At 62.6% G+C, this 56,438-nt stretch carries 56 protein-coding genes and 2 pseudogenes (2 of these 58 running past the window's edge); 36 read left to right on the forward strand and 22 right to left on the reverse strand.

Annotated elements, in window-relative coordinates:
• Both M9955_11625 and M9955_11630 read left to right on the forward strand, forming a co-directional pair.
• Positions 1-797, forward strand: partial view of a S49 family peptidase gene (locus M9955_11625; protein MCO5082293.1) — the 3' portion only. The gene continues 268 nt to the left of window position 1, outside the view; only the last 797 of its 1,065 coding nucleotides appear in the window; its start codon lies beyond the left edge, outside the window; the stop codon is at positions 795-797.
• A gap of 31 nt (positions 798-828) precedes the next feature.
• Positions 829-2,001 carry a hypothetical protein gene (locus tag M9955_11630; protein MCO5082294.1) on the forward strand — a complete coding sequence of 391 codons (1,173 nt, stop codon included), beginning with the start codon at positions 829-831 and terminating at the stop codon, positions 1,999-2,001.
• A gap of 201 nt (positions 2,002-2,202) precedes the next feature.
• Here M9955_11630 and M9955_11635 read toward each other — a convergent pair whose 3' ends face one another.
• Positions 2,203-2,877, reverse strand: coding sequence for an RraA family protein (locus M9955_11635; protein ID MCO5082295.1), 675 nt, complete (start codon positions 2,875-2,877; stop codon positions 2,203-2,205).
• A gap of 16 nt (positions 2,878-2,893) precedes the next feature.
• Positions 2,894-3,808 (reverse strand): IclR family transcriptional regulator, encoded by a 915-nt coding sequence (locus tag M9955_11640; GenBank protein ID MCO5082296.1) that lies wholly within the window; start codon positions 3,806-3,808, stop codon positions 2,894-2,896.
• A gap of 129 nt (positions 3,809-3,937) precedes the next feature.
• Here M9955_11640 and ehuB point away from each other — a divergent pair, with 129 nt between their 5' ends.
• From ehuB to M9955_11670, 6 genes are all read left to right on the forward strand, one after another.
• On the forward strand, positions 3,938-4,735 hold the full coding sequence (gene ehuB / locus M9955_11645) for an ectoine/hydroxyectoine ABC transporter substrate-binding protein EhuB (GenBank protein ID MCO5082297.1): 798 nt from the start codon (positions 3,938-3,940) through the stop codon (positions 4,733-4,735).
• 30 nt (positions 4,736-4,765) lie between these two features.
• Positions 4,766-5,437 (forward strand): ectoine/hydroxyectoine ABC transporter permease subunit EhuC, encoded by a 672-nt coding sequence (gene ehuC, locus M9955_11650; GenBank protein MCO5082298.1) that lies wholly within the window; start codon positions 4,766-4,768, stop codon positions 5,435-5,437.
• The gene (gene ehuD / locus M9955_11655) at positions 5,434-6,108 is read left to right on the forward strand and encodes an ectoine/hydroxyectoine ABC transporter permease subunit EhuD (GenBank protein MCO5082299.1); all 675 of its coding nucleotides are present in this window, start codon (positions 5,434-5,436) and stop codon (positions 6,106-6,108) included. Before ehuC ends, ehuD begins: the two co-directional genes overlap by 4 nt.
• On the forward strand, positions 6,105-6,881 hold the full coding sequence (ehuA, locus tag M9955_11660) for an ectoine/hydroxyectoine ABC transporter ATP-binding protein EhuA (protein ID MCO5082300.1): 777 nt from the start codon (positions 6,105-6,107) through the stop codon (positions 6,879-6,881). Before ehuD ends, ehuA begins: the two co-directional genes overlap by 4 nt.
• A gap of 1,137 nt (positions 6,882-8,018) precedes the next feature.
• Positions 8,019-8,315 carry a hypothetical protein gene (locus M9955_11665; protein MCO5082301.1) on the forward strand — a complete coding sequence of 99 codons (297 nt, stop codon included), beginning with the start codon at positions 8,019-8,021 and terminating at the stop codon, positions 8,313-8,315.
• Between the two features lie 146 nt (positions 8,316-8,461).
• Positions 8,462-9,205, forward strand: coding sequence for a DUF5131 family protein (locus M9955_11670; GenBank protein MCO5082302.1), 744 nt, complete (start codon positions 8,462-8,464; stop codon positions 9,203-9,205).
• Here M9955_11670 and M9955_11675 read toward each other — a convergent pair.
• From M9955_11675 to M9955_11700, 6 genes and pseudogenes are all read right to left on the reverse strand, one after another.
• Positions 9,202-10,023, reverse strand: a complete 822-nt coding sequence (locus tag M9955_11675) for a three-Cys-motif partner protein TcmP (GenBank protein MCO5082303.1) — start codon at positions 10,021-10,023, stop codon at positions 9,202-9,204. The genes M9955_11670 and M9955_11675 overlap by 4 nt on opposite strands.
• A 485-nt stretch (positions 10,024-10,508) precedes the next feature.
• Positions 10,509-11,177, reverse strand: coding sequence for a DUF853 domain-containing protein (locus tag M9955_11680; protein ID MCO5082304.1), 669 nt, complete (start codon positions 11,175-11,177; stop codon positions 10,509-10,511).
• Positions 11,178-11,209: 32 nt separating this feature from the next.
• Positions 11,210-12,357, reverse strand: a protein-coding gene (locus M9955_11685) for an IS3 family transposase (protein MCO5082305.1) whose coding sequence is annotated in 2 segments (ribosomal slippage) — positions 11,210-12,108 and positions 12,108-12,357 — 1,149 coding nt in all. Because the reading frame shifts where the segments join, the coding sequence is not laid out codon by codon here.
• 59 nt (positions 12,358-12,416) lie between these two features.
• Positions 12,417-12,716: pseudogene (locus M9955_11690) on the reverse strand (DUF853 domain-containing protein).
• A 35-nt stretch (positions 12,717-12,751) separates the two neighbouring features.
• Entirely contained in the window at positions 12,752-13,222 is a 471-nt protein-coding gene (locus tag M9955_11695; protein ID MCO5082306.1) for a hypothetical protein, read from the reverse strand.
• A gap of 1,095 nt (positions 13,223-14,317) precedes the next feature.
• Entirely contained in the window at positions 14,318-14,803 is a 486-nt protein-coding gene (locus M9955_11700; protein MCO5082307.1) for a fasciclin domain-containing protein, read from the reverse strand.
• A 156-nt stretch (positions 14,804-14,959) separates the two neighbouring features.
• Here M9955_11700 and M9955_11705 point away from each other — a divergent pair, with 156 nt between their 5' ends.
• Positions 14,960-15,547, forward strand: a complete 588-nt coding sequence (locus M9955_11705; protein ID MCO5082308.1) for an XRE family transcriptional regulator — start codon at positions 14,960-14,962, stop codon at positions 15,545-15,547.
• A 157-nt stretch (positions 15,548-15,704) separates the two neighbouring features.
• Positions 15,705-16,172, forward strand: coding sequence for a hypothetical protein (locus M9955_11710; GenBank protein MCO5082309.1), 468 nt, complete (start codon positions 15,705-15,707; stop codon positions 16,170-16,172).
• A gap of 378 nt (positions 16,173-16,550) precedes the next feature.
• Here the strand turns inward: M9955_11710 and M9955_11715 are convergent, their stop codons facing one another.
• The 4 genes from M9955_11715 to M9955_11730 all read right to left on the reverse strand — a co-directional run bounded on the left by M9955_11715 (position 16,551) and on the right by M9955_11730 (position 20,321).
• Complete coding sequence (locus M9955_11715) at positions 16,551-18,110, reverse strand: AAA family ATPase (GenBank protein ID MCO5082310.1); 1,560 nt, start codon at positions 18,108-18,110, stop codon at positions 16,551-16,553.
• Between the two features lie 53 nt (positions 18,111-18,163).
• Positions 18,164-19,311 (reverse strand): IS3 family transposase gene (locus M9955_11720; protein ID MCO5082311.1). Its coding sequence is split into 2 segments (ribosomal slippage): positions 18,164-19,062 and positions 19,062-19,311, totalling 1,149 coding nucleotides; the frame shifts between segments, so codons are not numbered across the junction.
• Positions 19,266-19,907, reverse strand: coding sequence for a bifunctional DNA primase/polymerase (locus tag M9955_11725; protein ID MCO5082312.1), 642 nt, complete (start codon positions 19,905-19,907; stop codon positions 19,266-19,268). Before M9955_11725 ends, M9955_11720 begins: the two co-directional genes overlap by 46 nt.
• 84 nt (positions 19,908-19,991) lie before the next feature.
• Complete coding sequence (locus tag M9955_11730; protein ID MCO5082313.1) at positions 19,992-20,321, reverse strand: hypothetical protein; 330 nt, start codon at positions 20,319-20,321, stop codon at positions 19,992-19,994.
• Between M9955_11730 and M9955_11735 the strand changes: the two genes are divergently transcribed.
• From M9955_11735 to M9955_11745, 3 genes are all read left to right on the forward strand, one after another.
• Positions 20,292-21,179, forward strand: a complete 888-nt coding sequence (locus M9955_11735) for a hypothetical protein (protein ID MCO5082314.1) — start codon at positions 20,292-20,294, stop codon at positions 21,177-21,179. The two genes, M9955_11730 and M9955_11735, sit on opposite strands and share 30 nt — an antisense overlap.
• Before the next feature lie 58 nt (positions 21,180-21,237).
• Complete coding sequence (locus M9955_11740; protein MCO5082315.1) at positions 21,238-21,555, forward strand: hypothetical protein; 318 nt, start codon at positions 21,238-21,240, stop codon at positions 21,553-21,555.
• Between the two features lie 293 nt (positions 21,556-21,848).
• A complete protein-coding gene (locus tag M9955_11745; protein MCO5082316.1) occupies positions 21,849-22,241 on the forward strand; it encodes a hypothetical protein in 393 nt (130 codons plus the stop codon).
• Here M9955_11745 and M9955_11750 read toward each other — a convergent pair.
• Entirely contained in the window at positions 22,238-22,699 is a 462-nt protein-coding gene (locus tag M9955_11750) for an SRPBCC family protein (protein MCO5082317.1), read from the reverse strand. The two genes, M9955_11745 and M9955_11750, sit on opposite strands and share 4 nt — an antisense overlap.
• Positions 22,700-23,175: 476 nt before the next feature.
• Between M9955_11750 and M9955_11755 the strand changes: the two genes are divergently transcribed.
• The 10 genes and pseudogenes from M9955_11755 to M9955_11800 all read left to right on the forward strand — a co-directional run bounded on the left by M9955_11755 (position 23,176) and on the right by M9955_11800 (position 30,743).
• Positions 23,176-24,069, forward strand: a complete 894-nt coding sequence (locus M9955_11755) for a LysR family transcriptional regulator (protein MCO5082318.1) — start codon at positions 23,176-23,178, stop codon at positions 24,067-24,069.
• A gap of 287 nt (positions 24,070-24,356) precedes the next feature.
• Positions 24,357-24,791, forward strand: coding sequence for a class I SAM-dependent methyltransferase (locus M9955_11760; GenBank protein ID MCO5082319.1), 435 nt, complete (start codon positions 24,357-24,359; stop codon positions 24,789-24,791).
• The gene (locus tag M9955_11765) at positions 24,788-26,224 is read left to right on the forward strand and encodes an FAD-binding protein (GenBank protein ID MCO5082320.1); all 1,437 of its coding nucleotides are present in this window, start codon (positions 24,788-24,790) and stop codon (positions 26,222-26,224) included. Before M9955_11760 ends, M9955_11765 begins: the two co-directional genes overlap by 4 nt.
• A gap of 80 nt (positions 26,225-26,304) precedes the next feature.
• Positions 26,305-26,871: a GNAT family N-acetyltransferase gene (locus tag M9955_11770; protein MCO5082321.1), complete on the forward strand. Its 567-nt coding sequence runs from the start codon at positions 26,305-26,307 to the stop codon at positions 26,869-26,871.
• 142 nt (positions 26,872-27,013) lie between these two features.
• On the forward strand, positions 27,014-27,430 hold the full coding sequence (locus M9955_11775; protein ID MCO5082322.1) for a nuclear transport factor 2 family protein: 417 nt from the start codon (positions 27,014-27,016) through the stop codon (positions 27,428-27,430).
• Between the two features lie 23 nt (positions 27,431-27,453).
• Entirely contained in the window at positions 27,454-28,584 is a 1,131-nt protein-coding gene (locus M9955_11780; GenBank protein MCO5082323.1) for an acetylserotonin O-methyltransferase, read from the forward strand.
• A 21-nt stretch (positions 28,585-28,605) separates the two neighbouring features.
• Positions 28,606-29,163, forward strand: coding sequence for a c-type cytochrome (locus tag M9955_11785; GenBank protein MCO5082324.1), 558 nt, complete (start codon positions 28,606-28,608; stop codon positions 29,161-29,163).
• Positions 29,164-29,454: 291 nt separating this feature from the next.
• Positions 29,455-30,003, forward strand: a complete 549-nt coding sequence (locus M9955_11790; protein ID MCO5082325.1) for a hypothetical protein — start codon at positions 29,455-29,457, stop codon at positions 30,001-30,003.
• Entirely contained in the window at positions 30,000-30,545 is a 546-nt protein-coding gene (locus M9955_11795; GenBank protein ID MCO5082326.1) for a hypothetical protein, read from the forward strand. Before M9955_11790 ends, M9955_11795 begins: the two co-directional genes overlap by 4 nt.
• A 78-nt stretch (positions 30,546-30,623) precedes the next feature.
• Positions 30,624-30,743: pseudogene (locus tag M9955_11800) on the forward strand (Hsp20 family protein).
• A gap of 417 nt (positions 30,744-31,160) precedes the next feature.
• Here M9955_11800 and M9955_11805 read toward each other — a convergent pair.
• From M9955_11805 to ugpC, 4 genes are all read right to left on the reverse strand, one after another.
• Entirely contained in the window at positions 31,161-32,006 is an 846-nt protein-coding gene (locus tag M9955_11805) for a carbohydrate ABC transporter permease (protein MCO5082327.1), read from the reverse strand.
• A gap of 49 nt (positions 32,007-32,055) precedes the next feature.
• Entirely contained in the window at positions 32,056-32,988 is a 933-nt protein-coding gene (locus M9955_11810; GenBank protein ID MCO5082328.1) for a sugar ABC transporter permease, read from the reverse strand.
• 188 nt (positions 32,989-33,176) lie between these two features.
• Positions 33,177-34,502: an ABC transporter substrate-binding protein gene (locus M9955_11815; GenBank protein MCO5082329.1), complete on the reverse strand. Its 1,326-nt coding sequence runs from the start codon at positions 34,500-34,502 to the stop codon at positions 33,177-33,179.
• Between the two features lie 49 nt (positions 34,503-34,551).
• The gene (gene ugpC, locus M9955_11820; GenBank protein ID MCO5082330.1) at positions 34,552-35,607 is read right to left on the reverse strand and encodes a sn-glycerol-3-phosphate ABC transporter ATP-binding protein UgpC; all 1,056 of its coding nucleotides are present in this window, start codon (positions 35,605-35,607) and stop codon (positions 34,552-34,554) included.
• Between the two features lie 312 nt (positions 35,608-35,919).
• Here ugpC and M9955_11825 point away from each other — a divergent pair, with 312 nt between their 5' ends.
• A complete protein-coding gene (locus M9955_11825) occupies positions 35,920-36,273 on the forward strand; it encodes a DUF2200 domain-containing protein (protein ID MCO5082331.1) in 354 nt (117 codons plus the stop codon).
• Positions 36,274-36,336: 63 nt separating this feature from the next.
• On the opposite strand, the gene tagH is transcribed toward M9955_11825, so the two are convergent.
• The 3 genes from tagH to vgrG form a co-directional block, all read right to left on the reverse strand.
• Entirely contained in the window at positions 36,337-37,716 is a 1,380-nt protein-coding gene (tagH, locus tag M9955_11830) for a type VI secretion system-associated FHA domain protein TagH (GenBank protein ID MCO5082332.1), read from the reverse strand.
• 189 nt (positions 37,717-37,905) lie between these two features.
• Complete coding sequence (locus M9955_11835) at positions 37,906-38,457, reverse strand: hypothetical protein (protein ID MCO5082333.1); 552 nt, start codon at positions 38,455-38,457, stop codon at positions 37,906-37,908.
• 294 nt (positions 38,458-38,751) lie between these two features.
• Positions 38,752-40,650 carry a type VI secretion system tip protein VgrG gene (vgrG, locus tag M9955_11840; GenBank protein ID MCO5082334.1) on the reverse strand — a complete coding sequence of 633 codons (1,899 nt, stop codon included), beginning with the start codon at positions 40,648-40,650 and terminating at the stop codon, positions 38,752-38,754.
• Between the two features lie 215 nt (positions 40,651-40,865).
• On the opposite strand from vgrG, the gene M9955_11845 reads away from it, so the two are divergent.
• From M9955_11845 to tssH, 9 genes are all read left to right on the forward strand, one after another.
• Positions 40,866-41,399, forward strand: coding sequence for an OmpA family protein (locus tag M9955_11845; protein MCO5082335.1), 534 nt, complete (start codon positions 40,866-40,868; stop codon positions 41,397-41,399).
• Positions 41,400-41,467: 68 nt separating this feature from the next.
• The gene (locus M9955_11850; protein MCO5082336.1) at positions 41,468-42,838 is read left to right on the forward strand and encodes a type VI secretion system ImpA family N-terminal domain-containing protein; all 1,371 of its coding nucleotides are present in this window, start codon (positions 41,468-41,470) and stop codon (positions 42,836-42,838) included.
• A gap of 49 nt (positions 42,839-42,887) precedes the next feature.
• Positions 42,888-43,433, forward strand: a complete 546-nt coding sequence (gene tssB, locus M9955_11855) for a type VI secretion system contractile sheath small subunit (protein ID MCO5082337.1) — start codon at positions 42,888-42,890, stop codon at positions 43,431-43,433.
• Positions 43,434-43,484: 51 nt separating this feature from the next.
• On the forward strand, positions 43,485-44,984 hold the full coding sequence (tssC, locus tag M9955_11860; GenBank protein MCO5082338.1) for a type VI secretion system contractile sheath large subunit: 1,500 nt from the start codon (positions 43,485-43,487) through the stop codon (positions 44,982-44,984).
• Between the two features lie 65 nt (positions 44,985-45,049).
• Positions 45,050-45,529, forward strand: a complete 480-nt coding sequence (locus tag M9955_11865) for a type VI secretion system tube protein Hcp (protein MCO5082339.1) — start codon at positions 45,050-45,052, stop codon at positions 45,527-45,529.
• A gap of 44 nt (positions 45,530-45,573) precedes the next feature.
• Positions 45,574-46,125, forward strand: coding sequence for a GPW/gp25 family protein (locus M9955_11870; GenBank protein ID MCO5082340.1), 552 nt, complete (start codon positions 45,574-45,576; stop codon positions 46,123-46,125).
• Positions 46,122-48,074, forward strand: a complete 1,953-nt coding sequence (gene tssF / locus M9955_11875; protein MCO5082341.1) for a type VI secretion system baseplate subunit TssF — start codon at positions 46,122-46,124, stop codon at positions 48,072-48,074. Before M9955_11870 ends, tssF begins: the two co-directional genes overlap by 4 nt.
• A complete protein-coding gene (gene tssG, locus M9955_11880) occupies positions 48,071-49,129 on the forward strand; it encodes a type VI secretion system baseplate subunit TssG (protein MCO5082342.1) in 1,059 nt (352 codons plus the stop codon). Before tssF ends, tssG begins: the two co-directional genes overlap by 4 nt.
• Positions 49,126-51,855: a type VI secretion system ATPase TssH gene (gene tssH, locus M9955_11885; protein ID MCO5082343.1), complete on the forward strand. Its 2,730-nt coding sequence runs from the start codon at positions 49,126-49,128 to the stop codon at positions 51,853-51,855. The genes tssG and tssH overlap by 4 nt, the downstream gene beginning before the upstream one ends.
• Before the next feature lie 4 nt (positions 51,856-51,859).
• On the opposite strand, the gene M9955_11890 is transcribed toward tssH, so the two are convergent.
• Positions 51,860-54,190: a M23 family metallopeptidase gene (locus tag M9955_11890; GenBank protein MCO5082344.1), complete on the reverse strand. Its 2,331-nt coding sequence runs from the start codon at positions 54,188-54,190 to the stop codon at positions 51,860-51,862.
• Complete coding sequence (locus M9955_11895) at positions 54,187-54,666, reverse strand: DUF1036 domain-containing protein (protein MCO5082345.1); 480 nt, start codon at positions 54,664-54,666, stop codon at positions 54,187-54,189. Before M9955_11895 ends, M9955_11890 begins: the two co-directional genes overlap by 4 nt.
• Positions 54,667-54,912: 246 nt before the next feature.
• Here M9955_11895 and M9955_11900 point away from each other — a divergent pair, with 246 nt between their 5' ends.
• The 3 genes in view from M9955_11900 to M9955_11910 are tightly spaced (at most 29 nt apart) and all read left to right on the forward strand, a layout consistent with a single transcriptional unit that may run on beyond the window.
• Entirely contained in the window at positions 54,913-55,332 is a 420-nt protein-coding gene (locus M9955_11900) for a hypothetical protein (protein ID MCO5082346.1), read from the forward strand.
• 29 nt (positions 55,333-55,361) lie between these two features.
• Positions 55,362-56,057, forward strand: coding sequence for a MotA/TolQ/ExbB proton channel family protein (locus M9955_11905; protein ID MCO5082347.1), 696 nt, complete (start codon positions 55,362-55,364; stop codon positions 56,055-56,057).
• Between the two features lie 5 nt (positions 56,058-56,062).
• A protein-coding gene (locus M9955_11910; GenBank protein ID MCO5082348.1) for a biopolymer transporter ExbD crosses the window boundary here: on the forward strand, positions 56,063-56,438 show its 5' portion. Its footprint extends 53 nt past the window's final position; only the first 376 of its 429 coding nucleotides appear in the window; the start codon lies at positions 56,063-56,065; its stop codon lies beyond the right edge, outside the window.

A 56,438-nucleotide genomic window follows, 5' to 3' on the forward strand; every position in this document is an offset into this window, starting at 1 on the left:
TTCAGGATCTGCACGTCGTCGCCAACAACGACAAGATACAGTCGATCATCCTCTACATCGACTCGCCCGGCGGCGAGGTAAACGGGTGCAGCGAGTTGGCCGACGCCGTCTATGCGCTCCGGCGCAAGAAGCCCGTCACCGCCTACGTCAGTGGCCAGGCTTGTTCCGCGGCATATTGGATCGCCTCGGCGGCAGAGAAGATTGTCGTCAGCGACATGGCGATGCTCGGCAGCATCGGCGTCTCAATGACTGTTAGTGACACATCGAAGCGTGACGAACAGCGGGGCGTCAAGCGCTGGGAGGTCGTGTCGTCGCAGTCGCCTAACAAACGGCCGGATATCAACACCGACAGGGGCCGCGCCGCCGTCCAGAAGATCGTCGACGATCTTGCCGAAGTCTTCATAAGGGATATCGCGAAGCACCGTGGCGTCAGCGCCCAGACCGTGGTCGAGAAATTCGGCAAAGGCGGCGTCGAGATCGGCAAGAATGCCATCAAGGCAGGTATGGCCGATGCGGTGGATCAGTTCGAAAACGTGCTCGCGAGTGCGCAGCGGCGGACGGGCTCAATCACCAAAACCAACGCCTCGACCGCCGCCGCCGCGCCGGCCACCACCTCACCTCCGAAATGGACCGCAGAACAGGCGGCGAAAATGCTTGCGGACCAAAAAGCGGCGGATGCGGCCAGAGCGGCTGCGGCCGAAACCGAGCGTAAGGCCAAGATCGACGCCATGTGGAAGAGCGCGGCGGACACCGTCAACGCCGGCCTGCCGTCCACCGCCGTAAAATCGGAACTCTGATCAACCACCCCAACAGGACAAGGAGAAACGAATGTCCCTCATTGACAGCATCATCCCCAAACGCCGCGGTCGGCCGTCCAAAGCCGTCACCGAAGCCAACGCAGCCGTTGAGCGGCTGGGTAAAGATCTCGCGAGGCTGAACGCCAAACGTGACGAACTCGCCAGCCGGCAGGCAGAAGCCCAGGCCGCTTTCGACAAGGCCAAGGAGCAGCGCCGCTCCGCGCTCACCTCCGACCCTGGCGCCGACATCACGGCGCTGTCTCGCGCGGTTCGTGATGCGGAAGATCATCTGCAGATGTTCGCCGACGCACTGGCGGACATCGACGGCCAGATCGCCAGCGTCACCACGGAGCGCGACGCCCAGGATCTTGCCGGCAAGCGCGAGCAGGTCGCCGGTCACTTCGAAGGCATCGCCGATGCCGTCGACGAGGCGGCAGCCGAACTAGAGAAGGCCGTGGCCGGCGTATCCAAGGCTTTCGATAAGCTGAAAGATGCCATTCCCGACGACTATGCGTTGATTGAGATCGAATGGCCGGAATACAAGCGCCCTTGGGGGCCGGCGCGGCCGCACGAACTTGCCACGGTGATTTTCGCTGAAGCGTTGTATCGCCAGCAGCCAGACATCTTCATCAAGGAGCGGTCTACCTTCGCACTGCACCGCTTCTTCGAAACGCACCGGAAGCCGACGACCAAGCTGTACGGGGCACCGCCAGAGCCGACCGACGCCTCCGCCGCGGCAACGACGCTGATCGGAGATCGCAACCGGGCGCATGCCGACGCCATTCGCCGCGGTGAGATCGATCTCACGTCCGGGCGGCGCATCGAGCGGAAGCCTGAGCTGGAAGCCGAGCCTGCGCGGCCGGAACACTCCGAGGTCGAAGTCTTCGTGACGAAGGATTTTCGCTACGTCAGCAGCGACAACGATTTCAACTGCTGGGAAACCGTCAGTCGGCTGTCAAGGCGCTGGCTTCCTGAGCCGGTGGCGGATGCCGCTGTTGAGTCCGGCTTCGCCCTGCGGATGGACACGCCGGAAGGGCGCGATGCCTTCGAGGGCCATCAAGTATATCAAAAGACCGCGATACTGTCGTGGGACGGCCCGAAGCACTTCACCGACTTTGCGGATCTCGGCGACCCGCTGGGCTTCTTTGGCGGCGAGAAGCCTCCGAGGCCAAAGACATTGCACGCGGTGGACCACGCCGCGTGACCGACGTCACGGCGGGCCACTCCACCCGTCGCGACTGGCTGAGCCGCCGGCTTGTCCCCGGACGTTACCCGAGCTCAGCACCTCCGCTGCCGCGCGTTGGACCGTTGGCGCGGAAAGGCCATCCCCGAGCTTTTCGTGGAGCTCGGGGATGGCCGTCTGCTTTCGTTTACGCTTGCTCAGGCGCCGCACTCCACCCAATTTTCAGCCTTTGGCAGCGCCCAGCGGACGGTCGAGAAGCTTAAAGCGCTCGTACATGTCTGCGAGCGGCTCGCCCTTGGCGACCGCCACGCGGATTTCGTCCTCGGCGGCGACGACCGCCTCGGCCTTCTCGAGCACTTCCAGGGTAAGGGCCTTGGGGATCACGACGACGCCATCGATGTCACCGAAGAGATAGTCGCCAGGGTGAATCACGACGTTGCCGATACGCACGCTGACGTTCATGTCGGTGATCTTCCAGCGTCCCATGGCGTCCGCCGCGCAGCGGAAACGCGAGAAGACGGGAAAGCCGAGTTTGCGGATATAGCCGGTATCACGGATGCCGCCGTCCACGACGGCGCCCACACAGCCCTTTGCCATGGCGGAATTGCTCATCAATTCGCCCCAATGGCCTACCGTCATGTCTCCGCTGGTGTCCCACACGGCGACGCAATCCGGCAGGAATTCCTCAAGGATGCGGGGACCGATGCCAAGATCCAGTTCGGCGGTTGCGTGGCCTTTCGCCGTGAAGGCGGGGCCGGCAATCTTCATGTCGTCGTCCAACGGCCGGATCTCATGCGGGAGCAGCTGATTCCACAGTCCCTTCTTGTCCAGAATGTCGGCGACCGCCGGCACGTACAGCCGCTTGAATCTCTCGGCAATCTTGCCGGCATCGTTCATGGTTCTTGCTCCGTGATTAGGATGTTGGATCGGTGTTGTGGAGGGTGGCGGGGTCGAAGCCCATCCGTACGGAAAGCTGCTGCGCCGCCGCGATGACCTGGGGTGCCAGTTCGAGCAGTCGGTCGCGCGGCGTGCGGAAGTCCGGACAGGATACGCTGATCCCCGCAATGACCTTCCCGGTATGATCGTAAACCGGCGCGCCAACGCAGCGGATTCCTTCCTCATACTCGATATCGTTGATCGCAAACCCCATCTCGCGAACCCTTTTGAGCGCGAAGCGAAGCTCTTGCGGATCGGTGATGGTGTTGGACGTCAGGCGTTCCGCGCCTTGGCCGAGAAGCGCCTCCAAATCGTCGGCCGTGCTGTAGGCCAGGAGCACCTTGCCGATGGAGGTGGCATGGAGTGGGCTGCTGGCGCCTACGCGCGACACCATCCTTATCGATCGATTGGGCTCGGCCTGCTCGATGAGAACGACCTTGTCGCCGCCGCTGACGCCGAGATGCGCGGTTTCATTGGTCGTCGCCACAAGTTGCTGCAGGATAGGCAGCGCCTCCCGTCTGAGGTCCAGTCCTCCGAGATACGCGCTGCCCAATGTCAGGCACCAGGGGCCGAGACTGTATCGCCCGTCATTCCGAGCCGAGGCCAACTGAAGCTCGCAGAGCGTGGCAAGCAGGCGGTGCGTCGTCGCCTTCGGCTGACCGCAGGCAGACGCGAGTTCTCCGAGCGAAAGCGGGCTTGCGCTCGCCACGAGGACCGACAGCAGATCGACCCCCTTACGTAGCTGGCCGCTCGTATCCCGGTCGCGCACATCGTAGAAATCGGAATGGTGTTTCATCATTTCTTTTTCATCCTCTCGAACAAAAAGCGCGCTGTCAAACGGAATTTTGAGCGCAAAAATAAAGAAAATAAGCGCGAAATGATCGCTTGACATCCGGACAAGATCGCAAATAGGAAATGGAACGCATTCCGTTTTTGGATCAGGGAGGAGCAAATGACGATTTTGATCGGAACAGGCGTCCGCATCGCGGCCGGCCTCGCATTGGCATTGGCGCTTGGAGGCATGGCTTCCGCGGCGGACCTTCTCGAAAGGACTGCAAAGGGCGAAGCCATTCGCATCGGCGCCGCCAACATCGCGCCCCACGTGGTGATGGATGGCCAAAAGCAGACCGGCGAAGCCCTTGAGGTGGCCCGAAAGGCGCTGTCCGAAATGGGCGTCACGAACGTCGAAGTCCTCACGATCGACTTTGGCGCGTTGATCCCGGCCCTCCAGGCCAATCGCATAGACATGATTGCCAGCGGCATGTCGATCACGCCGCCGCGGTGCAAGCAGGTGGCCTTCAGCGATCCATACTACGGAAAGGCCGAAGCGCTCATCGTGAAAAAGGGCAACCCCCTGGGCCTGAATACCTACGACGATATCGCGAAAAACCCGGCGGCGCGATTTGGCCATGTCCTCGGTGGCACGGAAGGCCCGCAGGCTGCCTCTGCAGGCATTCAGGAATCGCAGATCAGCACCTATCCGGACTCCGCAACGCTTGCCGACGCGCTGAAAGCAGACAGGATCGACGCCCTCGCTCTGCCGGACCTCCAGGTCAACTGGATTCTCAAAAAGGCCGGCTGGGAGGAATTCGAAACACCGGGGCCGTTTGTTCCCAAGCTCGACGGCAAGGATCAGGTGCTGTTCACCGCTTTTGGTTTCACCCTCGAAGATGCGCCTTTCCGTGACAAGTTCAACGAGGTGCTCGACCGCATGAAGAAGGACGGCACCGTCAGCTCGTTGGTGAAGGATTTCGCCATCACGCAGTTCGGCGTCGATCTGGCTGCCGATCAGACATTCCAGCAGGTCTGTGGCGATTGATCGAGCCTTGTCTCCGCGGAGCAAGTGACGGTGGCTGAACGTTTCCTCACCTATTTGCCGACGCTGCTCGCCGGTGTTCAGGTTACGGTCACCGTCACGGTCCTGGCTATCCTGCTGGCGGCCGCGCTCGCCGTGCCCGCCGGCCTGGGGCGCATGTCCGGCAATCGTCCCGTCCGGATGCTTGCGGGCGCCTTCATCGAGTTCTTTCGTGGGACATCGGCTCTTGTCCAGCTTTATTGGATCTTCTTCGCATTGCCGTTGGTAGGCATCAGCTTCAGCCCCGTGGTCGCTGGCGTCGTTGCGCTCGGTTGCAATGTAGGGGCCTACGGGGCGGAGGTGGTGCGCACCGGATTTCTGGCGGTGCCCCGGGGCCAGGCAGATGCGGCGATTTCCCTGAACCTGCCGCGATGGTCCCGGTTTGTGGACATCACGCTGCCGCAGGCCATTCCGATCATGATCCCGCCTTTCAACAACCTGTTCATCCAGTTGTTGAAGGGCACCTCCCTGGTGTCGCTCGTGACGCTGGCCGACATCACCTATCAGGCTAAGCTCGTACGGACGGAGACCGGAGACAGCGCGCTGGTGTTCGGGATCGCGCTGGCCATCTATTTTGGGCTGGCGCTGCTCATCACTGCCGGAATGCGCTTCCTGAACCGGATGTTCTACGTCCCCGGAATGGGCGCGGAAGGAAGCTCGAAGTGAGACAGGTCTGGGATTGGGGCTATGTGGCCGAGGTCTTGCCTCTCCTTTTGAGGGGACTTCTGGTGACATTCCAGCTGACCGTTCTCAGTTTGGTCATCGCCTTGACGCTCGGGTTGCTGCTCGCGGTTCTGCGGCTGTCTTCTCAAGCGTGGATTTCACTCCCGGCGAAGTGGTTTATCGAGTTCGTGCGCTCGACGCCGCTGCTCGTGCAACTGTACTTCCTTTATTATGTCGGGCCGAGCTTCGGATTGGTCATGAGCCCGTTCCTGACGGGCGTGATCGGGCTTGGCGTTCATTTCAGCACATTCACGGCCGAAGTCTATCGGGCTGGAATCCAGAACGTCCCTTCAGGGCAATGGGAAGCCGCCCGATCGCTGAACCTGTCAACCTATTGGACATGGCGTTCCATAGTGTTGCCCCAGGCTATCGCCTCGGTCATTCCGGCCCTGGGCAATTATTGCCTGTCCATGTTCAAGGAGACGCCCGTCCTGATCGGAATCTCGGTCGTGGAAATGCTCGGGGAGGCCCAGCGCGCCGCGTCACAGACCTACCAGTATCTCGAACCCCTGACATTGGCCGGGGCGCTGTTCTTCATCGTGAGCTATCCGCTATCGAAAGTGCTTCGCTGGCTCGAAACGGTGACGAAATCCCACTTTGGAGCCCGTCAATGACTTCTCCCAAAATAGAGCTTGAACGGGTCAGCAAGAGCTTCGGATCTCTGACGGTTCTCGATGAGCTCTCCCTGAGCGTCGCGGCCGGCGAGAAGCTCGCACTAATCGGCCCGAGCGGCTCCGGCAAGAGCACAGTGCTGCGAATCCTGATGACGCTGACGACCCCCGACGCCGGCAGCGTCCGCATCGACGGTGCGCCGGTATGGAATACGGACAGTCAGCTCCGCGTCTTGCCGACGCGCGAGGCGCAGCTGCGGGCCGCCCGCGCGAAGGTCGGCTTCGTCTTCCAGCAGTTCAACCTTTTTCCCCATATGTCCGCTTTGCGCAATGTCGCGCTGGCGCCCGTCCGCGCGCTTGGGATGAGCTGGGCTCAAGCGGAAGAACTGGGTCTGGAGCTGCTTGACCGCGTCGGCCTCAAGAGCAAGGCCGGGAACTTCCCGGGCCAGCTCTCCGGCGGCCAGCAGCAACGCGTCGCCATTGCGCGCTCGCTGGCGATGAACCCTGAAATCATGCTTTTTGACGAGGTTACGTCGGCGCTCGACCCGGAACTCGTCGGCGAGGTCTTGGCCATCATGCAGGAACTGGCCGAGCAGGGAACGATGACGATGGTCATCGTGACGCACGAAATGGGCTTCGCACGAAAGGTCGCGCAGCGCGTGGCCTTCTTCGACAAGGGCAAGGTCCGGGAAATCGGGCCGCCCGAACAGATATTCTCGGAACCGCGGGAAGACCGGACAAAGGCGTTCCTCAAGTCCGTACTGCATCCCTCATAAACTCCGTCGTTCCAGCAGCGCGATCGCCGGAGATTCGCCACCTGACGCTGAAACCACCCCCTTGCGAAGCCGGACGGCATGGCAGCACGCATGAAGGCCATATCCCGTTCCAGCGTGTCCAGAAGCACCAGCAGCGCCTTGACAGCAGCCCTCGCGTCACCGTCGCATGCGGCGATGGCCTCATCGGCCGCTGCGTCCCAATCCGGCAATGCGTTGCCTTCCGGCGCCAACGCTGGCTCGGCCATAGGTTCAGTCTCCATTTATGGCTGAGCATGCCATCGCCGGGCTGCACGGGCAAGGGATTTGTTCCTATTTCGTTCTCGCGGATCAGGCGACCAAGGCTCTGACGCACTGTCAGTATGGATTTCGCCTGGCATCGATGGAACCCGCCGCAAGCCCTGCGATTATACCGGCGCACCGCAATCACCCGCTAAAGGACATCTGACATGGCGAAGGACACGCAGAAGAAGTCGGGCGCCGGCCCGGCGGTTGCCGCTCACAGCAAGGACAGCAAGCCGACTAGCGCGAAGTCGGGACAGCCCGCCAAGGCGACCGAAAAGAAGGGCAAGAAATAGCGCCAGACGTCCGCACAAGCGCGTTGAGCGCATGACGCGGTCCGGCCGCCGAACGTAGCAGCGACGCTGTGCGGCCATTGTCGCGCAGCTCCCTGTTTGGATCGTTGCTTTCGGCCAGAATAACGCTGGTTCAACGCAGGCATTACCATCGTGGGCGCAAATTGGCGCGTCATGTCCGGCCCGCCGAAGCTCCCAAACGTCCGTCTTGGCCCGGAGCGGACCAGATATCACCGTCGACGCGGTTTCACGCCGTCCGAAGTTCTTATCTTTGTCTCGGTCTCATTGACTGGACGCGTCAGTCCGTATGGCTTTTTCGGTTCGTCGCCGTTGTCGCCAGTGTCGATGGGGTCTGACCGGTTATCGGCTGAACCCTCCTTGAATAGCCTGCCTCCAGTCTCTCGCTTATTGATGCCGGGCATCGCCGTTCTCCTGTCCGTCGCTGGACAACAGCGATGAATGCGGTTCGTTCCGTTAAGGAAGAACATGGGCAAATACGCGACACTGGCGTCAGCGGTTCTGATCTAGGTAAGCTGAGAGTCAGCTAGAACCGGGGAGGGAGCCCATGAGTTGGCTGGAGAATATCGGCCGATCGGTGGGGCAACTCCATGCCGGCGCGTGGATCGTCGGGTTGTCGGTCGCGGTGGCCGTGATGTTGATCGGCATCTTGCGCCTCTGCCGCAAAAGCCCGTGCGGCTATTCGGAAACGGAACTGCGTTTTCGCAACGTGTTTGCGATCATGAGCGAGGATCAGAGGCGGTCATTGATAGACCACTACACGAAGAAGCACGGATGTAACCGAGAGGCCGCCATGCGGCATGCGCTAGATGATCGTGATCGGGAAGCCCGGAGCTGGCGATAGGCCTGAAACGAAAACCCCGGCCGGAACCGGGGCAAGTAAAATCTGGTAATATCCGCAGTGCGAAGACTGCGGCAAAGCGCTCTAGCATCCCGCCTCGCGTCATTTTCAAGGTTTACGTGTCTGGGCAAATGTAGGAGAATCATCCTATGGCAGAGACTTCCATCGAATGGACTGACGCGACGTGGAACCCGGTGGCGGGCTGTACGATTCTGACTGCCGGCTGCACAAACTGCTACGCGATGCGCATGGCGGCGCGGCTCGAAGCTATGGGCATGGAGAAATATCGTGGTCTCACGCGCAAGAGTGGCGGCCGTGCGAAGTGGACCGGCAAGATCCACCTTGATCGGAACTCTCTATCGATCCCGGCAGCCTGGTCGAAGCCGCGCCGGGTTTTTGTGAACTCGATGTCGGACCTGTTTCATTCCGACGTGCCGCCGAACTTTATCGCGGACGTGTGGAAAGTCATGGCCGAGACGCCGCGCCACACCTATCAGATTTTGACGAAACGACCCGACCGCATGGTCGAGATCGTTCCGGGCTTGCCGAAACTGCCGAATGTCTGGCTGGGCACGAGCGTCGAGGACGGACGCGTTCTGCATCGCATTGACGAACTGAGACGGGTGCCGGCCGCAATCCGGTTCATCTCGTTCGAGCCTTTGATTGGTTCTGTTGCCGGCGCCAACCTCAAGGACATCCATTGGGCGATCGTCGGAGGTGAGAGTGGGCCGAAGTCACGCCACATGGAGCCGGCATGGGTCGATGAGATCGAGCGCATGTGTCGCGCAGCTGGAACGGCGTTCTTTTTCAAGCAGTGGGGCGGCCGGAATAAGAAGGCGACCGGCAGACTGCTCAACGGCCGGACTTACGACGAAATGCCTGCGGCGATCTAGAAAAGCTCGCCTTGGTTGCTGTCGGTGGCCGCCTTCCAGAATGCGAGCGCAAGTTCATGCCGAGCGGCAAGCGTCAGCCAATACAGGTGCTGGCCGCGACTCCCGGTAATTAATTGCATATCGGTGGAAGCTGCCATTCCCAGTTTCACCACGTTGTTCTTCCACAAATCGAAAACAGCACGGCGGATTGCAGTGAACGGCTGGTTGAGATCGACGGCTGTTCGCCAGCCGGGAACGAACTTGTCGAAAGCGGATTCCTGCGCCTGAACGTTCAGCCACGTATTCCGCTGAAGATCCATCTTGCTGATGTGTACCAGCATGTCGATGCGCTTACGCTTAGACAGCGTTTCGATCACTGAGAAGTTGAACGCTCCAAGGTTGTAGGGGTCGATGAAGGCGAAGTGCAGCCCATAAGGGTCTAGTTTGGCTCTTATCAGTGTGGCTGTATCGACGGCTTCGCCGTGGAATGCTTCAACGGGAGCACCAAGCCGTCGAAGCCTTTCGGTTGCGTATTCGAGGCGCTTGGAGTTGGCATCCGCGATGAAGACGGAACTGAATGGTGCCTTCGTCCGGACGCTTTCATTCCACGCTGCAACGCAACTCCCTTCGATGAACTCTCCTGTTCGACGAACCTTTGCCCGGCCCGGCCCGCAGAAAAGATCGATGTATGTTGCGCCGGCCTTTCCGTGTCCGACCCATTTAGCCCTGACGCCGCGCGAAATTGAGATGTATTTGCATAGCGAGGCAATTTTGTCCTTGGACCATGCCCCAACTTCTTCGACCGGCAACCCGTCGTCGCCATCTACAAGCTCTCCCATCCCCTCGCTCCCCAGCTTGGTAAAGCCGCCCCCGCGGCTGCAATCACTACCCGCACTCCACCGTATCATTCGGCGTCACGACGCACCTGTCACGCTCACTGGCGCACCCGACGAGCAATAGCGCCACTGCAAGCGCAGCCCACTTCATGCGCCGCCCTTCGCCTTACTCCCCATCTGCCCTCAACTGCACTTCTATAATCGCCCGCGCCGCCTGGTAGACAGGCCGCATGTCTTCCCCGCCGCCGGCTTGGCGCAACTCCAGCAGGTACAGCGCCTACTCGTAGACCTCCCGGACTTCATCGTCGGTGAGGATACCTTTGCCGGCAAGCGCGCCGATCAGCGACGCCAGCACGGAAGCCGAGACAAGGTCAGACGCGGCAACGGCGTCTACGCGTGGATCACGTTCCATTCCAAGCCGCAGCCTTCAATTTCGCGCCACACTGTCAGCACAATTCGGCGAAAAGCAAGCACCCGCAGCGAGCCGGTCAGAACAGCCCCAGGTGCCAGAAAATCGCGAACGACGTGGCCCCGCACACCAGCGCCATCACGAGATCCCGTGTCTTCGCCCGTGGCTCGCGCCGCGCGGCCGGCATGATATTCGGCAGGTGATTGAGCCACAGGCCGGACTCGTATTCCTCGTCACCCGGTAGTTCCGGCCCAGGGTCAATGCCGCGCAATTGCTTCTGCCGCCGAATGAACGCCGCGCCGGCGGCGTTTTCGGACATTGCAGCCGCATATTTTGCCCGCAGATCGGAGCCATCGATCGCGGCGCGGCGCTCAAGCTCTGAGATCGGTTCGATGCTGCTCCGCGGCGGCAACACGGACACCTTCTCCACCGGCGCCGGCGCACCATCGTCGCCGAACACACTGACGAGCGCTTCACCGGTGGCGAGGTTCGGCAATTCGGTGCGCGCGTCGACAACATCGGGATTCCGCCGGAGGGTATCGGCGGCCGCGCGCACTTTCCGCTCAGACTTCTGCGTATGCGCCCGCATGCCGTGCAAGACGCGGGTTCCGAGCTGTTCGAGCACGACATCTGGCACGTCTGCGGGTGATTGCGTGACGAAATAGACTCCCACGCCCTTGGATCGTACAAGGCGCACAAGCCTTTCGATCTGCTGTAGCAGTGGCTTCGGCGCGTCATTGAAAAGCAAGTTGGCCTGCTGCCGGTTTTTCGGACACGAGGTTAAGCTAACATAGCTTTCTCCTCGAACTCGACAGGACTCAGGTAGCCCAGTGTCGAGTGCCTCCGTCGGGGGTTGTAGAAGCGCTCGATGTAATCGAACACATCTGCCCTTGCGTCGTCCCTTTTCCTGTAGACCTTGCGGGCTGTCCGCTCGGTTTTCAGCGACGAGAAGAAGCTCTCCATCGCGGCATTGTCCCAGACGTTGCCCGACCGGCTCATCGAACAGGTGATGCCATGGTCGGCCATCAGGCGCTGGAACTGCTCGCTTGTATATTGCGATCCCTGGTCCGAGTGATGGAGCAGGCTGTCGGGTTTGCCTCGGCGCCAGATCGCCATGATGAGGGCGTCGGTCACGAGCTGGGCCGTCATCTCTGCCTTCATCGCCCAACCCACGACACGGCGGGAGAACAGGTCGACGACGGCGGCAACGTAGAGCCATCCCTCGGCGGTCCAGATGTAGGTGAAGTCGGCGATCCACTTCTGGTTCGGCGCCGATGCCTCGAATGCGCGGTCAAGCAGGTTGTCCGACACGGAGGCTCGCTCGCCCGTATCCTTCGGCAATCCACGGCGTCGGGGCCGAGCACGCAGCCCGTTCTCCCGCATGAGCCTTTCGACACGATGAAGGCCGCAGGAGAAGCCTTCGGCCAGCACGTCATGCCAGACACGACGGGCGCCATAGGTTCGGTCGCTGCTCTTGAAGCTGCGGTCGATCCGGGGAATGAGCACCTCGTCGCGCCGCGACCGGGCGCTGGGGCTGCGGTTGAGCCAGGCATGGAAGCCCGAGCGGGAGACGTCCAGCGCACTGCACAGCCATGCCACCGGCCAGATCGAACGGTGCTTCGCGATGAAGGCGAATCTCATATCGCTTCCCTCGCGAAGTAGGCTGCGGCCTTTTTTAGGATGTCGCGTTCCGCCTTCAGCTTCGCCACTTCCTTGCGCAGCCGGTCGATCTCCTGCTGCTCTGGCTTCATCTGACCATGGCCGGGAAACGCATGCTGTCGATCGGCAGCGAACTCCCTGACCCACTTGCGCAGCACGTTCTCGTGGAGATCCAGATCACGGGCAGCCTGCGCAACAGCAACGCCTCGATCCTTCACCAACCTCACCGCCTCAAGTTTGAACTCGCGGCTGAACTTCCTTCTCTGCATTCCCACTCTCCAGTTCCGTCAAACACCTTATCTCGGTGTCCACGAAACCGGCAGCAGGCCAAGTGCGCCTCGTCAAAGAAGAAGACAATCTTGGGCTTATCGAGATCGCCCGCCTCAGGCAGTCGGCGGAACAACTCTGTAAGAAGCCAAAGCAGGAAGACTGCATAAGTCTTCGGCGATTCCATCAACCGATCGGCATCCAGCAGATTGACCACGCCGCGACCATCGGGCGCGGTTCGCATGAAGTCGAGAATGTCGAACGGCGGTTCACCAAACAGCCGATCGCCGCCTTGTGCTTCGAGCGCGAGGATGCCGCGCTGGATCGCGGAAATTGAGCTCGCGGTGACGTTGCCGTAGCGGCGGCAAACGTCCTCGCGATCCTCAAGCATGTCGTTTAGCCGGTGAAATACCGACCGCGTGCGCAGCCGATTAAATCGGCGTAGTCGTGGAATTCGAAATGGTCGCGATGCCGACGGATGTAGTCGATGCGGTCGCGGTCGGAAAAGCAGTTGGTCCAGACCTCTTGCGCATCCTCGGTTTCGATTTCGCTGAAGTGGTCGTCACTGATGACCGGGTAGTCCTGCAGGTCGTGCTGGATGTCGTCGGCAACGGCCAATGCCTTTTCGTCGGACTCATGGATCGCGATCCATTCGATCCAGCCAACCGCCCAATGTGACTCACGGATGACCAGGACGGTTTCGCTTTCCCCGCCCAACGCGCGCAGCATGCAGGCGAAGTTTGACCGTTCTAATGCGTCGCTGTCGCGAGACTGACCAACGCCGGAGCTGAAGTAGTCCGGCCATTCGGCGCCGAAATAGCAGTTGGGGCGAGTCCAGCGCTTTAGGTAAGAGGGTGTGAAAGTCATGGCACAGATCCTGCGGCAGAGTCCGGCCGTGGCGCTCAACGGCGCGCATGCAGCCAGGACGTGAGTTGAAATTCGCGGTGAGAGTTACGCCGATCGGAAGCTATCTAAGCTCGAGCCAGGCGCGTTTGGACGCGCGGATGGCACGGCGGTTGTCGCGGCGGATGCGCTCGCGAATGATTGCGGATTCGTGGCGGGGAATGGTATGGGCTTTGGTAGCCATGATCGAACTCCTGTAAGTTCGGTTTCGGTGAGGCCCGGTTTGAAGTTGGCGCTTCTTCCGGGCCGACTCTTTTATAGCCCATGTTGCGTTTCCGTGCAACATCTTTCTTGGCGTAAGCTGTTGATTTTGTTGATTTTGTCGAGAATCCGCCACTCAACAAATCCAACAACGGGTAACGTAGGCGCTCGCGCTTGACGGCTTGCAAGCTGCAGCGAGCGCAGGCGCATGGCACCAAGTCGTGCACGCGGCATGTTTGGCGCGCCAGCTCGCTTTTTAGCTGGGTGACGGCTCACACGCCGCGGCGAATGCCGACGCTGCGGCGAGCAAGCCGCGAGCTTGCGGGTTACACACGCCGAGCTTGACGACCGAGGAATAAAAGCCTATGTCTGTGAGAGCTGCAGCGGACACCTTATGCGCAGCAACTGCAGGCCGGCTCTTTGCCCGCCACCTCGAGCGCCAGGCGCTCGCCTTCCGGAAAGCTGATTAGGGACCGTATAACGCCGGGAGGGGCCGCGGAGCGCCCGCCCACGATGTATCTCGCAAGTTTTATTTTTTGAGAGGGGTTCCTCCCCACGCGCGTGTTATTCTCAAGGAGATCAACGTCAGGATGACAATCTAGCATCGCGGAGGGGTCCGAAACTCGCGCGTCCAGCGCTGCAATTGGGTTCCGGTACTCTCGGCCGACGGCGTTCTGGAAAAATTATCGAGGAAGATCGCGCCGCACCGCATTGTGATGCTCGCCAGCGGTCAGCGGCATGCCGGGGCCTGCTCTCCTGAAATAAACAACCACTTCTGCGTCGGCCAAGAAATTGGGCACGAGCGAATGGCGACAATGGGGTGGAGCCGGCGCCCGGAGGCGCCGGCCAATTTCAGAATCAGCCTTCAGGCGGAAGGATGACCTGGTCAATGACGTGAATGACGCCGTTGCTTGCGGCTACGTCGGTTGCGGTGACGTTGGCCTGGTTGACCTTCACGGCGTCGCCCTCGACCACCACGTCGATCATCTTGCCGTTCACAGTCTTGGCCTCGTCGAGACCGACGACATCGGCGGCCAGGATCTTTCCGGGCACGACGTGGTAGGTGAGAATATCAACGAGCTGCTGCTTGTTTTCGGGTTTGAGCAACGTTTCGACGGTTCCGGCCGGCAGCTTGGCAAAGGCTGCGTCGGTCGGCGCGAAAACGGTGAATGGCCCTTCTCCCTTCAGCGTGGATACAAGGTCTGCCGCCTCCAGCGCGGCGGCCAATGTGGTGAACTCGCCGGCGCCGACTGCAGTGTCGACAATGTCCTTGCCATTCGCCCATGCCGGAAAGGCGGCGGCGATTGTTATCATGGCGGCAGCCAGTGCGTGTTTGACCTTCATTTCGATCTCCATCAGTTGAAAAATCCGTCGTTTTGGGCGGATGCATTTTCATATGAAGCAAACCGATTTTCTTACGAATAACATTTTCGTTACATGAAAGACTTATGTCTTGACAGGAAAATACCGCACTCCGTATTGTCCTCCGGTGAAAACCGGATGCAAAACGTGCTGTCAGAGACGCTGACGACGGAGCTGGAGCGATACCGTATAGGGCCGCGCATAAGAGCGTTGCGGCTGAAGAAGAAGCTCGGGCTGGTCCAACTGGGCGAACATACAGGGCTGTCGTCGGCCATGCTGTCCAAGATCGAGCGCGGGCAATTGTTTCCGACATTGCCGACCCTGGTCCGGATTGCGCTGGTCTTCGGAGTCGACCTGGATCACTTCTTCAGCAACGAAGGCTCCAGAATCGCAGTGACGCGCAATAGCGAGCGCGTACGCCTGCCAATACCGGCGGACGCCTCTCCCTGTGCATATGTGTTCGAGAGCCTGAACTATGCGTTGGCGGATCGCCGCATCGAAGCCTTCATGGCGGTGTTTCCGACAGATGGACCGGCGTCGCAGCCGCACCAGCATGGAACGGAGGAGTTCCTATACGTGATCGAAGGCACATTGGCCGTAACGGTGGACGAGGGCGAGGTAATCCTCGAAAAAGGCGATGCCATTTCTTTCGATTCGAGCCTCCTGCACAGTTATAGGCGCGAGGGTTTGGGCCCGTGCACTGCGCTCGTAGCAACGATTGTCTGAAAGTCCGAACTGTAGGCACTCAGCCGGCTATTCGGTGCACGCCGCCGTTTTCTGCCGCATTGCGCGGACGATGCGCGAGCAACGCGACCGTTTCTGGCGCAGGAACGTGGGAAGGGGCGTGGGACGGGTGAAGCATCGGCGAATAGCGGCGGCAGGAATGCTTGCGGGGTTGTTCAGCCTTCTACCCTTGCCACAGGAGGCGTTCGCCGATGAATGGTCTTTCCAGCAGCAAGGCGGCGCCTTCGGAGATCCTGTCTCGTTGGCGCTCGTTATGTCGGACGACATGCAGTACGCATTCATGCTTCGCTGCCAAGGCCGATCAGAACCTATGTATGTTATGCTCGGCGTGCCGGAAGTTTATCGAACTCCAATCACGAACGCCGAACTGCTGATCAGAGTGGACGACGGCGAAGCGTTTGCGCGGCATGCCATTGTCGACGGCGCACCTATCCAGATGCGGTTTACCGCGCCCCTCGCGTCGCTGCTTTTCGTGGAACTCGCAAACGTGCAACGACGAATCGCAGTGGCGGTTCGCATCGGTAGCCAGATTGTCCACGAACGGGATTACCCCGTGGCGAACTTCGCGGAGACATACAGTCGCCTGAAAGAAGCATGTTGGTTCTGATCCCATTGCGGTTCGCGGATCAGTCTGCACGGAGGAGAGTGCCCACCGCGCCGACAGCCATCAGGCTGCTGTCGACGTTGCCCGCGGCAGGGAGCGCATCAGCCAAGCCTTCTCCTATGCCGGAGGGGCAAATCATCATCTCCTCAAATTCACCCCCTCCAACTCAAAAATCGCGTAAGGCCCGCGGGCGAGCGACCCCAAGGGAGCGCCCGCAGGGCCCTAGGGGGTAAGGGGGAGAGAGGGGGCAGGTAGTTGGAAGGGTTAGAGGGGTAGTTGGAAGGTGTTTTGGGGGTGGTTGGAAGCCAGTTGGAAGCCAGTTGGAAGGCTGTTTTTTGGGTTGGAAGGCGGTTGGAAGGTCATTTTGACCACCGAGAACGCTCATGGCCCTGCCCGAACGATCTTGCTCCGCGGCTTGGACGGGGACCCCACCTCGACCGATTTTATTGAACCCTTGGCAAACAGCCGGCCCATCGCGGCTTCGAGGGCCGCTTTCGGGACGCCCTGACAGCGCGGATCTTTGGCAAACACAGCCGGCGCGTAAGTCACCGCCCTCTTCACGCTGGGCGCCCGTCCCTCGGCCGTGTGGGCGTCGAGCAATTGCAGAAATAATTCCTCGATTTTCTGCTCCATGACCGTCGACGCACCGGGCGACTGGTCGTCCTCCACGAACACACCCTCCCGCCAGCGCACGCGGATCTTGAACCCTCGCCGGGAGTAGTTGGCCTTCATGCCCTCGATAACACGAATGTCTTCGTCTGGCGTATCGCTGGCATCGTCACGGGTGACGTAAAGCCGGCTCCGAACCGAGTTGTTCCACGCGGTCGACCCGGAGGTTCCACTGCCGCTGTTCATCCCCGACAGCGACGGGTGCGCTGCAATTATGATAGTAGTGCGGTGGTCGATCGCGAGCCCCCGCAACATGCCGACGAACTGTCGAACCTGCGCCCTATCAATTTCGTCGCCGCCATAGATATCGGCTAGCGTGTCAAGGATGACCAGGGCCGGACGCCATTCCCGAATCCAAGCCGCCAGTTCACGAAATAGCGGGGTGGGTTTCAACGTTCGAGTCGCCCTATCCGGCACCGCCAAGAGCGCGTCCTTGCCGGCCAAGGGTAGGACAGTGAGACCCGCCATGTCGCTGACCTCACAACCCTCGTGCCGGCCGATGGCCTCAAGGCGGCGCCACGTCTCGTCGAATTCGTCTTCTGCGGTGAAGAGGAGACAGCGACCCTGCCGCGGGTCCAGGCCGAACCACGGCGTTCCCCTGACCGTGGAGGCCGCCAACTGTGCAAGTATAAGAGATTTGCCCACCGCCCCATCGCCGTAGACAGATGTGACGTTGAAGGCCGGCATCACTCCGGGCAAATGCCATTCTCGCGGCGGAGCGGATTGGCCCCCCAGTGTCGTGACGTCCACCATTGAGCGAAGCGCGGCTTGAGCTGCCGTTGCCGCCAAGGGTCCATTGTCGTTCGCAGGCGCATCATCCCCATCCGACGGCCGCTTGTCGTCTATACCGTCTACAACCTCAAAATAACCGCTCATGTCTTCGCCGGGGTCGGTCCATCCGCAAGCGTAAGCCTCGCTGAAGATCGTGCCGGCGCCGATGCTGTGGATACCGGTTATGCCTTCCCATTCTGCAAGCGTACGTTCCGGGTCGTATTTCGGATGTTTCGAGGACCACTCGTCTATAATTGCAAACCCTTCGGCCTTTTGCTCTCCCACGGCGTTCCAAAGCGCCAACATAAACTTCTCCTTCCAGCTACTCCAATCCCGATCTTCGTTCGGAATAACTTCGAACGCGCTTCTCAGGCGGCGTAGGTCTGCCGTCTTCTTTGGGTTGCCTTTGTGCTCGGCGGTAGAGGGGGCGGACGCCTTCGACACACACTTCCAGGTCGCCGGCACGATCGATTCAAAATGCGCGATCAGCGCCCACCCCATCTCCGGCGTTAGTGTCGGAAGGTTGGCCTGCTGCCGGTTTTTCGGACACGAGGTTAAGCTAACATAGCTTTCTCCTCGAACTCGACAGGACTCAGGTAGCCCAGTGTCGAGTGCCTCCGTCGGGGGTTGTAGAAGCGCTCGATGTAATCGAACACATCTGCCCTTGCGTCGTCCCTTTTCCTGTAGACCTTGCGGGCTGTCCGCTCGGTTTTCAGCGACGAGAAGAAGCTCTCCATCGCGGCATTGTCCCAGACGTTGCCCGACCGGCTCATCGAACAGGTGATGCCATGGTCGGCCATCAGGCGCTGGAACTGCTCGCTTGTATATTGCGATCCCTGGTCCGAGTGATGGAGCAGGCTGTCGGGTTTGCCTCGGCGCCAGATCGCCATGATGAGGGCGTCGGTCACGAGCTGGGCCGTCATCTCTGCCTTCATCGCCCAACCCACGACACGGCGGGAGAACAGGTCGACGACGGCGGCAACGTAGAGCCATCCCTCGGCGGTCCAGATGTAGGTGAAGTCGGCGATCCACTTCTGGTTCGGCGCCGATGCCTCGAATGCGCGGTCAAGCAGGTTGTCCGACACGGAGGCTCGCTCGCCCGTATCCTTCGGCAATCCACGGCGTCGGGGCCGAGCACGCAGCCCGTTCTCCCGCATGAGCCTTTCGACACGATGAAGGCCGCAGGAGAAGCCTTCGGCCAGCACGTCATGCCAGACACGACGGGCGCCATAGGTTCGGTCGCTGCTCTTGAAGCTGCGGTCGATCCGGGGAATGAGCACCTCGTCGCGCCGCGACCGGGCGCTGGGGCTGCGGTTGAGCCAGGCATGGAAGCCCGAGCGGGAGACGTCCAGCGCACTGCACAGCCATGCCACCGGCCAGATCGAACGGTGCTTCGCGATGAAGGCGAATCTCATATCGCTTCCCTCGCGAAGTAGGCTGCGGCCTTTTTTAGGATGTCGCGTTCCGCCTTCAGCTTCGCCACTTCCTTGCGCAGCCGGTCGATCTCCTGCTGCTCTGGCTTCATCTGACCATGGCCGGGAAACGCATGCTGTCGATCGGCAGCGAACTCCCTGACCCACTTGCGCAGCACGTTCTCGTGGAGATCCAGATCACGGGCAGCCTGCGCAACAGCAACGCCTCGATCCTTCACCAACCTCACCGCCTCAAGTTTGAACTCGCGGCTGAACTTCCTTCTCTGCATTCCCACTCTCCAGTTCCGTCAAACACCTTATCTCGGTGTCCACGAAACCGGCAGCAGGCCAGGTCGGCCGCGGAAACATTGAGTGGGTCGCCGCCTTCCCACGCGTAGGGTTTGTTCGTATCCGGGTGGATTGCGAAGGCGACGAACTGATTCCCTTTTCCCAGGATCTCGATCTGATGCGTGTTTCCGTCCGGCGACTCGTATTTCGCCGAGCTAATTTTGGGAAAGGGAGCGTCGCAGCGGTAGGGGAGCAATACACGCGGCGGCCGACCTGTGCGGCGGCAGGTGACGCCGAGTGCCGCGTCGCACCAGTCAAGCAGGTCGCCGAGAACCGACTCGTCGGAGATGTCGAGATCGATGCCGGGAGTAAGGTCACAACGAATCCCGACCCCGTGCCCGCCGCGGCCGGTTGACTTCCAGTCCTCGACCGTGTGCTCGTCTATCTCAATCTTAGTCCAATTGATCAGATCGGGCCGTTTGGTGCCCGGCTTAATGGGCACCACCGAATAGCCGTTCCTGACGAGCGCCGCCGCTGCAGTGGCGATAGTGTGCGTCGAAGGCCGCGCCTTGCGGATGCTGACGACATTGTCTGTCATAGCCCGCCCTCCGAAACCTGCCTGACTCCCGTCGCATCGTAGTATTCGACGAGGGCTTCGCGCGGGCGGTACTTCCACGCTTCCTCAAGCCAGAAGCGTAGCCTGGTCGATCAGGCGCAAAAAGCGATCGAACAGGGCCTGCCTGCCGGCATCCCGTCTGATGCTATCGCCCAGCTCGCCGCACAGCATGAGGCGAATCTGCTTCGATCGGATGAAAGGCTGAGGCGCAAGGGCGCTGGCCTGGATCTCGCTGCCGGAAAGATGCGGCCTGATGGTCAAGGCATGTCTCAGGACGATATCGGCCTTTATCGTGAGGCCATATCTTACTTGGACAAGCTTTCGCGCGACCAGGCAGCCACCATGCGAGGTGGCGAAGCTTTGCAGTTGAGCGTCGACAAGGCCCTTGCCGACCAAGGGATAGTCCTGTCTCCGGACGATCCCGCGTGGCGGGATTTGGAGCTTGCGTTCATCCGAGCCCAACAGTGCGCCTTGAAGGGTATTAGCGCGCGGCTTGCCGGCGAGGACATCGCAACCCCAGAACTGCCGGTCGCTGGCAGACGGCACACGCTGTCGGAAGCCATGAAGCGATGGGCGGAAGGTGGCGGTCCAAGTGCCCGGCGACCTCGCGAGATTTCTATCGCCGAAGCGCAGAGGGCCGTTCAGCGCTTCATCGAGATGTTCGGCGACTTGGATGTGAGCACGATCACGAAGGCGCACGCACGCCAATATCGCGATGCCATCGCCAAGGTGCCGAAGCGCCTGCCGCACAAGCTGGCAAAGCTTCCGCTTCCAGAACTGCTCAAGCGGGACCTCTCTGCATACGAGCCTCGCAACGCTCAAACCGTGAACAAGAACCTCAATCTGATTTCCGGCATCTTCACGAGTGCGGAAAAGGACGGCCGTTTTGAGCATCTGCCTCAGTGGTCCAATCCGTTCCGGGTAGGATTCGACATCTCGACGATGGATCGGGAGTCCTACGAACCCTTCACGGTCGAGGAACTGAACCGGCTTTTTGCCTCTCCTGTGTACGCAGAAGGCAAACGGCCTGCTGGCGGGCGTGGGGAGGCGGCGCTGCTGGCGCTTTACACCGGCGCGCGGCGCACCGAAATCGCTCAGCCGAAAGTTGGCGACGTGCGTCAGGGTGACGGCATCTGGTTCATCGACTTCAATGACGCTGGCGAGGGCCAAAATCTGAAAGAACCTGTCATCGGCGCGTTTTGTGCCGATCCACGGGCAACTGCTAGGCTTGGGATTCCTCCACTATGTCGGTGAGCGTGCGGGGCGCGTTGGCGAAGGCGATGCATTATGGCCCTATTTCGAGCCGCCGGTCATGTCCAAGGCCAAAGCCTGGACGAAGTGGTTTGGGAGGTATCTCGGCCTTCACGTCGTCGATCGCCAATCCAAGACCTTCCACTCGTTTCGGCACACCTTTAAGCGTGCTTGCCGTGAAGCCGGGATCAGCGAAGAGATCCACCATGCATTCACCGGTCATGTCGGCGGCGGCGTTGGGCGCAGCTACGGCCGCGTCCGCCGCTCGGACGGGATCATGGATCGCGGCGTATCGCTGGAGCGGCTGAAAGCTGAACTGGATCGATTGAGCTATCCTAATCTCAAGCTCCCGCAGCCGAACCCACGCCGGATGTCATGACGATATCTTGACTATCGGTCGTCTGCCCGCTTGCCTCAATCAACGTGCCAGGCAGCTTGAAGCTTGCAGAAGGGATACTCGTGGCAAAAGCGCTCATTCGCCATATGGATGCTTTGCGCAAGATCCAATAGCCGGAACGGGAGCCGACACCAGACGATCGGGATTCGAGAAATGGCGGTAAGCCCATTCAGCTTCCGACCTTATTGCGGTCGTTCGGAGCTAACTCACGGCTTTCCGAAAGCTGCCATCCGGCGTAACGGAACCCGCGACACGGAAAATCGAGTGAAACACAGATGCGAAATACCTTGGTCGTGGTGCCATTCGCCGTCATCAGCATCGCGAGCTTGTGGGCTTCGGCGCGCACCACCGAGGGTTATCGTGATCCGATCTTCGACTGGGACATCAGTTGGCCCGCTATCGCCAATGCGCTCACCAAGATGCCGCATATCAGCTCGATGTTCATGATCTTCCTGCTTGGTGCGCTGGCGGTCGGGCTCGGCCGGCTCTGGCTGGCAGCGCTGTTGACGTTGGTGGTGGGCATCGGATGGGAAGTGGTGCAGATGCCCACGATTGGCAACAATCCGCGGCTCGCCGATCTTGCTCCCGACCTGGTTGGCATAGGTATTGGCTGGGTGATCGTGGCGTTTGGAGCGATGCTCTGGCGGCGCTTCCGACCGGCCGGCTAGGCAACGCGTGCGTCCGGCGCGTGGTCCATGACGAGATTGGGCTCGATGCCATGCTCAAGGTAGAACTTCATCGCGGCGAGGAGGTTCGTGAAGCCTTCAGTGGAGTTTATCGCTTCCTCGACCCCACCGGAGAACCCCCAGTTCCTGACCGTGACGAAGGTCTGGCCATCGCGTTTGGGCTCGAACTTCCACTCGACGAGACTCGGGTTCTCAGGTCCGTCCCACTCGATCAGGATCCGCTTGTTCCGCTCGATTTCCTTCACGTCGGCGATCGTGTGGATGCCGTACATCTCCCAATCCCATCGGACTTTCTGACCAACCTCCAATGGCGCGGCGCCCTTGGAGAACCAAAAACGAGACGTGATTGCAGGATCGATCAACGATTGGAAAACCTCCGCCACGGGCTTGCGAATCATCATTTGTGCCTTAGCGACCGGGCTCTCGGATTTGTGGGGCATGCAAATGCTATCCCTTCACGATTCGGGCCTGCATGTTGAACACGTGCGGGTGAGGAATGTTCCATTACGGCGGGGCTGCATGTGCCTGAAAGTCGCCCGTTTCGCGTCCCGATCGGACGCAGCCTTGACAATTGGGTTGGCCGATCGGCGCAGCGGCTCTTTCATGGACGGGCGGGCAGAGATGCGCGTGACGAAGTCGCCCTCTGCGCCCTGTTCGTCCTCTGCCAGCGCGTGACGTCGCATGACGTTCATGCTCAGTTCGACCTTAGCGTGTCGCTGGGAACAGTTCTTGTTCCGCTCCATCAAGGCGGAGATCACGATTGGCGATCCTTCCACCTTATAGTCGCCAGCAAGCATGCCTTCAAATTGAAACCGGTAGGGGTCGTAAGGCTGGGCGGGTGAGGGCCGACGAGATGGCGCTATGTGGAGCCGGACAGTCGCGGTAATGTGCGCCGCATTCGGACTGGAATGGTTAAATGGAGCGGCTGGACGATCTGGAAGCATTTCTCGCAATAGTCGAGAAAGGGACACAGGCCGCCGCAGCGCGGCACCTTCGCCGTTCACTGCAGTCCGTGAACCGCTCTCTGGCGGCGATCGAAAACGCCATGAGCGTTCAACTCATTCGCCGATCGACGCGCCGTTCAGAGCCAACGGAGGCAGGGCTGGAGTTCTACAATCACGTTAAGCCGGCCTTCTCAAAAATTATGCAGGCCCGTCTGCAGGCGGCGAGCCAGCAGGAGCATATCTCCGGCGCGCTGACAATTGGCGCCCCCCATCTCTTCGCAACGGATTACATCGCCCCGGCAGTATGTGAGTTTATCGATCTATACCCTAGGCTTGACATCGAGTTGCAGGCCAGCGATGAGCAGGTCGATCTGCTTGATCGCAACCTCGACCTGGCCGTCCGGATCGGTCATTCCGTGGACGAGAGCCTGATCGCGCGACGGGTGAATTCAATGCGGGTCGTGACGTTCGGGGCGCTCTCCTATTTCGCAAAACATGGCAAGCCCATGCATCCACGCGATCTCGTCAATCACGAATGCGTCCTGCGTGCTGCCGCGACGATCGTCGACACGTGGTCTTTCCGGATCGATGGCGACGACCACCCGATAAAGGTGCAAGGCAGGTTCCGGACCAATAGCGCCACCGCAATGCGCGCCGCGGTCGCCAACGGCCTGGGCATCGGCCAGTTGCCCTACTGGCAAGTCCGTAGCCTGATCGAGCAAGGCAGCGCCGAGATCGTCCTCGGCTCGTTCGAAGCAGACCGTATCCCCATCCAGCTGGCGTGGTCGCCGGCGCGACCACCATTGGAGCGGACGCGCAGGTTTGTAGAATTCCTCGCGGCCCGCTTGAAGGCCGAACCATTCTAGTTCGGCCAAGGCGGTATCCAGGACGCAATTCTCCCGGTTCCCGGCATAGTGCCTCTCGCACGCGCCTGGTTGTTTCGTCGGCAGGCACGCCCACCTTGGCACTGATCCTCCCTGCATCGGCTGGAACCAAGGAGAGCGCAATGTTTCGTGCACATCGCACCTCGATCGGACGGGCGCGGCCCGCAAATCGCCCCTCAAACAGCCAGGTCGACCGTCTTCGCCACCGCGTCCGGCCGATCCACCGCCTGACAGAAGATGCGCTGCGGCGGGCAGGCATCGCACGGGGAATGCGTGTCTTGGATCTTGGCTGCGGCGTGGGCGACGTTTCGCTCATCGCGGGCAAAGTCGTGGGACCCTCCGGCGCGGTGCTCGGCATCGACAACGCGCTGGACAGGATCGACCGGGCCGAGAGGCGTGCGACGGAGCGGGGGCTTTGCTACTGGGTTCGGTTCCTCGCCGCCGAGCCCGACACGTTCATGCCAGCCCGGCGATTCGATGCAGTCGTGATACGGCCGCCCCTCTTGCGCCGGCCTGATCCTCTGGCGTTTCTCGGACGCTCCGGCCGCGGCGTGCTCTTGCTGGACCTCGATACGGTCGACAGCGGAGAAGGGGTGTGGCTGCATGCGGTTCGTTCCCACGTCGGCTGGATGCAAGCTAGTCTTGCGGAGCCAAGGCCAGAGCCTTGGCCGTTGCATCCCCCCACAATGGGGATCGCGCAATGACCCACACAAGACGCAGCATGCTTCAAGCCGGCCTCGCCTGTGCGACGACGTTTACCATTCCCACCAGGACCATCGCTCAGCAACACAGCACCATCATCGACGCCCCGGGTATGGGCGGCGTGTTCGATCGCACCCCTGCTGCGCTTGCTGCCGCGGCCGACGATTTCGGGCATCTTGTCCATGGAACGCCGGCCGTGGTGTTCAGGCCGGGTACGACAACCGACATCTCCGCGCTCGTCCGATTGGCGGGTGAGCGCGGGGAGAAGGTAACGGCGCGGGGCCAGGGCCATTCGATCTACGGCCGCGCCACCTCAATCGGGCAGACAGTCGTCGTCTTGAGCACGCTGGACAAGATCGATGCCGTGCAATCGGACCGCGTGACCGTCGAGGCCGGCACGACCTGGAGGAGCGTGCTCAAGTCGACGCTCCTGCATCGGCTCACACCCCCAGTGCTCCCCAATTATCTCGACCTGTCGGTCGGCGGCACGCTGACCTTGGGTGGCATCGGCGGCACGACCTCTCGCTACGGGATGATGACGGACAACGTGCTGGAACTGACCGTGGTCACCGGCGACGGCCGCGAAATGACTTGCTCGCGAACTCAAAACCCCGATCTGTTCGACGCCGTTCGTGCGGGGCTCGCCCAGTGCGGCATTATCACCCGGGCAACGCTTGCATTGATCAGCGCGCCTGACCATGCCCGTCGATATCTGCTGCAGTATCGCAACCTCCAAAGCCTGACCAAGGATCAGTTGCGTTTGCTGGCCGATCGCCGCTTTGACCACCTGCAAGGCTCCGTCGCGCCCGATCCCGCTGGCGGCTGGAGGCACATGCTTGAAGGGGTCGTGTTCTTTGACGCTGACAACGAGCCAGACGACACCAGATTGTTGGTCGGCCTGTCAGACGACCGCGAAGCAGCAATGATCACTGACTCGACCTATTTCGAATATCTGAGCGCTTTCGACAACCTCGAGCAGAAGCTGCGCGCCAGCGGTCAATGGTCCAAACCGCATCCCTGGCTCCTGACTTTCCTGCCCGGTTCGAAAGCCGAGGAAATCGTGGCCGATGTGCTGAGCGGTTTGACCGCCGACGACCTTGGCCCCATCGGACAGGTCTCGTATTATCCGTTTCGAACGGAGGCAGTACGCACGCCGCTGTTGCGAATGCCGAAGGAGCCGATCGCCTTCACATCCAACGTCATTCGCATGCCGAACACAGACGGCGCAGCCGCGGCGGAACGGCTGGTGGCGCACAACCGCTTTCTCTACGAGAAGATCAACCAACAGGGCGGCGTCCTGTACCCCGTGAGCGCCTTTCCGATGTCGAGTCTCGATTGGAGGCAGCATTTTGGGGTCAGATGGAAGCTGTTGAAAAACGCGAAGCATCGTTTCGATCCTGGGGGTACGCTGGCACCCGGCTATGAGCTATTCTGATCCATAGCGCCGCTCGATCTTGTTGGCCGGTTGCATCCGAAACAGTCGCGGGCGGCGGTTGGAAGCCGTGACGAGCACGCATGACAGAAGAGCCCAGGCACTACATACGCCTTGCCGGTCGACAGGAACTGGATGCCGTCGCCGGACTCGTGCGCGAGGCATTTGCCCCGTTCGAGGAGGTTCTCCCGCGTCATATCTTCGAGCCCTATCTGAAGGAGTCCAGCGACTTCTCGCAGCGTTTGGCCGACGCCGATGTCGCTGTTCTCCTGCGAGGTGACCGGCTCGTCGGCACGGTCTCCTACTATGCTGACGCAGCGCGTGAAGACATGGGGTGGGCAAGCGGCCTTGCGGGACTGCGAACCCTTGCCGTTGCGCCCTCCGCCCAGGGCCATGGAGCCGGCCGCGCACTGTGTGAGTGGTGTATTGCGCGGGCCCGTCACCAGGGAGCACCCGCGCTCGTGCTGCACACCGCCGGCTTCATGAAGTCGGCCTGCCGGCTCTATGAACGTCTGGGATTTGAGCGACGTCCCGACCATGACCTTCTGGCCTCGACAGTCCTGGGCTTCGAGCCCGCCCGCGATGACCAACGCATCCTCGCGTATCTGCTGCCTCTCCAGGCTGTTCCGTCAATCGTTGATCGTCCTTGAGGCGCCAGGATCATTCCGGCTTCCGGAATACTGTCTCGCATCCTCTGTCGGTTGTTTTCGCGTTCTCTGCGCCCACCTCATGAATGAACTGGCCAGGATAGTGCAACGGCCAACGACCATTCATCGGCGAAAGGAAAATGATATGGGCGCACCCTCACCGGAACTCTGCAACCTTTGGCTGGCACGAGCCTTCAACGCGCAGGACGTCGAAGCGGCGGCGGCAATGTATCACCCCGAAGCATCCGTCGTTCAGATCGACGACGTGCATGGCGGCGGACAAGTCGCGCAGGGCGCTGAGGGCATCCGCGAGACGATGGCAGCCTATATCGGCATGAAGCCACACATGGACGTCATCACCCATCACACGACCGTTGCCGGCGATTTTGCAATGACACGTTCGCAATGGAGTATCCGGGGCACGGACCAGGAAGGCAAGCCGACCGAGCTCCATCATCACGGCATGGAAGTGCACCGCAGGCTGCCCGATGGAACATGGGTGTTCTTCATCGATCACCCTGCGGGCGCAGATCCGGCGTGGGCCATCGAAGCTGCGAATTAACCGTCAATACTGAGGAATACACCATGTCCAACCATCAGCGCGCTGCTGCGCGCACGACAACGCTTGCCCGCGAGCATCCCAATTGGATTCCGTTCGGGCCGGACCTGAACGTTGCCGCCCGGCCGCACACCGCCGCACCTGAGCTTCCTTCCGCTGTTCCGCTGATGGCGCTGTCGACCGGCTTCTGGGCTTTCAAGACCTTGGCGGCCGCGCACGACCTCGACCTGTTCAACCGTCTCGCCGGTGGGGCAAGCACGACGGCCGCCGAACTGGTCGAGACGCTCGGCCTGCAGCCGCGTCCCGCCGAAATGCTGTTGACGGGCTGCGCCGCCCTAGGGCTCCTGGAAAAGGTGGACGGGCGCTATCGCAATACCGCGCTCAGCGAAGCCTATCTCGTCCGCGGAAATCCGTACTATTTCGGCGGCTGGGTGGAGATGGCCGACAAGCGGCTCTATGCCGGATGGGGCAAACTTAACGAAGCGCTACGCACGAACCGTCCGACCACATGGGATCCGGATACGCAAGCCTCGATCTTCGACGGCGCCGACCCCAAGATGCTGGCGTATTTCTGGGAAGCGATGCATTCGCTGTCCACCATGAGCGCCCGCAAGCTGGGCGAGGCCGTGGACTTTAGCCGTTTCCGCCGGCTGCTCGACATTGGCGGCGGATCGGGCGCCTACGACATCGAGCTCTGCAAGCAGTATGGGGAGCTCCGCGCGACCGTGTTCGAGCTGCCGCATGTGGCCGAGATCGCGGCGGGCAAGATCGCCGAGGCCGGCCTGGCCGACCGAGTGGACGCCGTCGGCGGCAGCTTCTTCGACGGCGTGCCTGATGGCTACGACGTGCATCTCCTGTCGATGGTCCTGCACGACTGGGACGAGGCGAAGAACCGTGCCTTGCTCAGCCGGTCATTCGAGGCTTTGCCGAGCGGCGGCGCAGTTGTCATCGCCGAGCTTCTCGTCAATGACGAAAAGACCGGACCGGTGCCGGCTGCGCTGATGAGCCTCAACATGCTGATCGAGACGGAAGGAGGTCGAAACTATACGCCGGCCGAATATGTGGCCTGGCTGGAGGAAGCCGGCTTTCACGAGATCGAGACGGTTTGGTTCGACGCGCCGGGCGTCAACGGAGCCGTAATCGGCCGCAAGCCCTAGAGCCAGGAGACGGAGGAAATCGTGAGCATTGACAACTTCGGATCTGCCGTGGCGCGCGTGGCGTCGCAGGTGACCAGGCGGGTGTTGCCCGCAGCATTCACGGCGCTGGCAGCGGCGATCGGATCGCCGCCTGCCGGCGCCGCTGACAGCAAGCTGGTCGAACGGGGGAGATATCTGGTGGCCATCGGGAGTTGCACCGATTGCCACACGCCGGGACATTTCCTTGGCAAGCCGGACACGACGCGTCACCTCGGCGGCTCCGAGGTCGGCTTCGAGATCCCGGGGCTCGGGGTTTTCTACGGCCCCAACCTCACGCCCGATGATGCGACGGGTCTCGGGCGCTGGAGCGAGCGTGATATCGTCACGGCGATCCGGACAGGCGAGCGCCCCGACGGACGCACGCTCGCTCCGATCATGCCATGGGCCGCACTCGCGGAACTCACCGATGCTGATGCCCAGGCGATCGCAGCCTATCTCAAGAGCCTGCCGCCGGTAAGCAACAAGGTGCCCGGACCGTTCGGACCGGGCGAGGCGCCGACTTCGTTCGTGATGAAGTTCGTGCCGCCGGCGAAGCAATGAGGTCGGCTCCTCGCATCAGTTCGGGAAAGGAGCCCCACCCTCCCCGAGCACGGCATTGTCGCCGCCGAACCGTCGCAGCGCCTGTCTGAACGTCCGCTTCTTCACTCCATCACGCGGAAGCGGACAGGCAGAAAAACCACCCCAGCGCAGTCACACAGAACTGGTGGCTTCCGAGACCTCATTCCGGCCAAGCTGAGGGCCATCGCCAGCCGGGTTGAATCTGCGCGGAGCTTTCGCTTTTATGTCGCCATGGTTCGACCCTTGCTGAGTTCCGCATTCCGTCGGATACGGGTGCGGATAGCCGCTGCGATCGGCGTCATCGCCGCCATTGCCGCGACATGGTGGATGAAGGTTGAGGAAGCGCGCGCTCCGGATGCGCCGACGCAGATTGCCTTTGATCAACCCGTCAAGGTGGGGCGCGCGGTGTTCACGCCGAGAAGGCTGGCCATCGAAAACGCCGCGCCTTTTCCGACGGCCGGCGACGCGGGCGGGCGGAAACTCGTTCTCGCGGGCCGGCTGGAGAATGCGACCGGCGCAAGCCAGATCGCGGTATTCGGCTTTCCGGAAACGCTGCCCGCCCTTTCCTCGGGCGGGGCAAGATTTCCCGAGCCTGAGGTCTATCTCGACCGCGACAAGGCGCGTCTGAGACAACTCCAGCCGCGCATAGCCGAGGATATCTCGATCGTCTGGAACATCCCCGAAGGCTGGCGCGAGCAGGACGTGACCATCGAATTCTCCGCGGAGCAATTCAAGCTCAAGGATAATCTCTATGCAAAGGCGAGTTGGCTTCTGCCCTATCCGACTGGTGTGCTGATCGCGCGGCCGGAGTGCGGCGCATGACGCATCTCGCCAATCTGCTGGCCGTTCTGCTCGGAGTCGGCTTCGGGGTGATGATGAACACGCTGCCGGACTACAACAGCAGCTTCCAGCCCTTCGGCGTCGGTGCCGACGAGAACGGCGTCGGACGGGGACGGCTGTTCACGGCGAAACTGGCCGGCCTCAGCTCGGCCGGCGAGATTTCCTATCCGGCCTTTGGCGCGGACATCGTTCGCGACACATCCGCGACGTTCCTTGTCGCCGAGATTTCCATCGCGGCCCGCAAGGAATCGCGGCAGGTCGAAGCGATCTGGCTCGGCGCGACGGGACGGCAATACAGCCAGACGGTCCGCATCGAGAACGCGCCGCGCGACCTGCCTACCGCCTGGTTCCAGCCGGGACTGGAAGACAGGGTGCGTGCGGTGTTCGAGCTGCCCGAAGACGAGATCGCCGGCGGGGCGCTGGTGCTGATGGCGCAGGGCGATCCGATCCTGGACAGCGCCGTGCGCCTTCCCGCGCCGGCTGCCCCGCCGGAAAAGCAGGACATGCTGAGGCTCGAGCCATGAAGCATGTCGTCTGGCTCGGCATCGTGCTCGCCCTGTTCGTCGCCACACTGGTCCTGACGGGCTGGTCCGACTTCAGGGACCTACGAGGTGGAGGAGGACAAGGTCGATGCCCGCTTCAGGAACGGTGTGCTGAGCATGATCCTGCCCAAGACAGCAAAAGCGCAGTCGCAGGCGAAGCGTATCGAAATCAGGCGCTGAGCTAAGACGACCTGGGACGGGCAGCATGGCCTCCTGGGTCGTCCGCCCTCTTATAGAAGCACAACCTTCGGCTGTCCGGCACCAGTGTGGCGAGAGGCGCGGCTCGCTTTATTTACAGCGCGGAGCGGGACAAATCGGCGGTGATCCTTCTGGGAAAGCTTAAGCATGTTAAGCTTAAATGCTACATTATTGCTGCATCGACGTAGAAAAAGACTATAGAATTCAATAGCTAGGCATGGCGCACGCCGCTTCTCTCCGGCGCGCCACTCTTCAAGCGAACGCTTGAAATCGCTTAAGTCATTGATTTTGTAGCGCGTGCTGCCGCCCCGGCTTGAACGTCAGCATCAACGATCGCGGGCCGGATGCAAGGCCGGCTATAGCCGCCTGACCCGCGGCCGCGTTGCCGGAATGGCCGGGCTACTCCTTGACGGCTCCGGTCATCGACGAGACGTAGTAATCGACGAAGAAGGAATAGAGGATCACGACCGGCAGCGAGCCGATCAGCGCGCCGGCCATCAGCGCGCCCCATTCGTAGACGTCGGAGCGCACGAGTTCGGTAAGCACGCCGACAGGCACGGTCTTGTTCTCGGACGACTGGATGAAGGTCAGCGCGTAGATGAACTCGTTCCACGACAGCGTGAAGGCGAAGATGCCCGCCGAGATCAGTCCGGGCACCGACAGCGGCAGGATAATCTTGGTCAGGATCTGCCAGCGGCTGGCGCCGTCGATCAGCGCGCACTCCTCAAGCTCGAACGGGATCGAGCGGAAATAGCCCATCAGCAGCCAAGTGCAGAAGGGCACGAGGAAAGTCGGGTAGGTGAGGATAAGCGCGAAGGGCGTGTCGTAAAGGCCGAGATTGAACACCATCACCGACAGCGGGATGAAGAGGATCGAAGGCGGCACCAGATAGGCGAGGAAGATGGCGAGGCCGACCTGCCGCGAGCCGGAGAAGCGCAGGCGCTCGATCGCATAGGCGGCGAAGACCGCCGCCAGCAGCGACAGGAAGGTCGCGGCGACGGAGATCAGCACCGTGTTGAGCAGCCAGCCCGGATAGGACGTATCGAACAGCAGGTAGCGTATGTGCTCGAGCGTCGGGTTGATCACCCAGAACGGGCTGTAGTCGTTGAAGTTCGTCATCTGCTCGTTCGGCTTCACCGCCGTGATCGCCATCCAGTAGAACGGAAACAGCAGCACGAAGACGAAGATCGCCAGCGGCAGATAGAGGGTGACGACGCGGCGCGGCAGGCTTTCCAGATAGCCCATGCCGCCTTCGTCGCCGGTGACGCCGGTGCGCGTGTCGCTGGTCGCCATCTCAGTCGCCTCCGCCCTGCTGCCATTTGCGGCGTTGCAAGCCGAAATAGCTGAAAAGGATCGCGGCCAGCAGGAACGGGATCATGGCGACCGCGATCGCCGCGCCCTCGCCGAGCAGGCCGCCGGAAATGCCGCGCTGGAAGGAGAGCGTCGCCATCAGATGCGTGGCATTTACCGGACCGCCGCGCGTCAGCACGTAGATCAGCTGGAAATCGGTGAAGGTGAACAGCACCGAGAAGGTCATGGTGATGGCGATGATGGGCGTCAGCAGCGGCAGCGTGACGTAGCGGAACAGCTTCCAGCGCGAGGCACCGTCCAGCGTCGCCGCCTCGTAGAGCGACTGCGGTATGGTCTGAAGACCGGCCAGCAGCGTGATGGCGACGAACGGGATGCCGCGCCAGACATTGGCGGCGATGACGGAGGCGCGGGCATTGTTCGGATCGCCGAGGAAATTGATGCGGCTGTCGATGATGCCCATTTCGATCAGCGCCCAAGAGATGATCGAGAACTGGGAATCGTAGATCCACCAGAAGGCGATGGCGGAAAGGACGGTGGGGACGACCCACGGCAGCAGCACGATGGCGCGGAAGAACGATTTGAAAGGCAGGTTCTCGTTGAGCAGCAGCGCAAGCCAAAGGCCGAGGACGAATTTCAGCACCGACGCCACTGTCGTGTAGAGGACGGTGTTGAAGACGGAGAGCCAGAAGACCGAGTCTTCCCAGAGATACTCGTAGTTCTCCAGCCCGATGAAGATGCCGGGCCGGCCGACGCGCGTGTCGGTGAAGCCCAGCCAGACGCCGAGTCCGAGCGGATAGGTGAGGAAGACGAGCAGCAGGACAGCCGCCGGCAGCATGAACCAGAAGGCCAGCCAGCCGCGGCTCTCCGCCAGCGCCTTGAAGCGAGAGGGTGTTGGCGTGATCGTCTCTGTAGCCATCTCCGGCCCGCTTTATCGTTGCAACCGCGCCGATCTGTAAGAGCGGCGTCGACACCGACCCCCGTCCCTCGGGACGGGGATTTCGGCAGGGCGAATGGCAACACTCTCGTCTTCGAGGCGGTTGCCCTGCGCCAGGCTCCGGGCCTGTGCGGAGCCGTTCTCACCGCAAAGCGGTGAAAAGACTCTCGCTAGACCCGATAATAGCGGTTCGCGCGTTTCTCGGCCTCTTCCATGGCTTCCTGCGGCGTCGCCTGACCGGTGACCGCGCGGGCATACATGTCCACCAGCACATAGTCCGCCATGGTGGCGGCCGAAGCGTAGCCCAGCGGGCCGGCGTAGCCGTTCGGGCGCAGCGTCTCGGACGCCCTGGAATAGGCGGCGGCGTTGGGGTCCGACGTCCACACCGGATTGTCGGCATAGGCCTTGAGCGACTGGCAGCAATAGCCGAGCGACTTCTCGATCCAGTCGGCCATCTGCTCCTTTTCGAACATGAACTGCAGGTAGGCCTTGGCCGCATTCGGATAGGGCGTGTAGTTGAAGATCACGGCCGTGGTGGTCTGGTGCAGCTCCACCGATTGCCCGACCGGGCCGATCGGCAGGTTCACGCAACGGATGTCCTTGGCGATCTCGGCGAGCTTCGGATCGTTGTCCTTGTTGATCTGCGCCGTCCGGTAGGCCGAGATGCCGTTGGCGATGACGGACAGCTCGCCGGCCAGGAAGGCGCGGTTGTTGTTGACGTCGAGCCAGCTTTCCGTGCCCGGGATGAAGGTCTTGTAGAGCTCCATCGCATATTCGATGGATTTCAGCGTCTCGGGGCTGTTGATGACGACCTTGCCGCTCTCGTCGACCATCTTGCCGCCATGGCTCCACAGCAGCCAGTGGGCATAGTTGTTGCCGTCGCCGACGCCGTGGCCGTGGGTGAAGCCAGCCGGATGGCCCTTGGCCTGCAACGCCTTGCAGAGTTCGAGGAAGCCGGCCGTATCCTTCGGGAACTCGTTGAAGCCGGCTTCCTTCACCCAGCTTTCGCGATAGACGATGGCGTTGCCGATGGCCGCCAGCGGCAGGCCGATGAACTTGCCGTCCTTGGTGGCGTAGCCCTTTCCACCCTCGTACCAGCCACCATACTTGTTGCCGAGATAGTCGGCGAGTTCGGTGACGTCCATCAGCTTCTCGGGGTACTGGTGGGCATCGTCGAACCATACCCACATGATGTCCGGGCCCGAGCCGACATTGGCCGCGACCGCCGCTTTCGGACGAATGTCCTCCCAGCTCTCCTTGTCGATGCGGACCTGCACGCCGGTGGCGTCCGTGAACTTCTTGGTGTTGGCGATCCAGGAATCCTCGTCTCCCTGCACGAAGGGCGACCAGCGCAGGACGCGCAGGCTGGCACCCTGCTCGGGCGTGTAGGTCGGCGCGCTTTGCGCATAGGCGGGCGTGCCGAGCAGGCGGCTGCCGACGGCGCCGGCGGCGACCCCGGCAGTCGTGCGGATCACATCGCGTCTCGTGAATTTCATCAGTCGTTTCCTCCAGCTTGATCGATAGGCATTTGTCGAAGCGACGCACTCAAAGGCGCGTGCCGCTATCCCCCTTGAAGAGATGGATGAGATGCGGTTCGGCGCTGAGGCGGATCGTATCGCCCGGCGCGAAGTCATGACGGTCGCGGAAGTTGGCGACGATCTCGGCGCCGCCTGCCGTCCGGCCGATCACCTGCACTTCCGAGCCGGTGGGCTCGACCACGGCCACGGTCACGGGAAAGCCGTTGTCGGAAAGCCTGAGGTGCTCCGGCCGGATTCCCAGAACGACCTCGGCGCCCGGTTGCCCGTTGACGGTTGCAGCGAGCGGCATGGAAACGTCGCCTTCGGCCTCGAAGCCGCCGGCGCCGAGACGCCCCTTGAGCAGGTTCATCGCCGGCGAGCCGATGAAGCTCGCGACGAAGAGATTGTTCGGCCTGTCGTAAAGCTCCAGCGGCTTGCCGATCTGCTCGACGATACCGTCATGCATGACGACGATCTTGTCGGCCATCGTCATCGCCTCGATCTGATCGTGCGTGACGTAGACCGTGGTCGTCTTCAGCCGCTGGTGCAGTTCCTTGATCTCGGCGCGCATCTGGACGCGCAGCTTGGCGTCGAGATTGGACAGCGGCTCGTCGAACAGGAACACCTGCGGATTGCGCACGATGGCGCGGCCCATGGCGACGCGCTGACGCTGGCCGCCCGAAAGCTGGCGCGGATAGCGGTCGAGCAGCGGGGTAAGGCTCAGGATTTCCGCCGCGCGGGCGACACGCGCGTCGCTGTCGGCTTTCGGCGCGTTCTTCAGCATCAGCGAGAACGCCATGTTCTGCCTTACCGTCATGTGCGGGTAGAGCGCGTAGTTCTGGAACACCATGGCGATGTCGCGCTCCTTGGGCGCGACATTGTTGACGACCTTGCCGCCGATGACGATCTCTCCGCGCGAGATGCTCTCGAGACCGGCGATCATGCGCAGAAGCGTCGATTTTCCGCAGCCGGACGGGCCGACCAGCGTGACGAACTCGCCGTCGCTGATATCGACGCTGACCCCGTGCAGGATCTGCGTTGCGCCGAACGACTTGTAGACCTCGCGAATGGCGACTGACGCCATGATTCCTCCCGACTGCTTCGCGGCACGCTTTTTTTGGCGGCCTGACGCGCGGTTTCGGTCTCCTCCCGACATCGCGCCTTCAAGCGGTAGCGCTACCAAGGCCACCTGTAAAGCAACCGGCGACGTCCGGCATGTTGCAAATTAGTCGTATGCAATCGTCGTGGCCAACCCGAAAGCGGGCGGAACCGTGCGTCGGCGCTGCTGGCGTTTGCGGTAACAAAATTGCTATTCAGGGCCATGGGCGGAGGTTTGCGGAGCGGCCGGGTCATTCTTCCCGGGCGGCTGAGCGGGGAACCCGGGAGCAGGATGTCCATGGCAAGGCACAGAATCTACACGATCAGCTTCGCGAGCGTTTATCCTCATTACATTGCGAAAGCCGAGAAAAAGAGACGCACGAAAGCCGAGGTCGATCAGATCATCCTTTGGTTGACGGGCTATGACCAGACGGCGCTGCAAACCCGGCTCGACCAAAAAACCGACCTGGAAACATTCTTCGCAGAGGCTCCTGAACCCAATCCTTCGCGAACCATGATCAAGGGCGTTGTTTGCGGCATTCGGGTGGAGGACATCGAGGAGCCGACCATGCGGGAAATTCGCTATCTGGATAAGCTCATCGACGAGTTGGCGCGGGGAAAAGCGATGGACAAGATCCTGCGGAAGAGCTGATTCCGCACGGTCGCCACGCGGCGTTCGCTCTGCCTCACCCCGCTCGAAGGCGCTGTCGCAGAATCAGGACCGGCTCGCCTGCTGTTTGCCGGCGGCCTCGTCGTAGGCTTCGGCGAAATAGGTGAGGAACACGTCGAGCAGACCGTTCTCGCCTGCGTTCCGTTCCGTCCATTTCGCCGCGAAAAGGTCCCAGGCGCGGCTCTTCTTCGAGGCGAAGGCGCCGCCGGCGGCTTTCTGCTCGAACGTTTCCGGGGCGAATTCGTCCATCAGCCTCGACAGGGCCTTCTGCATGGCGGCGTAGGTCGCCAGTTCATGTCGTTTCAGATCGCCGAAACCGTCTTCGACGCTGCGCGCCGCGTGAAGATATCCGGGGCGGTTGTGCGCGAACATGACCTCTATGGCCTCCGCCGTGCCCGGAACGAATTTCAGCGGATTGTTGTCGGAGGCGCTGATCATGGTGCGGCTGGCGCTCTTGGTCATGGCTTTCGCGGCCGCGCGCGCTTTCAGCAATTGCCGCAGATTGTCGACCGTCAGGCGGATCGCCTCGCCGATCTCTTGTGCGAGCTGGTCGGGATCGCGGCTGCGCAGGGCGTCCGGCGAAATGCCGGCTCCGGCTGCGAAGGCGTCGAGAAACCGAACCGCTTCCGTGCCCGATCTCGATGCCGTTGCAGGCCTGCCGGGGGGTGACGCGCCTGCCTGCGCCGGAGAGACAGGCTGTATGCGCACGCCCGGCAGCGGGCGCTCGACGGGCCCGGGCATCGGCCGCATGGCCGCCGGATTGACCGGTGGCGGCGTTTCGTCCGGCGAGGCGAATGGAGGCGGCGATGCCTCGGCCGCGGGATCGACGAACGGATCCGCCCGCGCCGGCTTCGATGCGGGCGGCGGGGGCGTGCCGGGCGTCTCCCATGGCGATGCGCCGCGCGACGGTTCGGGCGGAGGCGGCTGGATGTCGGGAAATTCCAGGAACTGGTTGGAGAAATCCGCCTCCCGGCGGCCTGCTGCCGGGGGCAGGAATTCGCGGCGATCGACCGGCGAGGGCGCCGGCGCGTCGAGGCTCCATATGTCGCCGCCGGCAGGCGGCGGCGCAGGCGAGGCGGCCGGCCTCTCCGCCTCCGCCGTACGCTGCTCGTGTTCGATCGCCACATTGATGATGTAGTGGCCGATCGCCAGGCGCTCGCCGTTTTCCAGCCTGTACGGGCTCTTCACCCGCTGCGAGGAGCCGTTGACGAAAACGCCGTTGGTCGAAATGTCGTAGAGCCAGTAGCCATCGTTCTCGTAGCGGATTTCGCAATGGCGGCCGGAAATGTAGCGGCCCGGATCGGGCAGCGTCCAGTCGAGATGCTGTTCGCGTCCGATCTCGAAGCTGCGGTTGCGCGTCTGGTAGCGCGTCGGGCCGCCGTCCGGCAGCGAATCGATGTTATCGATGGTGAGCGTAATCGTCATGCTGGAGAGATGTCCGACCGGATTGGATCATTTGTTTGGCATCGGGCGCGATAGACCGGTGAACCGCGCATCCGCGAGATGCGTATCGGAGGGCTCGGGGCAGGCCGGCCGCAGCTGTCTTCGCATGCCGGCGTGACTCTCTCAGTCGGTGATGAGCATCCGCATCTGTTCTCGGCGTCCCGGTCTGCGTCACGACGTTTCGGCAAGGCTGATGCCCATCTCGACGAAACCTGAAAGCACCGCGCTGCGGTCGGCCATCGGCACGCGCGCAAGCATGAAAAGGATGCCTGCATTCACCGCCTTCGGCGTGAAGAAGGGTTGCGAAGGCACCGGCTCCGCGTCGCGCGGCGCGATGCTGCCGCCGCTCCATCCGGCGGCGAGCGCCAGCCAGACGCCCGGCGTCTTTTCCCGTGCGGCCATCCCCTCCGTCAGCGCCGCGTAGCGCCGTTCCTCCTCGGGCTCGCTGACCCAGTCGCGGGCAAGTTCCAGCATGCGCCGATCCTGCTCGTCCAGCAGGTCCGGCAACTGGCTGAGGCATTCGTGGCCCCACCAGACGGCGACGCGGCGCGACAGCAGATAAGCGCAGAAGGTGACGGCGTCCTCCGGCACCTTGCCGGCGAGCTGGGCCCTGCAGAAGGCGATGGACGGCTCGTCGGTCGGCCGGGCCTTCATGTCCTGCAACGCTGTCGGGAAAGCCTCGAAGAGTTCTCTGGCGGTGTTGAACCGGAGTCTGGGAGCCATCGCGCGAATGCCCTAGGGTCAGGACCTACCAATATGGTCGAAATGGTGTGAGGTCATTTGCTGGATACGAGGAGCGAAGGCGAAGGCAATGTTGACCATTGTCGAGCCTTCGCGACGAGGTAGCCGGCCAAATGGACCACATCCGGAGGACGCCGAAACGGCTTCGACCTGCCGCGTCGAACTCCTCGGCCGATGGAACCCCATCGACCCTCGGACTTCTCCTTGCATCTCTTTGCCGTTTCAGGCGCCATTTCGATCATATTGGTAGGTCCTAACCCTGAGATTGAGACATGGTCAGACGGGTGTGATGATCGGTATGCCGGTGATCTTGATGATCGGGCTCTTCAGTTCGTTGACGACGCCGGCGATGCTGGAGGTCGCCACGCCCGACATGGCCTGTATGGCGACGCCGGCCTGGACGTTCAGCGCGACGCCTGTCTGTACGTTCATGGCGACGCCCGAGTTCACGTTCAGCGCGGCCTGCGCGGTGATGTTGATCACCGGCGAGGAAATGCTGATCGAGGCCGGCGTCATGACGATGCTGCTCGCGCCGCAGGTGAGAGAGATCTGCACGTTGGCCGACATGGCAAGCTGCACGCCGACGTCGAGCGTGTCGTTGACCTGGACGTTGGTGGTGCGGTTGAGGCCGACCTTTCGCGTCTCCTCCTGCTCGACCACGGTGTCGAGATCCTTCTGGGCGTGGACCTGGACGAGTTCGTCGCCCACGCTGTCGTCCATCATGATCTCGTTGTAGCCGGCCGGCGCATTCGGCGTGGATTGGGATTTCCACCCCGACTTGTTCCTCTCCCCGGGGAGATCGTAGGGCGGCATGTTCTCCTTGTTGTAGACGGTGCCGATGACGATGGGCTGGTCGGGGTCGCCCTCGAGATGGTCGACGATCACCTCCATGCCGACGCGCGGCGTGAAGATGCCGCCCCATTTCTGCCCGGCCCAGACCTGGCCGACCCGAACGCGCATCGACTGGTCGTCGGCGCGGTCCCAGTGGAAGCGCACGAGGATGCGGCCATACTCGTCGCAGTCGATCTCCCCGTCGCCGACCACGGTCGCGGTCTGCGGGCCATGGACGCGCGGCATCGGCGTGACGGGCGGGGGGGCGTAGGGCCGCTTCGACGACATCAGCTCATGGCTGACCGTATAGCCGTCGCCCAGATCGCTGGCGGTGCTGCCGTAGTGATGGGATTCGAAGGAGTGGATGGCGCGCAGGATGAGATATTGCTGGTTGTGTTCCGCGCCGGGATGATCGGTGAGCGTCACCAGCTGGCCGGGCTCGCAGGTCATGCAGGTGCCGGTCGAGAACACGTGCCTGTCAATGGCCTGCTCGCGTTCCAGCCTCCAGTTGACCAGCTTGTCGCCGTCCTTCTGCTTCGTGTACTTCCCCGGATAGTCGAAGAGTTCCAGCTCGCCGGCGGCATGCTTGTTGGACTTCGTCTTTTCGCTGCGCAGGGAGGCGGTCGGCTTCTTGAAGTCGTATTCCTCCAGCGTCGCCTTGCCCGCGGTGAAGCGCCGCCCGGGCCGCCAGACGTTGAAATGCTCGGCGTCGCGCCAGTGCCGCTGCTCGGTCGGCACGAAACGTCGGCGCGAGCGGGGCACATCCTTGTACGCCGCCATGCTGTCGCCCATGACGAGCGTATGCCTGCCCTTCTCGTGGACGAAGTGGTAGCTGATTCCGGCCTCTTCCATCAGCCGGCAGACGAAATCCATGTCGCTCTCGCGATACTGGACGCAGTATTCCTTGACCGGATAGTCGTCCTCCAGTTTCTGCTGCGCATGGGCGAAATCGGCGTTTTCCCTGAAGATCATGTCGATGATCTCCGGCGCGGTCTTCTCATGGAAGATCAGGCAGTTCGTGCGCTTGGAAAGCAGCCATAGCCACGGCCGCAGGACCAGCCTGTAGATGAAATCCCGGTCCTCGATGCCGACGAGCTCCACCTCGGTCAGTATGCCGTCGAAATAGCGCTTGTCGTCCTTTGACGACTTCAGGACGACGGTGCAGTTGCGGCCGATGATCTTGTCGAAGTCGGGCTCCTTGCCATGGCTTATGGCGTCGACGCGATATTCGAAGAGCTCGCTGATCCCCTCGACAGCCTCGAAGCGCCGGACGACGAGCTCGTCCTCGCCCAGCGGCGTATGGAACTCGCAAAGGCCGCGGTCCTGCTTGTACGGGCTGGCCATTGGAACCCCCTGTCAGGTTGGCTCGACAAAGTCGATAGGCGCGACATGCGATTCATAGAATGTTGCGGGCGCGGTGTCATTTCGTTTGCGCGGCAACTATAATATGCGCTCCCGCCCGATGCTCGCCTCACTCTTGTTGACACATTCAGGCAACAAGACTTATTCTCACCAAGCCTGTCTCTGCAAGGTTAGACTTGTCACCATGGAGGCATGTCATGCGCGTGCTAACCGTTTTTCTGCTGCTCACCGGCGCGTTGGGCGTTACGCCCGGCTTTGCCCAGCAGGCGCAGTCGTCTGAAGATATCATCAAGTTCTTCGGTCAGGCGGCCGATCTTGGTGCATCCCGCGGCATCTGCGTCGGCACGGAAGAAGAATGCAAGTCCAAGAACGCCGCTGCGACGAGCGCGGCGCAGGCGGGACTCGATATGTTGATCAACTTCGATCTGGACTCCGCCGAGCTGACACCCGATGCGCGCGCCAAGCTGGCGGAATTCGCCAAGGCGCTGCAGGACAATCGTCTGAAATCGCATTCCTTCCTCGTGGAAGGCTATACGGACGCGTCGGGCGCGGCGAGCTACAATGAAGGACTTTCCCAGCGACGGGCTCAATCGGTGAGTGCGTTTCTGCTGGCGAACGGCATCGAGGCCAACAGGCTGACGGCGATCGGGAAGGGCGAAAGCGATCCGCGTGTCGCCAATCCCTACGACCCCGTCAACCGGAGGGTGGAGATGCGGCTGCAATTGCAGTAGCGGCGCAACCGTCGCTCCGTGCGAGGCGTCCAGAAGTTCGGACGCCTTTTTTCTTAGGGATCGGACCGATGCGGTTTGACAAGATTGCGACGCCGATTTCCGCGGAGGAGCCCTGCGGTCCCGACCTCGATGAGGAAGGCGACGACGCCTATCTCAATTACGTGCTCTCGGCGGCGGGCCGCATTCCCGAGAGCTTCTACCAGCGCGATCCCAACGCGCCGCTGAACAATGCGCGATACGTGCCGTTCGACCGGACGAAGATCGATTTGAAAACCGAGACGAAGGCGATTGCGGCCTTGCTGGGGAGGACGCTCGACCTGCGCCTTCTCACGCTGGACGCACGCTTCCATTGCCTGGCCGGCCAGATCGTCGGCTTCTGCGAGGATTTGCAGGCCATGGCCCTGCTGGTGGACCGGCATTGGGACGGCGTCCATCCGCGCGGCGTGGACGGCGATTTCACCATGCGCCAGAACACGTTGTCGGGGCTCGACGATCAATCTTCCGTGTTGCTGCCGCTCGGCTACGCGCCGCTGGTCGTCAGCCGCAAATCGGGCGGCGTCAGCCTGCGCGACCATCTCATCGCCAATGGCACGCTGACAGCCCGTCCCGATGACCGCAAGATCGACGCGTCCGACATTCTTGACGCGTTCCAGAGCCCCGATGCGCGTCCCGCCGTCGAGGAATTGCATGGCGCCGTGACCGGCGCGCTCGACGCGCTGGACACGATGTACGCGAAATTCGTGACCGAGGCGGGCAACGAGTTCAGCCCCAGCTACACCAACCTCGCCGCGACGCTCGGTCAAATCCGGGAACTGATCGAAACCGCGAACCCCGACATGGTGGCCGCTGCGCCCGGCGAAGAGGCGGAACCCGTCCCGGTTGCCGAGGACGCCGGAGAAGCGTCTCACCAGCAGGCCATCTCCGTGCCGGCATCTGCGCTGGCGTTGCCCGACCACGCTGCGGCGAGCGCGGCGCTGCTGGCGGTCGAGCAGTATTTCGCCCATGCCGAACCGTCATCGCCCGCGCTGATCCTGATCCATCAGGCGCGCATGCTGGTCGGCAAACCGCTCGTCGAGGCGCTGGAGATCCTGATGCCGGACGCGGCGGCGAAGGCCGTGATCACTTTTACCGGCGGTCCGGCCTTCAGGCTCGACATGGGCAAGATGAAGGCGCTGACCGGCCGGGCGATCAATGGCGGCGCCGTATCCGACGGCGAGGGGCAGACCCAGTCATTCTCCGTGGCGTCCCGGCATGAGGCGGAGGCGCTGATCGCAAGCGTCGACATGTTCTTCAAGGCCAGGGAGCCCTCAAGTCCAATTCCCATGCTTATCGGCAGGGCACGGACTTATCTCAATAGAGATTTCGCGACGATACTGGCGGATCTAATAAAACCGGAGGCGCAGGCGCCACCTGCGTCCGCCGCGCCGAAAACGAATTGACAAAGTGCGAGCCGAAGTATTGCATTGGTAATGAAGAGGAGCGCCTCATATGTCTTCCGACAGCGGACAGAAATTCATCAAGCGCAATCGTCCTCCCCGCGTACAGATCGCATACGAAGATCCTTACGACGCCAACAAGATGGTTGAGCTGCCTTTTGTGATGGGCATCATGGCCGATCTTTCCGGCAACAGTTCCAAGGTCGAGAAGCCGCCGGTCTCCCAGCGCAAGTTCTCCAATGTCGATATGGACAATTTCGAGGACTATCTCGAAAGCGTAGAGCCCGCGGTGACGTACCGCGTCGCCAACCGGCTGAGCGGTTCCGAGAAGGAGCAGATGGGCATCAATCTGACCTTCAAGAAGATGGAGGACTTTTCGCCGGCGGGCGTGGCGAAGCAGGTTCCGGCGCTGAAGGCCCTGCTCGACGCGCGCAACCAGCTCGCGAACCTGCAGCGCTACATGGACGGCAAGGCCGCGGCGGAGGACCAGCTCAAGAAGCTCCTGTCCAGCCCGGAAATGATGCAGGCCCTCAACGAACGGCGCGCGCAGAGTGCGTCGGCGGGGAACGGCGGAGACGACGACGCCGCCGAGACGTGAGCCGGCATGGCATGACGATCGCATAGACAGACTGCAACAGCTTCAAGGGTGATGGCAGTGGCGACTGAAGTCCAACGCGAGAGCGCATCGACTGCTACGACGGTTGTGGATGCGGATGAGTTCACGGGTCTGCTGAAACAGAGCTTCAGGCCCCGAAGCGAGCGGGCGGCGACGGAGGTCGAGAACGCCGTCAGCACCTTGATCCAGCAGGCGCTGGCAGATTCCAGCCTCATCAAGGAGGACGTTCTCGACACGATCGACGAGATGATCGCCCGGCTCGACGAGAAGCTTACGGCGCAGGTCAACGAGATCATCCACGCCGAGGAGTTCCAGAAGATAGAGAGCGCCTGGCGAGGCCTTCATTATCTCGTCTACAATTCCGAGACGGACGCGACGCTCAAGCTGCGCGTCATGAACATCTCCAAGACCGAGTTGTACCGGGACCTCCGGCTGTATCCGGATGCGAAGTGGGATCAGAGCCCGCTGTTCAAATCGCTTTACGAATATGAATACGGACAGCTCGGCGGCGAGCCCTACGGCTGTATCGTCGGCGACTACCACTTCGATCATTCCGCCGTCGACATCAGCCTTCTGCGTTCGCTCGGCAAGATCGCGGCGGCCGCGCATGCGCCGTTCATCGCGGGCGCCGCGCCGACGTTGCTCGGCATGGATTCCTGGACCGAACTCACCAATCCGCGCGACCTCAGCAAGATTTTCGAGACGCCGGACTATGCGGCATGGAAGTCGCTGCGGGACTCGGAGAACTCCCGTTACGTCGCGCTGTGCATGCCTCGCGTGCTGTCGCGCCTGCCCTACGGCGCCAAGTCCGAGCCGGTGGAGGAGTTCGCCTTCGAGGAGGACACGGACGGCCACAAGGGCGAGAAATACGGCTGGATGAACGCGGCCTATGCGATGGCGGCCAACATCAATCGCGCCTACAAGGAATATGGATGGACGGTCCGCATACGCGGCGTCCAGTCGGGCGGCGAGGTCATCAACCTGCCGGTGCACACCTTCCCGACGGACGACGGTGGCGTCGACCTCAAATGTCCTACCGAGATTGCGATCAGCGACCGGCGCGAAGCCGAGCTGTCGAAATCCGGCCTGCTGCCGCTGATCCATCGCAAGAACACGGACAAGGCCGCCTTCATCGGCGCGCAGTCAGTCTATCGGCCGAAGAAGTACGACAAGGAGGAGGCGACCGCGTCCGACAATCTGTCGTCGCGCATCCCCTATATGTTCGCTGTGTCGCGTTTCGCGCATTATCTGAAATGCATGGTCCGCGACCAGATCGGCGAAACCAAGGAGCGGGATCAGCTGGAGCGCTGGCTGCAGAACTGGATCGTCAAATATGTCGACGCCGATCCAAAGAATTCGTCGAGCATCGTCAAGGCGAAGAAGCCGCTGGCGGGAGCCAAGGTCGAAGTCTTCGAGGATGAAGAGAATCCTGGATATTATGGTGCAAAATTTTACCTCCGTCCGCATTTCCAGCTGGAGGGCATGGATATCGGTTTGAGTCTCGTTTCAAAACTGCCGGGTAAGGCGAAGTAATCTTCAACAACGAGGTGCGGGGCTAGCTCTTCGAGAACGTCGCGCCGTCAGATGAGGAGAGTGACATGCCGGAACTTATTCGTTTCGATGGTATCGAAGGCGAGGGTAAGATTACAGGATTCGAGGGCTGGATCGATATCAGCAGCTGGTCCTTCGGGGTGAGCCATCCGACCTCCGGCGTGCCGGGAGGTGGCTATTCGGCGGACAAGGCGCATTTCCAGGATATCAACATCACGAAGTTCGCCGACAAGGCCAGCGCCACCCTGTTGAAGAACATGACGTTCGGCACGCACTTCCCGACCGTCGAGATCGTTTCCCTGAAGACGACGGGCGAGACGATCGAGAAATATCTCCATTTCGAACTCGAGAAGGTGCTCGTCACCAGCGTGCAGCAGAGCGGCGGCGGCTCCGGTGTTCCAATGGAGTCGGTCTCGATGTCCTACAAGGTGGTGAAGTTCAAGCATCAGCCGCAATCCGAGACCGGCGTGCTGGACGCGGAGGCCGTCTACGGCATTGATCTCGAAACCTATACGGAGTCGGTGTAGCGCCGGTGAACCGGGCGTGGGCCTGACGACCGGAGCATCAGCCGATGAGCAAGAAGGTTCGCGCACCGGAATACGGTGCGCCCCTCATGTCGGCGTTCCGCGAAGCGGCTGCCGCGCGGGACGCGCGCAAGCGCATGGTGCAGACGGTGGCGGGCGAACGCATCGTTCCGGGACGCCACTCGTCGCAGCGCAAGGGCGATGAAGCATCCTTGAAGCGCGATCTGTCCGTGGACCTGGTCGCGCTGCTCAACACGATCGAGCTCGGCGCTTCGGTGGACCTCGACGGGCTCGACAATGTGCGGCGCTCGATCATCAATTACGGTCTGCGCGACATCGGGCGTCTCACCAGCGAGGACAGGCGGGTCGACCAAATCAAGGACGATCTGCGCACCGCGCTCATGCAGTTCGAGCCGAGGCTCAATCCGGAGACGATCCAGATCGAGCGCAACGACAACGAGGACAGCGACCAGCGAATCCGGTTCTTCGTCGCGGTCGAGATGTTCTGCAAGCCGACGGACGTTTCCGTCGATTTCGTTGCCGATCTGGATGTCGGATCGGGCAAGATCAGCCTGTCGCGCCTGCCCGAGGCGATATGAATCGCGAGTTCCTCGAAAGCTTCGAGCAGGAGCTCAAGTTCTTTTACGAGCATGCGAAGGAGTATGGAGAGGAGTTCCCGGGCGTAGCGGACAGGCTCGGGGGGTTGGCGGAAAACACCATGGACCCCGGTCTGCAGGCGCTGTTCCAGGGCAGCGCCTTCATGGCCGCCCGGGTGCAGCTCAAGCTCCGCAGCGAGTTCGCGGAATTCACGTCCGCACTTCTCGACCAACTCGTGCCGGGCTATCTGGCGCCGATCCCCTCGGCATTGCTCGTTCAGGCCGCGCCACCCTTCAACGACAAGAATCTCGCGGACGGACGCAGCTTCCCCGCCGGCTCATATCTGGACGCCGTCTATGTCGAGCGGGACCGCCGCGTGTCCTGCCGCTATCGCCTTGCCGCGCCCCTGACGGTATGGCCGGTGCATCTGGAGGCGGCGCATTACCATGCTTCCGCAGCACCATTGCAGGCGTTGGGCCTCGAGACCGCACCCGGCACCGCCGCCGGTCTCAGGCTGACCTTCCGCCGCCGCACGATGAAGCTGGAGGACGACAAGCCCGGGGCGGCCGATCCCGGCGCGCCGGTCAACGAACTGCCGATCGACGTGCTGCCGGTTCATCTGGTGGGCTCCAGCGTCGACACGACGGCGCTCTACGAGCAGCTTTTCGCGCATTGCAGCCGGATCACGTTCCGCTATCTCGACGCGTTCGGCGATCCGCGCTTCGTCGCCGCGCCGCCGGACATGTTGCGGCAGATCGGCTTCGAGGAAAACGAACCCCTGTTCGGGCATGACGACCGTGTGTTCACCGGTTTCGCCCTGCTGCGCGATTTCTTCGTGTTCCCACAGAAGTTCACGGGCTTTCGCCTGGAAAATCTGCGCAAGGCGCTTGCGACCATCGCTGCGCCGGCTTTCGACATGCTGTTCGAGTTCGACAGCGCGGTCTCCCGGCTTGCTTCCGTGGTCAATCCCTCGCTTTTTTCGCTTTATGCAGCGCCCGCCGCGAACCTGTTCGAGATGCAGTGCGCTCGGGTGCCGGTGTCGACGCGCGAGCATGAGCACCACGTCATTCCGGATCGCAGCCGCTGGCTCGATTTCGAGGCGCATCGCATCGTCGATGTGTTCGCCCATTACAGCGGCGAGCGGGAGAAGGTGCCGGTGTTTCCGCTCTACAGCCTGCCGGCCGGGGGCATGCGCGTCGACGACGCGATCTTCTACACCGCCCGCCGGATGCCGCGCCGCGAGACGGCGCAGGAACGCCGCTTCGGGCAGCGCAGCAATTATGTCGGCACGGAGATGTTCATCTCGCTGCGCGAGCCGGCCGGCATCGATGCGGAGCGGCGAATCCACGAACTCAGCGTGCGCGCGCTGGTGTCGAACCGGCACCTGACCGAGCATCTGCCGGTCGGCGAATCCGGCGCGGATTTCTTCCTGATCGACGATACGGCGCTGCCGCTGCGTTGCGTCGCGGGTCCGACGCCGCCGCGGGAATCGCTGGTTGCGGCGCAATGGCGGCAACGCGGCGGCATGCGGTCCGGCGAAGTCGCGTGGGCGCTCATCAATATCCTGTCGCTCAACCATCTCGGCCTCGTCGACCGCAATCCGCAGGACCGGGCAGCGGGGCTGAAGGAATTGCTGGCGCTCTTCGCCGACCTTTCCGATGTGGTGACGGAGCGGCGCATCCGCGGCATCCAGGGCATCTCCTCCCGGCCGATCGTCCGCCGCATCCGCCAGGAGAACGGGTTCAACGCGGCGCGCGGCATCGAGGTCACGGTGACGTTCGACGAGCGGGCCTTCGAGGGTGCCGGCATCATGCTGATCGGCGCGGTGCTCGACCGCTTCTTCGCAGAATATGCCGCGATCAACACCTTCACCCAGACAGTGATCGAATCGCAGCAGCGCGGCGTGGTGAAGCGCTGGCCGCCCCGTTCCGGCCTCGGGCGGCTGCTATGAGCTACCGGAAGAAGCTTGAAGCCGAGCCGCATCGTTTCGACTTCTTCGGCGCGATGCGCGAACTGGAACGGTCTTCGCCCGAAAAGCCGAAAATAGGTCAGAGCACGGTTCCGGGCGAAGACGTCGTCAGGCTCGGCCAGAATCCTTTCCTCGATTTCTCGGACAACAATATCGAGGCGGCCGAATGGGGCGCGGCCGGAGTACCTACGGTCAGGACACGCTTTCTGGGTTTCTTCGGCCCGCAGGGGGCCTTGCCGCTCAGCACGACGATCGAGGCCTTCACCTGGAGCAACCAGCACGATCCGTCATTCGCGCGCTTCATCGATATTTTCGCCAACAGGTTCCAGCAGCTCTTCTTCCGCGCCTGGGCGGATGCGCGTCCGATCGCGCATTGGGACCGTCCGGCGAGTGACCGCTTCTTCGCCTATGTCGGCGCGATGGATGGCGTGGGGACCGCCGCACACCGCAATCGCGATTCCGTGCCCGACATCGCCAAGGTGCAGTTCGCCGGACTGGCGGGCGCGCAGGTCAAGAGCGCGACGCGGCTGCAGCACCTGCTGAAGGGCGTGTTCGGCGTCGATGTCGATGTGATCGAACGCGTCGGAAGCTGGCTGATCTTCGAGGCGGGGGACCTGACGGCGATCGGCAGGCAAGGCTCGACGCTCGGCGTGGACAGTTTCGTGGGCACCCGCGCCTACAGCATCAACGACAAGATACGGGTCCGCATCGTCGCCGGCACGCTGGAGGAATACAGGAATTTCCTGCCCTCCGGCGCGCGTTTCGAAAATCTGGTGGACCTCGTCTTCTTCTATGTCGGCCATCGCGCCGATTTCGACATGGAACTGGCGCTCCGGGCCGACCTCGCGCCGGCCGTGGAGCTTGGAAAGTCCGGTCAACTGGGCTGGACCTCGTGGATCGCGCCGAAGAAGCCGGGCGCCGGTGCGCCGGCCTATCTCAGCGACGCCCGTTTCAACCCGATGGAACAGAGGCGCGCCGCCACCGGCGCGCGCGCCAGACGCGACGCCGCCAGCCGAAAGGGGAGGGCAGGGACATGAGCGACATCAGCCTCGAAACCGTGACGGGCAAGCTCAACCGGGTCGGCTACGACGCCTTCATGCAGGCGCTCAGGCAGGCCAAGGGCGCCGGCAACCGAAACCTCGAGATCGCGCACTGGTTCAACCACATTCTCGCCAACGATCGATCCGACCTCTCGCTCACCGTCGACCACTACAAGCTCGACCGGGCGAAACTGCTCAAGGACATCGCCGCGACCATCGACGGCTTCCGCAAGCAGGAAACCGAGATGCCGGGCATCTCCAACCAGATCACGGATCTGCTCGACCGGGGTTGGTACTATGCGACGCTGTTCTTCGGCGAGACGCAGATACGCACCGGGCATCTTCTCATCGGCGCGCTGAAATCGCGCGAACTGCGCCGCGCGCTGCAGCAGCTCTCTCCGCAGTTCGGGCAGATCAACGACGATCTTCTCGCAGCCGAATCCCGTAAGGTCTGGGGCCAGTCGGACGAGGAGAATCTGCGGCCGATGGACGGTTCGGGCTTGAGCGCACGGCCAGCCGGTGCGCCGGGCGCGGACACGCCCGCCGCGCGCGGCACCACGGCGCTCGACCGTTTCTCCGTCGACATGACGGCGCAGGCGACGGCCGGCAAGATGGACCCGGTGGTCGGCCGCGACGACGAGATCCGCCAGATCATCGACGTCCTGATGCGCCGCCGGCAGAATAATCCGATCCTCACCGGCGAGGCCGGTGTCGGCAAGACGGCGGTAGTGGAGGGTTTTGCGCAAAGGCTCGCGGCGGGCGACGTGCCGCCGCAGCTGAAGGGCGTGCGGCTCTGCGCGCTGGACATCGGGCTGATGCAGGCCGGCGCGTCGATGAAGGGCGAGTTCGAGCAGCGGCTGCGCTCCGTCATCGACGAAGTGCAGGCCTCGCCCACGCCGGTCATCCTGTTCATCGACGAGGCGCATACGCTGATCGGGGCCGGCGGCCAGCAGGGGACGGGCGATGCCGCCAACCTGCTCAAGCCCGCCTTGGCGCGCGGCACGCTGCGCACCATCGGCGCGACGACATGGGCGGAATACCGCCAGTATTTCGAGAAGGACCCCGCGCTGACGCGGCGCTTCCAGCCGGTGAACGTGGACGAGCCGTCGATCGAGCGCTGCGTGACCATGCTGCGCGGCATTCTCGCACCCATGGAGAAGCATCACGGCGTGCGCATCTCGGACGAGGCTGTGAAGGCGGCGGTGACGTTTTCCGCCCGCTACATTCCGGCGCGCCAGCTTCCCGACAAGGCCGTCAGCCTGCTCGACACGGCTTGCGCCCGCGTCGCCATCAGCCAGTCCACCACGCCGGCCCTTATCGCGGACCTGAAAGCCTCGATCGAGGCGATGCGCCGCGAACTCGACACCCAGTCCCGGGAAGGCGAACTCGGTCTCGAGGACGAGGAACGCATCGCCGAGCTGACGGCCGAGATCGCCGACACCGAAAAGCGTCTGGCCGAGGCCGAAGCGGAGTTCCAGAAGGAACGCGCTCTGGTGGACGAGATCGTCGCCTTCCGCGGCAGAATGGCTAAGGCCGCTGAGGCTTCAGGCGCCGACGTCGACAACACGGCCGCCCCCGCTGGCGAAATGTCCGCCGCTGCCGCTGCGCCCGTGGACGGCGATCCCGAAGTGGTGGTGGAGGAGCCTCGCGCAGGACTCAAGTCGCGGCTGGAGCAACTCGAAGGCATCGATGCCGCGCGGCGCATGATCTATGCCCATGTCGACGAGCCGGCGGTCGCATCCGTCGTGTCGGACTGGACCGGCATTCCCATCGGCCGCATGGTGAAGGACGAGGTGCAGACCGTCCTGCAGCTCGCCGAGATCATGGGCCGGCGTGTCGTCGGCCAGGATCACGGTCTCAGGATGATCTCCAAGCGCATCGAGACCAACCGCGCCAAGCTCGACAATCCCAACAAGCCCATCGGCGTGTTCATGCTCTGCGGCCCGTCCGGCGTCGGCAAGACGGAGACGGCGCTGGCGCTGGCGGAATCGCTCTATGGCGGCGAGCAGAACATGATCACCATCAATATGAGCGAGTTCCAGGAGGCGCATACCGTCTCGGCGCTGAAGGGCGCGCCGCCCGGCTATGTCGGCTATGGCGAGGGCGGCAGGCTGACGGAGGCGGTGCGGCGAAAGCCCTACAGCGTCGTGCTGCTGGACGAGGTCGAGAAGGCGCATCCCGACGTGCACGAGCTTTTCTTCCAGGTGTTCGACAAGGGCCGGATGGAAGACGGCACAGGCCGGCGCATAGATTTCAGGAACACGTTGATCATCCTCACCTCCAATGTCGGCACGGAGGTCATCATGCAGATGGCCGAGGAGGGCAAGACGAAGCCCGATCCGGAAGCGCTGAACACCGCGCTCAGGCCCTATCTGACGCGGCACTTCCCGCCGGCCCTGCTCGGGCGCATCGTGACGATTCCCTATTTCCCGCTGTCGGCGGACATGCTCGCCGGCATCGTCCGGTTGCAGCTCGACCGCATCAGGCGACGGGTCGCGGACAATCACGACGCCGAGCTCGAATACAGCGATGCGGTGGTCGATCACATCGTCGCCCAATGCGACAATCCCGATTCCGGCGGGCGCATGATCGACAACATCATCACCAACACGCTGCTGCCGGAACTGTCGCGCTACTTCCTCAATCGAAGTCTTGAGAAGGAGGAGATCACCAGCGCGAAGATCGACGTCGTCGACGGTCGGTTCAGCTACGAGGTGAACTGAACGGTCAGATATCGCTCGTCAGCGATTTGACGAGTTCGGTCAGAGCCGTCTTGTACTTCGCGAATTCGGGCGACGTCTGCTTGACCTCGCGCACCTCTACTGTGGGCGCGGTTGCGACGCGCGGCGCGCGGCCGCTCATCTTCTTCTCTGCCCATGCGATGACGTAGCTGGCGTCCTTACCAGTCAGGAAGGGATTGGCGCTGATCACGCCGGAGCCGAGCACGTCCGCCAGCGAGGCGTTTCCGGGCGACGACAGGATCTTCGCCGCGCCGTCCATGCCGAGAAAATGGCAGAGATAGAGGCGCCCGGCGGTGATGGCGTGGCCGCGGGCGCGCAGATAGGCCTCGCCCTCGCGCGCCAGATTGCGAACCATCTCCCGCGAGATGGTGGGGTCGAAGCGGAGCGCCAGCAGGTCGGCGCGCGACATGGACCGCGCCAGATCGGGGCGGTAGGTGTTCATCATGCGGACCCATGTGGATTCGATGAACTGGCCGAGGCCTGTCGCGGTCGACAGCGGGTTCTTGGCCGTGGCGCTGCCGCCGCTCTCGACATGGATGATGCGGTCGGTCAGCTTTTCCACGGCGCCGCCGTCCGATGTCTCGGCGACGACGGAACCCAGCGGATCGACGGCGGTGCTGCCCTGATAAAGCTCGAAATGCAGATGCGGACCGGTGGAAAGGCCACTGGTGCCGATATAGCCGATCAGGTCTCCGGCCTTCACCGTCGTGCCGGCTCCGGCCGGAATGGCGAAGCGCGACATGTGGGCGTAACGCGTCTCGCGGCCGTCGGAATGCGCGATGCGGACGAGGTTGCCATAGTCGCCGCCGTCCCCCTGAAAGACGATCTCGCCGTCGAAGGCGGCGCGGATCGGCGTGCCGATGGGAGCGGCCCAGTCGACGCCCTTGTGGATGCGGACGGTTTTCAGGATGGGATGGCGGCGCGGGCCGAATGTGGAGGTCATGACGCCGCTGGTCGGCGTCACCATGCCGTTGGTGATGGTGAGCGAATGCACCTGGTCGTCGCCGGTGACGCAGGCGAAATCGCCGCCGCTCTGCTGGTAGACGAAGCATTCCATGTTGCGCTCGCCGCCGCGCACCGCGACGTAGAGCACCCGGCCCGCGCTTCCGTCGTCCGAGCGGCCTGTTTCCGAATAGATCAGCGTCAGCCGGTCGTCCGGCGTGGCGAAGGCGTTCAGATCCTGTCCGCGCGACAGATACATGATCGCTTCGCCGATCACGCCGGTCGGCACGTTGTTGCGGGCCGCCGTCGAGTAGATTGCGTCCAGCAGGCGGTACTGCCGCTTGTGTCCGCCCTCGGCCGGCTCGCCGGAATAGTGGAACAGATCGTCGCGCACCCATGGGTCGGCGCCGACGACGAAATCGCCGGCTGCGTCGCGCGCCAGCGTTCCGATGAAGGTATCGTTGGCGTAGATCGACACCTGCATGAGGCTCATGGCGGTCGGATCGCGTGCCGTGCGGAAGCCGCGCAGCGCGACCACGAACCCCGCTTCCAGCCCGTCTCTCGAAAACAGCGTCTTCAGCGCTTCTCCGGCTTTCTTCGCATCTTCGCTACGGAAGCGGTTTTCCAGCACGATGCTGTCCAGCGTGCGATTGCTGAGGACCTTGACGAAGATATCCGATGTCGCCTCGATGCGTTCTGTCTCGGGCGTCACGATGGCGACGCTGGTCGTGTTCTCGATCTCGGTCTTCCTGAATTCCGGAAGCTCCGCCTCGCCCTGATCGACCGTCTCGCCCCAGCCGGCGGCCGGGTCGGAGAAGGTCTCGCGCGCCGACGCATCGACCGGGACGGCCGGATCGACCGCCTCCGGCGCGGCCAATGGAGCGCCGGAGGCTGCCGGTAGCGGCGACGGCGCCGCTGAACGCTGGGCCTGGAAGAAGGCGAAATCCTCCTGGCTGGAGGGGATCGTCGTCATGAAACGTTCGCTGGAACTGACCATGGTGTCCGTGAGAACGTCGATGTTGGCGGAAATGCCCGGTTGCACGAGGTCCGCCGGCCGCGCCACGGCGCGCACCTTCGGTCCGCCGCCTGCGCCGCTCGACAGGCTGATGAGCATCGGGTCGCCGGCCAGATCGACGATTGCCGGAACGAACACCGCCGCGTCGTCGGGAATGTCGTCGGTCTCGGCGACGGGCTCCAGATCGCCGTCATAGGTTCGGAACGACCATCGATCCAGCGTCGCATAGACGACCGCCGCCACGATCAGCAGGACGAAGCCGCCGGCGAGCGCCGCGATCTTCCGCAGCAGCCGGCGTTTTCGCTGCGCGGCGTGCGCCTGCTTCTTCTCGCGGAAACTTGCGTCGATCGCGTGGGTCACGACGTCCGTCCCGAAAGGAAGAGCGTCCAGCGCGCCTGTTCGAGCGTATCGACTTCATAGAAGGGCGCGGCGATGTGGCCGCGCTGCCAGCACTCCTCGATGCCACGGATGGTGAAGCGCCGTTTCTCCACGCACATTTCGGTCGAGCCGCTGAGGATCGGCTGGCCGAAGACGTCGGTGGCGTAGATGTAGATATAGCGGTTCTTCAGTTCCTCGCGGATGACGTTCACGCACTGGTTCGCGCCGATCGTCCACCAGCCGTCCGTCTGGAAGGCTGCTTCCACTTCCTGTCCGACGGCGATATTCACGACATCCAGCGTCTGGTTGCAGACGGTGAACTCGGCATGCGCCTCGCCGGCGAGCGTGCATCCGGACGCGCCCAGCAGCGCGGACAGAAGACGCAGGCGCATCCCGCCGCGCGCACCGGCCGAGAACATGCCCGCCAAGATCGAACGCACCATCGAAAACCGCCCCATTCCCGGCGATCCGCACCGCGACCCGTCGCATTATCCCGCACAAGCGCCATCAACGCAAAGTGATGCGGCGCTCGCAGGCTCGCACGCCTTTATGGCGCATTTCCGCGCCATTGCATCGCCGTGCTTCAGCTTCCTGTTTTTGCGCGCGTCTTATCCTGAAACCGGTTCCCACTTTCGGGAGACATGCGCTAGACTGGCCTTCGCATTTCCCGTCGATCGCGTTCCGCCTCCTCAGGAGAATACCCGATGGCTCACGGAAAGTCGCTTCCAGCCGCCGCCGCTCTCGTCTTTGCCGGCTGCGCCGCGCATGCCGGGCAAGGGTCCTTCTCGCTGGAGCTCAACGACGCGCAGGATCTCAACGGAAGTTGCCGGCTCGCCTATGTGGCGCTGAATTCGACGGGCAAGCGCGTCGAGAAGGCGTCCTACGACGTCTTCACCTTCGACGAGACCGGGAAGGTCTCGCAGTCGCTGGTCTTCCAGTTCGGCGCCTTTCCGGTCGACAAGACGAAGGTCGTGCAGTTCGATCTCGCCGGCCGGCAATGCGCCAGCATATCGCGCCTGCTGATCAACGACGTGACGGAATGCGTGGTCGACGGACAGGATTCGCCGATCTGCATGGATGCGCTCACGACGATCACGCGCACGGCGATAAAGTTCGGACTTTGAGTGTCCATTGTTCCTGACCGGAGGTCGCGATGCTTGAAGTCTTGATCGGTCAGATACGGTCGGCCGGCGGACCGATCCTCATCGCGCTTGTCCTTGTGTCGATCGCGGCGCTTGCGGTGACGATCTTCAAGATCGTGCAGTTCGGCCGCATGGGCGTCGGGCGGTCGGCGGCGGCGCGGAGCGCGGTTTCCGTCTGGGCCGCCGGCGACCGGGCGCGCGGAATGGAAATCGCGCGATCGGAACTGTCGCCCGCCTCGTTGACCGTCGGCGCGGCCATGGCATCGCTGGCGCGACATCCGAACGATCGCGACCGGGCGCGCGAGCTTGCCGCGCAGACCGCGCTCGACCAGCTCACCACCATGTCCCGGCATCTCCGCATCCTGGAATCGGTGGTGCAGGCGGCGCCCATGATGGGATTGCTCGGCACGGTGATCGGCATGATCTCCGCCTTCGGCGAACTCTCCGCTTCCGGCGGCGCGATAGATCCGGCGGCGCTGGCGACCGGCATATGGGCCGCGCTGCTGACCACGGCGGCCGGTCTCGCCGTCGCCATCCCGTTCTACTTCGTGTCGGTCTGGCTCGACTCCCGTGTCGAGGAGGAGCGCGCGACGATGGAGGCGGCGATCGGCGCCGTGCTTTTCAGTGTGCCAACCGATCCTGCCGCGCGGCCGGGCACCACGGACGCGCCGGTTGCGCCGCTCGGCGGCCAGGCGGCGACGGCCTGACGCCGGTGGCCGCGCCGGATCGGATCATCGTCTGGAAGCAGCGCCAGCGCCGCGTCTTCTTCGCGCTGACGCCGCTCATCGACGTGATGTTCCTGCTGCTCATCTTCTTCATGCTCTCGTCGCAGATTTCCCCCTATGCGCTGATGCCGGTAGGCGCCGCCGCCTCGGCAGTCGGCGTCGCGGAGCCGGGCGGTGCTTCCACCGGCCCGCTGGCGATACGCCTGTCGCATGGCGAGGCGCGGATCGGCGGCCGGGTCGTTGCGCTGGAGAATCTGGCGGCGGCGGTGGAGGATCTCGTCGGCCAGGGGATCACGGCCTTCGTCGTCATCGTGACCGCGTCCGCCGACGTTCAGGACGCGGTCACGGCGCTCGAAACGCTGC

This window comes from Rhizobiaceae bacterium (genome assembly GCA_023953845.1).
In the GTDB taxonomy this organism is placed as follows: Bacteria; Pseudomonadota; Alphaproteobacteria; order Rhizobiales; family Rhizobiaceae; genus Arvimicrobium.

Excerpts from the sequence above, each read along its gene's own strand:
- M9955_11770 (MCO5082321.1), top strand. The coding sequence starts at position 26,305 with ATGACAGAAGAGCCCAGGCACTACATACGCCTTGCCGGTCGACAGGAA.
- M9955_11795 (MCO5082326.1), top strand. The coding sequence starts at position 30,000 with ATGACGCATCTCGCCAATCTGCTGGCCGTTCTGCTCGGAGTCGGCTTC.
- M9955_11835 (MCO5082333.1), bottom strand. The coding sequence starts at position 38,457 with ATGGCTCCCAGACTCCGGTTCAACACCGCCAGAGAACTCTTCGAGGCT.
- M9955_11805 (MCO5082327.1), bottom strand. The coding sequence starts at position 32,006 with ATGGGCTATCTGGAAAGCCTGCCGCGCCGCGTCGTCACCCTCTATCTG.
- M9955_11670 (MCO5082302.1), top strand. The coding sequence starts at position 8,462 with ATGGCAGAGACTTCCATCGAATGGACTGACGCGACGTGGAACCCGGTG.
- M9955_11745 (MCO5082316.1), top strand. The coding sequence starts at position 21,849 with ATGCGAAATACCTTGGTCGTGGTGCCATTCGCCGTCATCAGCATCGCG.
- ehuA (MCO5082300.1), top strand. The coding sequence starts at position 6,105 with ATGACTTCTCCCAAAATAGAGCTTGAACGGGTCAGCAAGAGCTTCGGA.
- M9955_11710 (MCO5082309.1), top strand. The coding sequence starts at position 15,705 with ATGCTTGCGGGGTTGTTCAGCCTTCTACCCTTGCCACAGGAGGCGTTC.
- M9955_11630 (MCO5082294.1), top strand. The coding sequence starts at position 829 with ATGTCCCTCATTGACAGCATCATCCCCAAACGCCGCGGTCGGCCGTCC.
- M9955_11715 (MCO5082310.1), bottom strand. The coding sequence starts at position 18,110 with ATGGGGTGGGCGCTGATCGCGCATTTTGAATCGATCGTGCCGGCGACC.
- M9955_11725 (MCO5082312.1), bottom strand. The coding sequence starts at position 19,907 with ATGACAGACAATGTCGTCAGCATCCGCAAGGCGCGGCCTTCGACGCAC.
- M9955_11755 (MCO5082318.1), top strand. The coding sequence starts at position 23,176 with ATGGAGCGGCTGGACGATCTGGAAGCATTTCTCGCAATAGTCGAGAAA.
- M9955_11845 (MCO5082335.1), top strand. The coding sequence starts at position 40,866 with ATGCGCGTGCTAACCGTTTTTCTGCTGCTCACCGGCGCGTTGGGCGTT.
- tssG (MCO5082342.1), top strand. The coding sequence starts at position 48,071 with ATGAGCTACCGGAAGAAGCTTGAAGCCGAGCCGCATCGTTTCGACTTC.
- M9955_11695 (MCO5082306.1), bottom strand. The coding sequence starts at position 13,222 with ATGACTTTCACACCCTCTTACCTAAAGCGCTGGACTCGCCCCAACTGC.
- vgrG (MCO5082334.1), bottom strand. The coding sequence starts at position 40,650 with ATGGCCAGCCCGTACAAGCAGGACCGCGGCCTTTGCGAGTTCCATACG.
- ehuB (MCO5082297.1), top strand. The coding sequence starts at position 3,938 with ATGGCTTCCGCGGCGGACCTTCTCGAAAGGACTGCAAAGGGCGAAGCC.
- M9955_11765 (MCO5082320.1), top strand. The coding sequence starts at position 24,788 with ATGACCCACACAAGACGCAGCATGCTTCAAGCCGGCCTCGCCTGTGCG.
- M9955_11900 (MCO5082346.1), top strand. The coding sequence starts at position 54,913 with ATGGCTCACGGAAAGTCGCTTCCAGCCGCCGCCGCTCTCGTCTTTGCC.
- M9955_11740 (MCO5082315.1), top strand. The coding sequence starts at position 21,238 with ATGTCCAAGGCCAAAGCCTGGACGAAGTGGTTTGGGAGGTATCTCGGC.
- M9955_11850 (MCO5082336.1), top strand. The coding sequence starts at position 41,468 with ATGCGGTTTGACAAGATTGCGACGCCGATTTCCGCGGAGGAGCCCTGC.
- M9955_11640 (MCO5082296.1), bottom strand. The coding sequence starts at position 3,808 with ATGTCAAGCGATCATTTCGCGCTTATTTTCTTTATTTTTGCGCTCAAA.
- M9955_11825 (MCO5082331.1), top strand. The coding sequence starts at position 35,920 with ATGGCAAGGCACAGAATCTACACGATCAGCTTCGCGAGCGTTTATCCT.
- M9955_11700 (MCO5082307.1), bottom strand. The coding sequence starts at position 14,803 with ATGAAGGTCAAACACGCACTGGCTGCCGCCATGATAACAATCGCCGCC.
- M9955_11665 (MCO5082301.1), top strand. The coding sequence starts at position 8,019 with ATGAGTTGGCTGGAGAATATCGGCCGATCGGTGGGGCAACTCCATGCC.
- M9955_11905 (MCO5082347.1), top strand. The coding sequence starts at position 55,362 with ATGCTTGAAGTCTTGATCGGTCAGATACGGTCGGCCGGCGGACCGATC.
- tssH (MCO5082343.1), top strand. The coding sequence starts at position 49,126 with ATGAGCGACATCAGCCTCGAAACCGTGACGGGCAAGCTCAACCGGGTC.
- M9955_11675 (MCO5082303.1), bottom strand. The coding sequence starts at position 10,023 with ATGGGAGAGCTTGTAGATGGCGACGACGGGTTGCCGGTCGAAGAAGTT.
- M9955_11895 (MCO5082345.1), bottom strand. The coding sequence starts at position 54,666 with ATGGGGCGGTTTTCGATGGTGCGTTCGATCTTGGCGGGCATGTTCTCG.
- M9955_11815 (MCO5082329.1), bottom strand. The coding sequence starts at position 34,502 with ATGAAATTCACGAGACGCGATGTGATCCGCACGACTGCCGGGGTCGCC.
- M9955_11750 (MCO5082317.1), bottom strand. The coding sequence starts at position 22,699 with ATGCCCCACAAATCCGAGAGCCCGGTCGCTAAGGCACAAATGATGATT.
- M9955_11705 (MCO5082308.1), top strand. The coding sequence starts at position 14,960 with ATGCAAAACGTGCTGTCAGAGACGCTGACGACGGAGCTGGAGCGATAC.
- M9955_11865 (MCO5082339.1), top strand. The coding sequence starts at position 45,050 with ATGCCGGAACTTATTCGTTTCGATGGTATCGAAGGCGAGGGTAAGATT.
- M9955_11635 (MCO5082295.1), bottom strand. The coding sequence starts at position 2,877 with ATGAACGATGCCGGCAAGATTGCCGAGAGATTCAAGCGGCTGTACGTG.
- tssF (MCO5082341.1), top strand. The coding sequence starts at position 46,122 with ATGAATCGCGAGTTCCTCGAAAGCTTCGAGCAGGAGCTCAAGTTCTTT.
- tagH (MCO5082332.1), bottom strand. The coding sequence starts at position 37,716 with ATGACGATTACGCTCACCATCGATAACATCGATTCGCTGCCGGACGGC.
- M9955_11810 (MCO5082328.1), bottom strand. The coding sequence starts at position 32,988 with ATGGCTACAGAGACGATCACGCCAACACCCTCTCGCTTCAAGGCGCTG.
- M9955_11775 (MCO5082322.1), top strand. The coding sequence starts at position 27,014 with ATGGGCGCACCCTCACCGGAACTCTGCAACCTTTGGCTGGCACGAGCC.
- M9955_11780 (MCO5082323.1), top strand. The coding sequence starts at position 27,454 with ATGTCCAACCATCAGCGCGCTGCTGCGCGCACGACAACGCTTGCCCGC.
- M9955_11760 (MCO5082319.1), top strand. The coding sequence starts at position 24,357 with ATGCGTGTCTTGGATCTTGGCTGCGGCGTGGGCGACGTTTCGCTCATC.
- tssB (MCO5082337.1), top strand. The coding sequence starts at position 42,888 with ATGTCTTCCGACAGCGGACAGAAATTCATCAAGCGCAATCGTCCTCCC.
- tssC (MCO5082338.1), top strand. The coding sequence starts at position 43,485 with ATGGCAGTGGCGACTGAAGTCCAACGCGAGAGCGCATCGACTGCTACG.
- ugpC (MCO5082330.1), bottom strand. The coding sequence starts at position 35,607 with ATGGCGTCAGTCGCCATTCGCGAGGTCTACAAGTCGTTCGGCGCAACG.
- M9955_11870 (MCO5082340.1), top strand. The coding sequence starts at position 45,574 with ATGAGCAAGAAGGTTCGCGCACCGGAATACGGTGCGCCCCTCATGTCG.